The sequence below is a fragment of the Azospirillum oryzae genome (assembly GCF_900177515.1).
GTDB lineage: Bacteria > Pseudomonadota > Alphaproteobacteria > Azospirillales > Azospirillaceae > Azospirillum > Azospirillum oryzae_A.
In genome coordinates this window covers 51,712-108,134 of the sequence record NZ_FXAK01000005.1, presented here as the reverse complement: position 1 = coordinate 108,134, position 56,423 = coordinate 51,712, and the positions used below count along the sequence as shown (strand labels likewise).

Below are 56,423 nucleotides of genomic sequence, written 5' to 3'. Positions count from 1 at the left end.
AGCAACGGCAGCCCCGGCTCCAGTTCCAGCCGCACCGGGCGGCCCTCCAGCATCCGTTTGGCCCGGCCCAGCGCCGCTGCGATCACGTCGGCCAGATCGACCCAGTCGGTGCGCGGCTTCAGCGTGCCCGAGCCGATCCGCGTCATGTCCAGCAGGTTCTGCACGAAGCGGTTCAGCCGCTCCGCTTCCTCCTGGATGGTCTGCACCAGCTCCGTCCGCTCGGCCGGGGCCAGCGCCTCGCCAAAGCTGGTCAGGCTGGACGACGCGCCAAGGATGGAGACCAACGGCGTGCGCAGGTCGTGGGACAGCGAGGACAGCAGGGCAGAGCGCAGCCGCTCCGTCTCCGCGGCGACGCGCGCCGTCTCGATGTCGGCGACCAGCGCCGTCCGCTCGATGGCGATCGCCGCCTGATCGGCCAGCGTGTCGAGCAGCCGCCCCTGTTCCGGCGACAGCAACTGCTGCCCCTCCGTCATCTGGACGCCCAGCACTCCCATCGGCCCCCGCCCGGTGCGCAGCGGCAGGAACAGCCAGTCGGCGGCGGGCAGGGTGGTGGAGCCGCGGCCGGCGGTCTTGCCGTTCTCCCACGACCAGCGCGCCGCCGCCATCGACTTCTCGTCCAGCGTGTCCTCGGGCGGATAGCCGGCGGCGACCTCCAGCCGGCCGTCGCGCGGCAGCAGCACCAGCGAGCGGCCGTTCATGGTCGCGGCGACGTGATGCACCACCGCCCACAGAACGTCGTCCAGCCCGACCGCCGCCGAGATGCGGCGGTTGAAGTCGTAGAGGTTGGCGGTGCGCCGGGCGCTGAGCCGCGTCGCCTCCACCTGGGCGCGGACGCGGGCGGCGAGGTTGGAGGTGATGACCGCCGCCACCAGGAAGAAGAACACCGTCATGATGTTCTGCACGTCGGTGATGGCGAAGGTGTATTTCGGCTCGGTGAACAGGAAGTTGAAGGCGAGGAAGCTCAGCACCGACGCATAGATCGACGGCGCCAGCCCGTGGCGGATCGCCACCAGCAGCACGCCGATCAGATAGGCGACCGAGATGTTGGGCAGCGGCAGCCAGACGTCGATCAGCAGCCCGACCGCCGTCGCCGCCGCGACGGTCAGCGTCGCGACAATGTAGGCCAGCCAGTCGAAGGCGGGGGAGGGCGCCCTGGTGTCGAGGCTGCGCGCCGGCCGCTCGTCCTCGCCGGCCACCACCATGACGTCGAAATTCTCGTTGCGGGCCAGCAGGTCGGTAGTCACCGACTGGTGCAGCGCGCGCAGCCGGCTCTTTGGGTGGGCGCGGCCGACGATGATCTGGCTGACGTTGCGGGCACGGGCGAAGGCCAGGATCTCCGCCGCCGCCCGCTCGCCCTGGACCACGGCCGTCTCGCCGCCCAGCTGTTCGGCCAGCCGCAGCGCCTGGGCGATGCAGTCCTTGTCCTCTTCCGACAACGCATGGTCGCGGTGCGTCTCGACATACAGCGCCACCCAGGGCGCATCCCGCCGTTCCGCCGCCCGCTTGGCGGTACGCACCAGCCGCAGGGCCTGCGGTCCGTCGCCGATGCACACCAGGATGCGCTCGCGCGTCGGCCAAGGGCCGGCGATGGCGTGGGCGCGCATATAGCGCAGCATCTGCGCGTCCACCCGCTCCGCAGCCTGCCGCAGCGCCATCTCGCGCAACGCCGTCAGCGTGCCGGGGGAGAAGAAATGGTCGGCCGCGCGCTTGGCCTGTTCGGGCACATAGACCTTGCCCTCCTGCAGGCGCCGGATGAGTTCCTGCGGCGGCAGGTCGATCAGTGCGATCTCGTCGGCCCGCTGCAGGACACCGTCGGGCAGGGTCTCGCGCACCTTGATCCCGGCGATGCGCTCGACGACGTCGTTCAGGCTTTCCAGATGCTGGACGTTCAGCGTCGAGAAGACGTCGATCCCGGCGTCGAGGATCTCGTCCACATCCTGCCAGCGCTTGACGTGGCGGCTGCCGGGGATGTTGGTGTGGGCGAGTTCGTCCACCAGCACCAGTTTCGGCCGGCGGGCCAGGATGGCGTCCAGGTCCATTTCCTGGAACGGCCGCCCGCGATAGTCGATTCGCCGCCGCGGCAGCACGTCCAGCCCGTCCAGGAGAGCTTCGGTGTCGCGTCGCCCATGCGTCTCGACCACGCCGATGACCACGTCGGTGCCGTCGCGAATTCTGGCGCGGGCATCCTCCAGCATCGCATAGGTCTTGCCGACGCCGGGAGCCGCACCGAGGAAGATCTTCAGCCGCCCGCGCCGCTCGCGGTTGGCTTCTTCCAGCAGCGCGTCGGGCGAAGGCCGGTCGTCGCCTTCCGGTTCGGCCATCAGTCCACCGGCCCCAGCTCGCCGCGCATCGTCATCCCTCGTCTTCTCCCGACGCGGAGCAGCGTGACCGGGCCGCCCATCGGCGTCAATGGGCGGCGGAGCAGGTGCAGATGTGCGAAAAACAAAGAAGGGCCGCCGTTTCCGGCAGCCCTTCCATTGTCAATCCGTGTGTCGTCGACACCACGGCGCAGTCCTTAGCGGACCCAAATCCCTTCCGCGAAGAAAGAGACCTCGGCCTTGGCGCTCGACGACGAGTGAGACGGACAATGAGACACGAGATCACCTCCTTTCTGTTGTTGGCGTACGACGCAGCATATAGGAGCTTTCGCGAATGCTGCAAGTCGGAATCCCGACCGCCCCGCTGTGACATTCACCGGTGCGCTCACATCAGCGCATTCGGCACGAACAGCACCAGGCCGGGCCACAGCAGCATCACCGCGACCAGACCCACCACAGCCAGGACAAAGGGGATGGATTCGACGATGTATTCTTCGACCGGGCAGTCCAGCAGGCTGCAAACCGTGTACATCGCCACCCCCACCGGCGGGGTCATCGAGCCAAGCGTGACGATGGTCATCATCAGGATGCCGAAATGCACCGGATCGACGCCCAGCGGCTGGACGATCGGCAGGAAGATCGGTGTCAGCAGCAGGACCAGCACCGTGCTTTCGATGAACAGGCCGGCGACGAACAGGAAGATCAGGATCAGGGTGACGACCAGCGCCGGCTCCCGCGTCAGGCCGGTCATGGCGGCGGCGATGCTCTGCGGCGCCTGTTCGAAGACGATGGCGTAGCCGACCATGCCGGAGAACAGGATGATGAGCAGGATCAGGCCGGTGTCCGTCACCGCCTCCACCAGCGCGTCGGCCATGTCGCGCAGAGTCAGTTCCTTGTGCACGAAGAAGCCGATGACGCCGGCATAGATGACGGCGAAGGCGCCGACCTCCGACGGGGTGAACAGGCCGCCGCGGATGGCGACCAGCAGGGCCACCGGGAACAGCAGCGCCCATTTGGCGTGGACCACCGCCTCCCACATCGCCTTGCCGGTCGGCCGCTGGGTGGTGGCGGCGCCGTAGCCGCGGCGGCGCGCGATCCACCAGACGGTGACCATCAGCACGGCCATCATCAGGAAGCCGGGAACGATGCCGGCCAGGAACAGCCGGCCGATGGAAACGTTGCCGACGAAGCCGTACAGGATCAGGCCCAGGCTGGGCGGGATGGTCGCGGTGATGAGCGATCCCACCGCGATGACGGCCGAGGTGAAGCCCTTCGAATAGCCGCTGCGGATCAGGTCCGGGCCCAGGATGCGCGCCTCCATCGCCGCGTCGGCGACTGCGGAGCCCGACACGCCGCCCATCAGGGTGGACAGCACGATGCAGACCTGCGCCAGCCCGCCGGACATCCACGACACAAGCACGTTGGAACAGGCGATCAGGCGGTGGGTGATGCCGGTCCGGTTCATCATGTGGCCGGCCAGCACGAAGAAGGGGACGGCCAGCAGCGGGAAGCTCTGGGAGGCGGTGGCGACCTGCTGCACCCCGATCGACACCGGGATGATGCCGTTGGTCAGGAAGAAGGTGAAGCCGGCCATGCCGATGGCGAAGGCGATGGGAACACCCAGCGCCATCAGGACGAAGAAGGTGAGGGCGAGCAGGATCACGGCATCACCTCCTCCGCCGCCGGGACTTCCGACGGCGTGTTGAAGATCGGGCGCGGGGTGCGGCGAAGCCGGCCGATGGCGGCCATCGTCTGCCCCAGCAGGGTGAAGGACAGCAGCAGGCAGCCGACCGGCACCGCCGAGGTGACGAAGGCATAGCTGATGCCGCTGTCGCCGAACTGGCGCTCCAGGTTGAGCATGGTCAGCTGATAGCCCTTGACCGCCATCGTCAGCAGGAAGGCCAGCACCAGCAGCGCCAGCAGGATGTCCAGGATGGCGCGCACGCGCGGCGGCAGGCGCTTAACGAGATAGTCGATGCCGATATGGGCATGCTTGCGCAGCGCGAGGTCGGCGCCCAGGAAGCTGGCCCAGGCGAACAGCAACTGCGCGACGTCCACCGACCAGACCAGGGGATAGCCGAACCAGCGGCTGATGCCGGCCACGAAGACCAGCAGGACGATGACGGCGAGCAGCGTGGTCGCCAGCACCGTCTCCGCCTTGACGTATAGGGATTTCATCGCAAGGGGGTGCTCCGGTCCGGCCCGCGTCGGTGCGCCGGTGGGGCAGATGGCTGCGGGCGTCGGTTGCGGGAGGGGAGCGGGGCGGCCCGGCAAGGCGGCCCCGCCCCGGTCACGACGGGAAAGGCCGGCCGGTCACTGCTTCAGCAGCGCGTCGACCTGCTTGTGCAGTTCGCCATAGCCGAGCTTGTCATAGACGGGCGCGGTGGCCTCGCGGAAGGGTGCGACGTCGACGTCGACGACCTGCATGCCCTTCTCGGTCATCTGCTTTTCGAAGTCCGCGAGCGACGCCTCGGTCGCCTTGGACGCATCGTCGCCGGCCTTCAGCGACTCCTCGCGCAGGATGGTCTGCATGTCCTTGGGCAGGCTGTCGAACCAGGCGGCGCTGGTGACGATGCCGGTGATCAGGTTGATGTGGCCGGTCTTGGTCAGATACTTGGCGACCTCGTACAGACGCGAGCCGTAGATGGCGGGGTCCTGCGCCTCGGCGCCGTCGATCACCTGCTGCTGCATGGCGGTGTAGACCTCCGACCAGGGCAGCGGCGTCGGGGTGGCGCCCATGGCGCGGATGGTCTCCATCCACACCGGCGCGCCCGGCGTGCGGACGCGGACGCCGTTCAGGTCGGCCGGAACCTTCACCGGCTTGTTGGTCAGCATGTGGCGCTCGCCCTGCCACCAGTTGAAGGACAGCACCTGATGGCCGGACGCCTTGCGCAGCTTCTGCACCCACTCCTCGAACATCGGCGATGTCACGACCTTGCGGATCCCGCCATAGCCCTGGGCGATGTAGGGCGCGCCCAGCACGCCGAACTCCTTGACGAACACGGCGAGCCGGCCGCCGTCCACCACCACCGCGACGGGGGCGCCGGCGCGGGCCTGTTCCAGCAGATCCTCGTCCTTGCCCAGCTGCGAGGCGGGGAACAGGCGGACGGCCATCTTGCCGGCCGACCGCTTCTCCACATTGGCCTTGAACTCTTCCAGGCCCTTGTAGAGCGGGTCCTGCTGCGACAGGGCCGTGTTGACGCTGAGCGTGTAGTCGGCCGCCGAGGCGCCGAACGAGACCAGGGACACCACCGCGCCGAACAGCGCCGTACGCACGGCGTTCGCCATGACAGACATGCTTTTCCTCCCAGCAATATGGACCGCCGGCGACCTACGGCCGGCATTCGACTGGTGCATGTTCGGCCCGCCGCCGGGACACCGGCGAACGCCCCGGGTCAAGGGGCGGTCCAGCAGGGGCGGGGATGGCCGATGACCAGCTTGTTCAGTCACTGGTATGGTAGTATGCATGGTGCCGGTTGGCAATAGCGTTTCGGGCGGACTGTTCGTATTCCACCAATGTCGCCGACGGACTGTTTCTTCATGAAAATGGCCGGCCCACGGATCGCTACGGCCGGCCTTCGCCGCATCGCTGCACCGCCGCCTAGCGCAGGCGCGGGGTCATCCGGCTCATGGCGAATCCCAGCCCGCCCGCCAGCAGGAAGCCGGCGGCCACCGCGACGCCGCGGGCGGCGGCGCTGGGTGCCTTCAGCCGCAATGTGTTGTGCGGCAGCCCGAAGCGCCCGCGGGTGCGGTGCATCCCGTCGACGGGATGGAACAGGTTGTCTGGCCGACCGGGCGTCTCGTGCTCCTCCGTCATCTGGCCGTCCACCGCGTTGTTGGCGAGGTAGCGGTCGGCGAAGGCCGGTGCCAGGAAGTTGCCCAGGATCGCCTGCATCGCCGACCAGCCCAGCCAATATTCGCGGCGGGGATTTTCGGCGGCGTGCAGGATGGCGCGGGCGATGTCCTCCGGCTGGAAGATGGTGCCCATCGGCCGCGCGCGTCGGGGCATGTGGCTGCGTGCCCAATCGAACTGGGGCGTGTTGACCGCCGGCAGATGCACGGTGGTCAGCCTGACGCCACTGTCCTCGTGGATCAGTTCGGAATGCAGGCTGTCGATGAAGCCGGTGATCGCATGCTTGGCCGCACAATAGGCCGACTGCAGCGGAATCGACCGGTAGGCCAGCGCCGAGCCAACTTGCAGGATCGTTCCGGCATTGCGTGGCCGCATCCGGCGCAAGGCCGTCTGGATGCCGAAAGCCGAACCGAGATAGGTCACCTCGGTCACCCGCTTCAATTCCTTCGGCGTCACGGCATGGACCGGGCCGAAGACGGTCACCATCGCCACGTTGACCCAGACGTCGATGGGGCCGAAAGCCTCCTCCACCCGGTCGGCGGCGGCATCCAGCGCATCCGGATCGGCGACGTCCAGCGGCAGGACCAGCGCCCGTCCGCCCAGCCGTTCGACCTCCGCCTTCACCTCCTGCAGCGCGTCGGACGAGCGGGCGATCAGGCCGATGGAGGCGTGGCGGTATGCGGCGAAGGCCAGCGCGGTGGCGCGGCCGACACCGGCGGATGCGCCGGTGATGCAGACGACAGGGGATTTGGGGAGGCCGTTGCTCGGGTGCATGGTGAGGGTCCTGTTCTTATTGCGCCTCAGAAGCGGTCGGGGGTTGGCCGGGGGGTTGGACGTCTGCCGCTCCATCCTGTCCAACTCGCGGCACCGGTCCCGGTTCCGTCACGCCCCCTCAGTGCCCCTTCTTCCACCCGGATGCGGTGCAGGGTCAGCGGAATGTTCAGCAGCGTGGCGGCGAGCGCGATCCAGACCTCGCCGAACACCAGCGGCAGCACGGCAAGTTCCCCCGCCACCACGAGGTAATTGGGGTGGCGGACCCAGCGGAAGGGGCCGCGGCGGACCAGCGGCGCGCCGTCCAGCGTGATGATCCGCGTCGTCCAGAAACGGCCGAGCGTCGCGATAACCCAGACCCGCCCGGCCTGGAGCAGCAGGAACAGCGCCAGTAGCCAGCCATTCACCGGCGTGTCGGCCGGCACCATCAGGAACAGCGCGAGCAGCCAACCGGCATGGAGCGCGACGAACAGCGGGTAATGCGCCGCCCCGACCTCCCGCGCGCCGTCGGCCAGCAGGCGGGCGGTGTTGCGGCGGGCGATCACCAGTTCCAGCAGCCGTTGCGCCGCCACCGCCAGCAGGATGATCTGCGGCCAGCCGAGTGCGTCCATGGTCACAGATCCAGCAGGGTGAGGCCGGCGGTGAAGCCGGGGCCGAGCGCCAGCATCAGATGCGGCCCGGTCGCCCCGCTGCGCATCCGCCGGTCCAGAACGAACATCACGCTGGCGGCCGACATGTTGCCGCAGTCGCCCAGCACCGCCCAGGACTCCTCCATGCCGGCGATGGCGGGATCCAGCACCTCCGTCAGCGCCTGCAGGACCTTGGCGCCGCCGGTGTGGCAGATCACCCCGGCCAGATCGGCGCGCGCCATGCCGCGGCCGGTCAGGAAGCCGTCGATCACCGCGGGGAGCCTTTCACGGATCAGGCGGGGGATGTCCTGGCTGAAGACAACGCCGAAGCCCTCGTCCTCGATGCGCCAGCCCATGATCCGCCGCGTACCGGGCCAAGTGTGCTCGGCGCTGTCGATGAAGCGTGGTCCGGGGGCGTCGCCACCGGCCACCGAGGTCCGCAGGAGTGCGGCGGCGGCACCGTCGGCGAACAAGGCGCTGGCCACGACATTGGTGGGGGTGGCCTCTTCCGGCCGGTGCGATAGGGTGCAAAGTTCCACCACCAGGAACAGCACGGTTCGGCCGGGCATGGCACGCGCCATCATGCCGGCCCGCGCCAGCCCCAGCGCACCGCCGGCGCAGCCCAAGCCGAAGACCGGAAGCCGCACCGTGTCGGGCCGAAAGCCCATGCGATCGAGCAGCAGCGCCTCCAGGCTGGGGGTGGCGATGCCGGTGGTGGTGGCGCAAACGATGGCGTCGACATCGGCAGGACGCAGGCCGGCGGCGGACAGCGCCCGGGCCGCCGCCGCTTCCAACAGGTCCAGCGCCACCCGTTCGAACACGGCGGCGCGCTCGGCCCAGCCATGCGGCTCCAGATACCAGTCGAGCGGGCAGGCGGCGTGGCGGGTGCGGATGCCGGTGTTGGCGAAGACGGGAGCCAACCGGTCGAAATCGCGCAGGCGATGGGCGAACACCGATCGTGCGACCGTCAGAGTCTCCGCCTGTTCGAACCGGTGGGGCGGTAGCGCCGTTGCGATCGACAACAGCCGCGGATCGGGTGACATCCTGCCTCCTGCATGCTGCCGTCGGGTGGGACGGTATTGCCATCCCTTCCAACAACACCAGGAAGGCGTCGACATTGCGCGGGCGCCCGCATCCTCAAAAGGCTATCGCCTTTCGGAAGCGCGGGCGCACCTGTGCGAGAACAGCAAAGTGGGAACGGCAACCAATGGCGTTCCGATCAGTGGGCCAGCGCCCGTTCTTCCGCCCCCGGCTTGTCGTGGACCGCCAGCCGGTCGACGATGGTTTCGCTGGCGGCGTTCAGTCCGACCAGCCGCACCTCCGCCCCGGCTCGGCGGAACTTCAGCACGACATTGTCGAGCGCCGCGACGCTGGAGATGTCCCAGATATGGGCGCGGGACACGTCGATGACGACGGCGTCCAGCTTTTCCCGCACATCGAAGGCGGCGGAGAAATCGTCGGCCGAGGCGAAGAACAGCTGCCCTTCCACCAGATAGGTTCGGGTGCGTCCGTCCTCTGACAGGGTGGAGGTGACGCGGAACAGCCGGGCGACCTTGCCGGCGAAGAAGATGCCGGACAGCAGAACGCCGATCAGCACGCCGACCGCAAGATTGTGGGTGAAGACCACGCCGGCCACCGTCGCCAGCATGACCGCGCTGGAACTGCGTGGGTGGGTGACCAGCGTCTGCAGAGACCGCCAGTTGAAGGTGCCGACCGACACCATGATCATCACCGCCACCAGGGCGGCCATCGGGATGCGCTTCACCCAGTCGCCGAGCACGACGATCAGGAACAGCAGGAACAGCCCGGCGCAGAAGGTCGACAGCCGCCCCCGGCCGCCCGACTTCACGTTGATGACCGACTGGCCGATCATCGCGCAGCCGGCCATGCCGCCAATGAAGCCGGAAACCATGTTGGCGACGCCCTGGCCGACGCATTCGCGATTCTTGTCGCTGCCGGTGTCGGTCATGTCGTCGACGATGGCCGCGGTCATCAGCGATTCCAGCAGCCCGACCACGGCGATGCCGGCGGAATAGGGCAGGATGATGCGCAGCGTCTCCAGCGTCAGCGGAATGTCGGGCAGCAGGAAGACGGGCAGTGTGCTTGGCAGCTCGCCCATATCGCCGACGGTGCGGACATCGATGCCGAAGCCGATGGTGACCGCGGTCAGCACCAGGATGCTGACCAGGGCGGACGGCACCACCTTGGTCAGGCGCGGCAGCAGGTAGATGATCGCCAGCCCGGCCGCGACCAGCGCATAGGTGACGCTTGGCACGCCCACCAGTTCCGGCAACTGGGCCATAAAGATCAGGATGGCGAGCGCGTTGACAAAGCCGGTCATCACCGATTTCGACACGAAGCGCATCAGCGCGCCGAGCCGCAGGAACCCGGCGCCAATCTGCAGCACGCCGGCCAGAACGGTGGCGGCCAGCAGATATTGCAGGCCATGGTCCTTGACCAGCGTGACCATCAGCACGGCGGTGGCGGCCGTGGCGGCGGAGATCATGCCCGGCCGGCCGCCGACGATGGCGATGGTCATGGCGATGGCGAAGGAGGCGTAAAGCCCGATCTTCGGATCGACGCCGGCGATGATGGAGAAGGCGATGGCCTCCGGAATCAGGGCAAGGGCGACGACAAGCCCGGACAGCAGGTCGCCGCGCGTGTTGCCGAACCACTCCTGGCGGAGCCGTTGCAGATCGATGGTCATGGGTCTCGCAAGCTTGAGGCGCGCGATGACGGCTGACGCCGCGATCCGGCATTGGGCCGGGTGGCGGGTCGCATCGCGGGAATTGGAATTCGAAGAATGGAACGGCTGCGAAGCGGCGGCCGGCCCGGAAAGGGGCCGTCGGGCTTCAGGTCAATGCGGTGAGCAGGCCGTCAAGGCGGCGTGACGCGGTGCAGCATGGTGCATGACGTAACAGATTGCCGCAGGCGCGGCAACCCTGCCGATCCTGGCTAGACATAATTGAGACGGGAATCGGAAGGGGCGGCGCCCCTGCGAGCGCCGCCCCCTGCCGGTTTCGAAAGACCGTTCCGCTAAGCCTGACGCGGCTTCAGCGGGGCGGTGTCGCGGAATGGCTTGTCGACCCCGCCCTTGTTGTTGGTCTGGTTTTCGACGTCGCCCTCGAAGGTGCTTTCGCCCTGGGCCAGATCCATGTCGTCCGCCGACATCCCGGCGGCGCGGGCGCCCTTGGTCCCGCCGATCTGCGGGTTGTTCTTCAGGTCGGCATCGGTGGGCTTGTCGGTCTTGTCGTGCTTGCTTGCGCTCATGACGGCGTCTCCGTTCCGGTTGCGCATGTCCCCCTGTTAACCGGGACGGCCACTGATTGTTGCGAAATCCCTTCTCCCCCCGGCGTCAGCTTGCTGGCGCCGCCGACAGGCGAAACCAAGCTTCGCCGAAAGGCGGGGAGAAGGTTAGGATGAGGGGGGTCGGCGCAGCCGAAAGCCAATTGGGAAAGCCGATGACTGGTGTCGTGAGCCGGCTGCGCATCCGCGTGCGTGGACGGGTGCAGGGAGTGGGATTCCGCCCGCATGTGCATGCGCTTGCCCGGCGGTTCGACCTGACCGGTTGGGTTCTGAACGACCCGCAGGGTGTGCTGTTGGAAGTGCAGGGCACCGCCACCGCCGACCTCGTCACCGCCCTGACGGCGGAGGCGCCGCCGCTGGCCCGCATCGACACCGTGGATTGCGAGACCGTCGCCTGCGTCCCCGGCGAGGGCTCCTTCACCATCCACCACAGCGAGTCCGCAGGCGCCGTCGCAACCGGCATCGGGCCGGACGCCACGGTTTGCCCGGCCTGCCTCGCCGAGTTGTTCGACCCGGGCGATCGCCGCTATCGCTACGCCTTCCTGAACTGCACCCATTGCGGCCCGCGCTACACCATTACGCGGCAACTCCCCTATGACCGGCCGCAGACCGCGATGGCCGGCTTCCCGCTCTGCCCGGACTGCTTGGCGGAGTACCAGGATCCGGCCGACCGCCGGTTCCATGCCCAGCCGACGGCGTGCCCGACCTGCGGTCCCCGGCTGTCGCACCCGCCGGAGGACATCCTCGCCGCCCTGCGGGATGGCAAGATCGTTGCCATCAAGGGGCTGGGCGGTTTCCATCTTGCCTGCGACGCCACGCGGGCTGACGCGGTGGAGCGGCTGCGCCGGGTCAAGCAGCGCAACGGCAAGCCCTTTGCCCTGATGGTCGCCAATGCGGAGTCCGCCGCCCGCCATGTCCGCATGGATGCCGACGAACGCGCAGTGCTGAAGGGGGTGGCGCGCCCCATCGTCCTGCTGCGGCGGCCGGACGACGCGCCGGAACTGGCGCCCGACATCGCCCCCGGCCTGGCATGGCTGGGCGTGATGCTGCCCTACACGCCGCTGCATTACCTGCTGTTCCACGAGGCGGCCGGGCGGCCGAACGGCACCGGCTGGCTGGGCGAGCCGCAGGATCTGACGCTGGTCATGACCTCCGCCAATCCCGGCGGCGAACCGCTGGCCATCGGCAACGGGGAGGCGCGGCAGAGATTGGACGGCATCGCCGACCTGATCGTCGATCATGACCGCGACATCGTCATCCGCGCCGACGACAGTGTGGTGCGCAAGCTGGCCGGCGCGCCCGCCTTCCTGCGCCGTGGCCGCGGCCATGTACCGGAGCCGATCCGGCTTGCCCGCCCCGTGCCGCCGATCCTGGCGGTCGGTGGTCATCTGAAGGCGACGGTCTGCGTAACCCGCGGCGACGAGGCCTTCCTGTCCCAGCACATCGGCGACCTCGACAATGCCGCGACGCTGGGCTTCCTGGAGGAGACGGTCGCCCATCTGCTGCACATCCTGGGCGTGGAGCCGGTGGCGGTCGCCCATGACAAGCACCCGGATTTCCAGTCCACCCGCTTCGCCGAGGCGACCGGCCTGCCCGCCGTCGCCGTCCAGCACCACCATGCTCATGTCGCCGCCGTCATGGTCGAACACCGCATCGACGGGCCGGCGCTGGGCCTTGCGCTCGACGGTTTCGGGCTGGGAGAGGGCGGCGGGTCCTGGGGGGGCGAGATGCTGCTGGTCGACGGGCTGCGGGCCGAGCGGCTCGGCAGCCTCGCTCCGCTCGCCCAGCCCGGCGGCGATGTGGCCGCACGCCAGCCCTGGCGGATGGCCGCCGCGGCTCTGGTCCGCATGGGCCGCGCCGACGAGATCGTTTCCCGTTTCGGCGACCATGGCCCGGCCGAAGGCGTGCGGCGGATGATCGAACGCGGCATCAACGCGCCGGCGACCAGTTCCTGCGGGCGCTGGTTCGACGCCGCCTGCGGCTTGCTGGGCGTCCGCGCCGTGGCGGGGTTCGAGGGCGAGGCGCCGATGGCGCTGGAATCGCTTGTGCGCCGGCCTCGTGTGGCCGAGGGCGCTTGGCGGATAGAGGGAGGCGAACTGGACCTGACGCCGCTGCTGGACCGCCTGCTGACCGTTGCGGACGCGGCGGAGGGAGCGGACCTGTTCCACGGCACACTGGCGGCGGCATTGGTCGACTGGACGTTGCCGGCGTTGCGTGCCCATGACCTGGGCCGCGTGGTGCTGTCCGGCGGCTGCCTGATGAACGCGGTGCTGGCGGAGGAACTGGTCGCCGGCTTCCGCGTCGCCGGGGTGGAGGCATTGCTGCCGCGGCTGGCGCCCGCCAACGATGGCGGGCTCAGCCTCGGTCAGGCGTGGACGGCATCCTTCGCCTTGTAGCCGAACAGTGGCATCTGGACGGGCGTCGGGAGCTTCTTGCGCCGGGGCGGGATCTCGGCGGCGCGGTTGGCCTTGTCGAACTCGTACAGGCCGCGATACTTGCCGATGTAGCCCTTGCGGCAGGCGCGATGGAAGCGCTGAGACGCGGTTTCCCAATCGTCGCCCGGCCGCAGCCAGCTGACATAGGTGGTCCCGGTGCGCGGATCGGTGCGCAGGAACCGCCCGCGCCCCTTCTCGCCCCGCACCCACTGGCCGGGGTTCAGCGTCAGCGCCCCGCGCGCCAGCAGCATCTTCACCTGCGGGGTCAGTTCAATCGTCGGGAAATAGGGCATGACGTCCTCCGGCCGCGCCCGGACGGGGCGGCGCTGATCTGGGAGACTCCGTTGTTTCGGAACCTCCCAGATATGGGAACGCATGCGGAACGGTTCAAGGTTTTCAAGGGGTGTGTGGTTGCAGGCGCCCCCTCCTCAACCCTTGCATGTTGAGTTTGGTACTCCCGCTCTCAGCGGACCTCCGGTCCGCCTGTCGCGTCAGTACAAAGCGAAGATCTGTGTGAGAGCTGGGCGGGGAAGGGGGCACGTGCTTGTTCGGAAAGGCAGCGGCAGTCCCTCCCCCGCCCAGCGGGGGAGGATCGGTGGGGGTCTAACTCAGCCCTTCACGCCACCCGCCGCGTCAGGTGGTTGTCCCAGCGAAAGGCCGGCGCCTTGCGCTCCGGTCCCGCTTCGGCGCTGACGGACACCGGCTCGATCACGCCCAGCCCGCTGGTCGCCAGATAGCCCTCGCCGTTCGGAGCCAGGCCGCAGCCGTCGGCCAGTGCGGTGGAGCCCAGCCACGCCCCGTCCGCCGCGTTCCAAAGCCCGATGACTCCGCCCATCGGCGAACTGGCGGCCACCGTCCTGCCGTCTGACGCGACGCTGCCGATGTAGCCCTGCATGCGCGACAGCACATCCTCCGGCGCGTCGAACAGGCGAACGGCGCCGCTGCCGGGACGATGAGCGCCGGTCAGAGGCTGCAGCATGCCGATGGGACGCTCGTCCTGCACGCCGAAGGCAACCCCGCCGTCGTCCAGCAGGGCGATGTGCCGGATGCCGAGATTGGCATGCTCCTCCGGCAGGCGGACCTTGTCGAGCAGCTTGCCGGTCGCCGCCTCCACATAGGTCAGCGAGCTGTCCATGCTGTCGAGGTTCAGCTTGGCCCGGCCGGTGTCGGGGTGGGTGATGACGCCGCCATTGGCGACCGTCAGCGTCGTGCCGTCGCGCATCAGGATCAACTCGTGCGGACCGAGCCCATGGGTCGGGATGACGCCGATCCGGCGATAGCCGTCGGTGGCGTCATAGACGCCGATGGCGCCCTCCTCGCGCGGGACGTCGTCCTCGGCGACATAGAGGATGCGGCCATCGGCGGAATAGTCGCCATGGCCGGTGAAGCGGCGGTCGTCGGGCGCCCGCACCACCGGGCCGGGGGTGCCGTCGGCCAGCGACAGGGTCTGGAACCAGCGACCGGGGCGGCGGGCAAAGACGACAGCTTCGGCCGCACCCGGACGCGGCATGATGGCGTGGGCGCGGCCGGGCGTGGCGGTGGTGAACAGCACCTTGCCGCTGCGGTCCAGCGCCGCGACGCCGAAGCTCGGCTCCGCCCCGGCGGTGGCGTAGGCGTTGAGGTAGAGCGTGCCCGCATCCGCCGCATGGGCCTTGCCGGTCAGCACGGCCAGCAGCCCGCCGACGATGCGCCCGCCGATGGCGCGCCCACCGAAAACCGGCCCGGCGACCATGCCCAGGATGTTCCTGCGGTCCATCGCCATGGTCAGTCTCCGTCCAGTTCGTTGAAGCCCAGCGTGATGTCCAGCAGCGGGGCCAATGTGCCCAGCATCTCCACCCGCGCCGCCTTGACCAGCCGCAGCGCGCTTTCGGTCTTCTTGCGGGCGGCGGGGTCGGTCACCGCCTTGTCGAGCGGGCCGGGGATCGCTTCCACCGCGCCGATGGCGGCGGCGAAGCTCTCGTCGATCGCCTGCTTGGCGGTTGCGCCGTCGTCGTTGGCCGGCAGCAGCGAGACGAAGCCCGGCCCGCCATGCTCGCCCATCAGCAGGGCGCGCAGCCCTTCCAGATTCAGCGCGATGTTGCGGAGCGACCGGCCGCTGCGCAGCGCCTCCACCACCAACGGCTTGGCGTCCTCGATGCTGCCGCCGAGCGGCGCCATCAGCTTCTGGTCGATCACCACCTGCATGGCGGTGATGGCGGCGGAATAGAGCGTGTTGACCGCTTCCGAGGCGGTCGGGCCGAGAACGGTCGGCTGTCCGGCGGCGAGCGGCGCCTCCAATTCCTTCCAGCCGTCGCGCGCTTCGGTCGCGATGGCGGCGATGTTGCGGGCGGCGGCGACGGCCAGCTGCCCGCGGTATTTCTTGGCGTCGCTGCCGGTGAAATTGTCGGCGGTGACGCCCTCGTCGAACAGCAGCCGTTCCAGCACGGTCAGCCCCTGAACCGCCGCGCTCTGGCGGGCGAGCGCGCCCGGCTGCAGCAGCTTGGGGTCATGGTCGCGCAGGATCTGGCCGATCTGGCGCTGGACCACGCCCGGCCGCTCCGGCCAGAAGGACATGCGGTCGGCCCGCAGGTTCATGGTGAGGGGACCCGGCCGCAGATGCTGCACGGACGCCCAGGCATCGGTGACCTTGGTATGGGCCGTGCGCGCCTCCTCCAAACCGGCAGCGGTGGGGCCGGCGGCGAAACGGTCGAGCGTGTCGACATATGCATTGGCGGCGGCAACCAGCGCGTCGAAGCGCGGCAGGGCATGGGTGCGGACCATGCCGCCCAGGAAGGCGGCGTCCTTGTCGGACTGGCGGGCGGCGAAGGCCGGCGTCCGCGGCAGCAGAGCCGCCACGGCGGCGGCGGCCGACATCAGTCCAAGCACTATGCGGCGTCGCATACGATCAAATCCCTTCTGCCGTTGATTCTGCCGTTGGTGTGGATCGAAGCCCCCGCCCTTCCTTTACAAACCCAGCACGTAACGCACCAGCCGTTTCCGCTCTTCGCCCGGTAGCGACATGAAGCGGTCCTTCGCCCTCTCCGCCTCACCGCCATGCCACAGGATCGCCTCGGTGACGCTGCGGGCGCGCCCGTCATGCAGGAGCGACAGCTGCCCGTCCTTGGCCGCCAGCCGGTTCAAACCCCACAGCGGCGTGGTGCGCCAGTCCGACCCGCGCGCCTCACCCATCGGCAACTCGTCCCCCAACGCCGGGCCGAGGTCGTGGAGAAGCATGTCGCTGTGCGGGAAGATCTCGCGGTTGGAAAGGGTCGGATGATCGGGGTCCTCCGCCGTGCGCCAGGATGGACGGTGGCAGGCGGCACAGCCGGTGTCGGCAAACAGCGTGGTCCCCGCCTTGTCCTTCGGCGCCTCCAGACTGCCGTCGGGCGGCAGATCGCGCAGGTAGCCGTCGATAAGGCCGATGACCGTGCTGGGGATTTCCAGTCCCTCGAACTGCTTGGAATCGCCGTGGGGCGCCTCGCGGCAGGCGGTCTGCGCCAGGGTGCAGTCGCCCCAGGGCTCGCGATAGGCCGGCGTCGACATGCCGATGTCGAGGCTGAAGGCCTCCGCATCCTGATGGTCCAGGGTGGGGTGCATCGCCTTCCAGCCGAACCGGCCGACCTGACGCTTGCCGTCCACCGTCACATGGTTCACCCGCCCGGAGACGGGACCGCCGGACGCTTGCTGCCGTTGCGCCTCGGCCTCGATGGCCTCGGCCGGGATGCGGTCCAGCAGGCCCATGCCGTGGACGCGCGGCGGCACGCGGGCGGACATCACCGTCGCCACGGCCAGCGGGCCATAGCCGAGATCCTCGACGACCGGCGTCGGGTGGCGCAGGCGGATGGTCTCGCCATCGGGAAAGCGCACCTCCTCCTCGCGGTAGGTGACGCGGGGGCGGCCTTCGATCACCTGTCCGAGGGTGGCATTGGACTGGATCTGCCGGCCATAGACCGGATCGCTGTTCAGCTTGATCGCATAGCCCACGCCCTGGTCGCCTTCCACCGCCGGATCGGGCGGCCGGCCGCCGCCGGCGCGCGGATGGCAGGTGGCGCAGGAGCGGGCATTGTAGAGCGGCCCCAGGCCGTCCGCCGCCTGTGTCGCGGTGGGCGCCGCCACCCACATGCGGCGGAACAGCGCCTCGCCGATGCGGTTGTCGAGGCTGTCGGCGGCCTGGGCGGTGGGGGCGAAGAGGAGGAGCAGGGCAGTCAGGGCGACGCGAAGCGACATACCCTCTCCCCCCCGGGGAGAGGGAAGGGGCCCGCCGCGAAGCGGTGGGAAGGGTGAGGGGGCCGGCGCGCTGTTGCGCGCCGCCAAGGGGCATTCTGCCCCTTGGCAATCCCCTGGCATGGGCTGGCGCCCATGCTGCCTCCTCACCCTGACCCTCTCCCCGGGGGGGAGAGGGGATTTCAAGTGCGTAAGTCGTGATTCAAGCAACGCGGATGTATCCCATCATGCCGGTGTCCTGGTGTTCGATGATGTGGCAGTGGAACATCCAGTCGCCCGGATTGTCGGCCTTGATCGCCACGCGCAGCCGTTCCTTCGGTTCCAGCAGGACCGTGTCGGCATGGTGGGGCACCACCTTGCGGCCGTCGGAGGACAGCACCTTGAAGGTGTAGCCGTGGATGTGAATCGGGTGCAGGTGCGGCGTCAGGTTGGCCAGCTCGAAGATATAGCTGCGGCCCTTCTCCAGCGTGACCAGCGGCGGCGGCAGGTGCTCGTGCCCGCCCTCCGGCCAGCTCTGCTGGTTGATCGCCCAGAAGGTCTTCGCCGACAGGCACAGCGCGTCGGCATAGGGCAGGCCGGCCAGCACATCCGGGGCGAAGCTCTGCGCCACCGCAGTGGCGGAGAAGGCCATCGGGATGATCGGCGCGTCCTTCAGGTCCGGCTCCGGAATGGCGGAGGCGGGCAGGGCGCGCGGCTTGAAGCGCTTGTTCGGCCGGGCGGGCCCGACGGCGCGGAAGGTGGCGAGCGGCCGCGGCTCGGCCGAATAGACGTTGGTCAGCCGCAGGGTCTGGCCAGCCTTGGCAGGCGCCCGGAACAGCACGTCGATGCGCATCGCCGGCCCCATCGGCCAGCCGTCCAGCGGGCGGGGTGGCAGCGGGTTGCCGTCGACGGCGATGATCCAGGCCTCCGCCCCCTCCACCCGCAGGTCGACGACGCGGGTGTTGTCGATGTTGTAGAGGCGGGCGCGGATGTCGCCGTTGGTGGGAACCTCGATCACCGGATCGATGGCGCCGTTGATGGTGGACACGCTGCCGAAGGTGCCGGCGCGCGAGGCGCCGCGGTCGGTGAGGAAGGCGCCGAACTTGCCGGTCTTGTCCAAATGCCAGTCCTTGATCAGACAGACGAGGTCGGCGTCGAATTCCGGCGCGTCCGGCTCCTCGACGATCAGGACGCCGGCAAGGCCGCGGCCCAGCAGTTCCACCGTGTTGCAATGGGGATGGAAGAAGAAGGACCCGGCATCCGGCGGGGTGAACTCGTAGACATGGCGCTCGCCCGGCTTGGTCGGCGGCTGGGTCAGATAGGGCACGCCGTCTTCCAGGTTCGGCAGGCGGATACCGTGCCAATGGACCGAGGTGTGCTCGTCCAGCTCGTTCACCAGGGTGGCGCGCAGCCGCTGGCCCTTGCGCATGCGGATGATCGGGCCGGGGAATTGGTCGGCATAGGTGATGAGCGGCGACGGCTCGGCCGGTTTGGGCAGGATGCGCTGCATCCGCTGTCTGGCGACCAGCTCGACCTCGACCAGATCGCCGGCCGACGAGACGGGGGCCGGGCCGGCAAGGCCGGGCTTCAGCGCGCCGGCATCGGGAGCCGCAAGACCGGTTCCGCCGAGCGCCGTCGCCGCGACGGCGGCACCTCCGGCACGCAGGAGGGCGCGGCGGGACAGCGGAACGGCGAGACGATGCGGCATGACGGCGGTCCGGAAAACTTCAGGCAGAAAAAATCGGCTCCGGTCCCGCTTCCGTCCCCCGCCGGATCGGCCCGGAAGGGAAGCGCGGGTGGTTCGGTCATGCGCGGGACGGCGCGGGACCGGAGCCGGGATAGGCGTACTTAGCGGTTTAGGCTTACTTGCCGACCTTCGACGGGTCGTCGAGGCTGTCGGACCCCTGGACGCTGACCGAGACGCCCAGCGCGGAGACCGCGCCTTCCAGCGCCTTCTTCTGGTCGACCAGACGGTCGACGGCGGTGGCGACCAGCTTGTTGCCCTCGTCGTTGTCGGCGGCGATCATCTGGTCGTAGGCCATCTTGCCGCTGTCGGCGGTGTCCTTGATCGCCTGCATCGCCTTCATGGTGTTGCCCATGGCGGCCTTCACCGCGGCGTCGGCGTCGGCGGACTTGGCGGCGACCAGCTGCGACAGCGAGGCGCCCGACACGGTCTTGCCGTCGGTGCGCTTGTAGCTGCCGTTGTAGACGTTCACCATGCCGACTTCGTCGTAATAGTGCGAGTTGTGGGTGTTGTCGGAGAAGCAGTCATGCTCCTCCTCCGGGTCGTGCAGCATCAGGCCGAGCTTCATGCGCTCGCCGGCCAGTTCGCCGTAGCTCAGCGAGCCGAGGCCGGTCAGCATGCGGGCGACGCCCTCGCCCTCCGGCGCCTTGGCGATGGAGACGCGGGCCTTGCCCTTGGCGGCCCAATCGGCCGTCATCTCGGACAGGTCGTCGACCAGCATCTGGGTGGCGACCTTCAGGTACTGCGCACGGCGGTCGCAGTGGCCGTTGGTGCAGTCCTTGCCCTTGGCATAATCGGTGGCCTTGCGCTCGCCCGCGCCCGGACCGGTGCCGTGCAGGTCCTGGCCCCACAGCAGGAATTCGATGGCGTGATAGCCGGTGGCGACGTTCGCCTCGACCTTGCCGGCCTCGTGCAGCTTGTCGGCCAGCAGTTCCTTGGTGATCTTGGTGGCGTCGATGGTCTTGCCGCCGGCCGTGATCTTCGGGTTGGCGATGACGTTCGCCTTGGCGTAGGGGTTGCTCTCGCCGCCGGCATAGCCCTCGTCGACATAGTCGATCAGGCCCTCGTCCAGCGGCCAAGCATTCACCTTGCCTTCCCACTCGTCGACGATCGGGTTGCCGAAGCGGAAGGCTTCCGTCTGCATGTACGGAACACGGGCGGCCTTCCAGGCCTCGCGCGCCTTCGCCAGATTATCCTCGGTCGGGTTGGCGACCAGGGCCTCCACCGCCTTCTTCAGCGCCTTTGCGCCGTTGGTGGCGTCCTGATAGGCGGCATGGGCGATGTCGGCGTAATTCTTCGCCACGTCCTTGTAGGCCGGTCCGGCCGCCTGGGCGGCGAACGGCAGCAGGGCAACGACGGCTACGGCGGCGAAGCCGGCGGCGCGCTTCGACATGGAGGTCTCCTCGAACGTCGGTGGTCGGTAATGACAGCAAGTGCGACTTATTCTCAGCGAATAACGTCGCGAATCATTCTCACTGTCAAGCCCTATCCGCGTTGGGGGTACTCGTAAAAGCGCATGCCGCCGGTGCCGCGTCGATTTGTCCCGCCGCTCAGCCCTGGCTGAATGCCCGGCCGAGCGCCTGATCCAGGTCGTCGTAAAGGTCGTCGGGCGACTCCAGGCCGACCGACAGGCGCAGCAGGTCGCCCGGCACCGGGGAGGTCGGGCCTTCGATGCTGGCGCGATGCTCGATCAGGCTCTCGACGCCGCCGAGCGAGGTGGCGCGGCGCCAGATGCCGACGCGGGCGGCGGTGTCGATGGCGGCCTGGGTGCCGCCCTTCACCCGGATCGACAGCATGCCGCCATAGCCGCCGGTCATCTGGCGGGAGGCGATGCCGTGACCGTGGAAGCCGGGCAGGCCGGGATAGAGCACCTCCGCCACCCGCGGATGGGCGGTCAGCCGCTCCGCCAGGGTCATGGCGGCGGCGCTCTGCCAGCGGACGCGGGCGAACAGGGTGCGCAGGCCGCGCTGCAGAAGCCACGCCTCGAAGCTGCCGAGAATGCCGCCCTGCTGGGTCTGCACCGCCTTGATGCGGCCCCAGAACTCGTCCTTGCGGGCGGCGGTCAGGGTGCCGGCGACGACGTCCGAATGGCCGTTCAGGTATTTGGTCGCCGAATGCATGACGATGTCGGCGCCCAGCTCGATCGGCCGGGTCAGCACCGGCGTGGCGACCGTGCTGTCCACCGCCAGCCAGGCCCCGGCCTCGTGCGCCAGTTCGGCGACGGCGGCGATGTCGGTGACGGTCCACAGCGGGTTGGCCGGCGTCTCCACCCAGACCAGCCGCGTCTGGCCGGGACGGAGCGCGGCACGCACCGCGTCGGTGTCGCTGGTGTCCACCCCCTCGACCTTCAGTCCCCAGCGGGTGGCGGGGCCGTGCACCCAGTTGCGGAAAGCCCAGTACATGACGTCGGGCACCAGCACATGATCGCCCGGATCCAACGCCTGGAAAACGGCGGTCGCCGCCGCCATGCCGGAAGCGAACAACAGCGTGTCGGCGCCCTTTTCCAGTTCGGTGATCGTTCGCGCGGGAATGTCGAAGGTGGGGTTGTCGGCGCGGGCATAGACCCGCCCGCGCCCATAGCCGTTGTCGGGATCGCGGACATAGGTGGTGGACGGGTGGATCGGCGGGATGACCGCGCCGCTGGCCGCGTCCTCGAAGCCCAGGGCGCCGGCAGCGATGGTTTCGGGACGGTGGGGACGGTCGGTCATTGCCGCGGCACTCCGGAATCGGGCATGAAAGGGCAACAAGGATACGTCCACCGGTCACGGGGGCGCAACGTCTCTGCAGGGTCCCGGCAGGCCATCGGCCTAGCCAAGCGGCCGATTGAACGGAATAGCCGAAAAACGTATCTAACATAAGACGTCGCATCGGGACGCCCTGACGGAGACAAGCCTTGCCCCCCAGCGACATCGGCGCCGGACAACATTTGTCGCTGCGGGACGGCGTCGTCGGATCCCTCATTGCCGATTTCGACTGGTCTAACACATGCCTCGGACCTATCGAGAGTTGGCCCGGCAGCCTGAGAACGATCGTCGACCTGATCGTCCATTCTCCGATCCCGATGGTGCTGATGTGGGGTCCGGAACACCGGATGATCTACAATGACGGATACGCCCTGATCGCCGGCGGCAAGCATCCGCAGGCGCTGGGCGGCACCGTACCGGGCATATGGCCGGAAATCTGGGACTGGAACCGCCGGATTTTGGAAAAGGGCTTCCGGGGAGAGGTGCAGACGCACACCGGGCATCTCTTCATGCTGGAGCGCAACGGCCCGCCGGAGGAGGTGTGGTGCGACCTGTTCTACAGCCCGGTGCCGGACGAATCCGGACGGGTGGCCGGCGTGCTGTGTACCGTCATCGAGACGACGGATCGCGTGAAGGCGATGCAGGCGACGCAACGGAGCGAAGCCCGCCTTCGCCGTACCCAGGAGGCCGGTCAGGTCGGGGGCTTCGAACTGGATCTCGCCACGGAGCGGATCGAGGGGTCGGACATGTTCTTCGCCCTCTGGGGTCTGCCGCCCATGAAATCGGCGCCGTCTTCGCAGTTCCGCGATCTGGTTCATGCCGACGATCTCTGGGTGGCGGCCGATACCTTGCGTAGCATCGACGAGACGCCGCAACTGTTCGCGGAATACAGGATCCGCCGCGCCGACAGCGGGGAGGAGCGCTGGATCGCCCGTCGGGCCAGCATCGAATCCGATGCCGATGGCCGGCCTGCCCGGCTGGTCGGAACCCTGCACGACATCACCGACCTGAAGCGGGCCGAGATCGCGCTTCGCCGCCTAAACGGCGATCTGGAAGAGCGCGTTACACAGCGCACCCGCGAGCGCGACCGCATCTGGACGGTGTCGCAGGACCTGCTGTGCGTGGCCGACCGGACCGGCGCGATTCTCAGTGTCAATCCGGCCTGGACCCGCACGCTCGGCTGGGAAGAGGAGGAGATTGTCGGCCGCCGCACCCAATGGATGGAGCATCCCGACGACCACAGCCGCACGGCGGCGGAATTGATGCGGCTGGCGCAGGGCGAGACCACGCTGCGGTTCGAGAACCGGTTCCGCTGCAAGGACGGCGGCTATCGCTGGCTGTCCTGGACCGCGGTCCCGGCGGAGGGATATCTCTACTGTGTCGCGCGCGACGTCACCGCGGAACGGGAACGCGATGCCGAGTTGGAGCATGCCCGCGACCTGCTGCGCCAGAGCCAGAAGATGGAAGCCATCGGGCAGTTGACCGGCGGCATCGCCCATGACTTCAACAACCTGCTGCAGGCGGTGTCCGGCTGTCTGCAGATGATCGGCCGGCGCGCCGGCGGGCAGCCCGGCATTCCGCAGTTGCTCGACGCCGGGCGGCAGGCGGTGGACCGTGGCGCGCGTCTGGTCCAGCAGTTGATGGCCTTCGCCCGCAAGCAGAGCCTGCGCCCCGAGCCGTTCGACCTGCGCAACCGCCTGCTGGGCATGAACGGCCTGCTGGAACGCGCCTTGCGCGCCGACATCCATGTGTCGATGGAGCTGGCGCCCGGCCTGTGGGGGGCCGATGCCGATCCGGTCCAGTTCGAACTCGCCGTGCTCAACCTCGCGGTCAATGCGCGCGACGCCATGCCGGGCGGAGGACGGCTGATCGTCTCCGCGGCGAACGTGACCTTCGAAGAGCGCACGCCGGACGGGCTGTCGGGCGACTTCGTCCGCGTCCGCGTGTCCGACACCGGGACCGGCATGCCGCCCGACATCGCCGCCCGGGTCTTCGAGCCCTTCTTCACCACCAAGGAGGTGGGCAAGGGAACCGGGCTTGGCCTGTCGCAGGTCTATGGCTTCGCCCGCCAGTCGGGCGGCACGGCGTTGGTGGAGAGCCGGCCGGGGAAGGGGACGGTCGTCACCCTGCTGCTTCCGCGTGCGCAGCAGGACGTCGCCCAGCCCGGCATCGCCGCCGAGCGGATGCCCTCTCCCGGACAGGGCGTCCGCATCCTGCTGGTGGAGGACGATCTGGTGGTGGCGCCGGTGGTCAGTGCGGCGCTGGCCGACATGGGCTATGCCGTCGCCCATGCCGCGACCGGGCGCGAGGCGCTGGATCGCCTGCGCAACGGGGAGGCGGCGGACCTGCTCTGCACCGACGTGGTGATGCCGGGTCCCATCAACGGCGTGGAACTGGCGCGGGAGGCGCAAAAGCTGCGCTCCGGCTTGCCGGTGGTGCTGACCACCGGCTATGCCGAGGGTGTCGGCGGCATGGACGGCTTCCGCGTTCTGGCGAAGCCCTATCGCATCGAGGATCTGGCCGCCGCCATCGAAGCCGAGCTGGGTGCGCTCGAAGACACCGGCCTCCGCAGGTTTCAGGCGTAACGGGCGATCAGCCGGGCCAGCGGCGGCCCCGACAGCACCACCACGAACAGCCGCAAGGTCTGCAGCGCCAGCACGAGCGGCAGATCGACCCCAGTGCCCAGCGCGATCACCACCACGGAATCGAGCCCGCCCGGGCTGGTGGCGAGGAAGGCGGTCAGCGGGTCGGTCGGCAGCAGGGTGACCAGCACCCAGGCCGACAGGCTGCACAGCGCGATCATCAGCCCGGTCGACAGCAGCATCTGCGGCACGGCGCGCATCGCGTGACGCAGCACCTCGCGGGTGAAGCGCAGGCCGATGCTCCAGCCGATGACGGTGTAGGTGACGGTCAGCAGCAGATGCGGCAGCTGCAGGGTCACCCCGGCGCCCGCCTGGACCAGCGCCCCCAGCACCATCGGCACCAGGAGCGCGCCGGAGGGGATGCGGAACCGTTGGCCGATCCAGCCGCCCAGCCCGGCGACCAGCAGCGTCGCCGCCAGCCCGCGCAGGTCCAGCGCCTCCACCGGCGCCACCGGCAGGGCGCCGCCGTCCGGGGCGGCGGTCAGCGCGTGCGTGACCAGCGAGGCGCTGAGCACCACCAGAACCACGCGCAGATACTGCATCACCGCCACCAGCCGGGCGTCGGCCCCGTACTCCCCAGCCATGGCGACCATGGCGGCGGCGGCGCCCGGCGATACGCCCCAGGCGGCGGTGGTGCCGGGCAGGCTGCCGTAGCGGACGAACAGCCAGCCGACGATGCCGCTGACCACCACCGTCAGCCCGACGGTTCCCAGCATCAGCGGCCAGTTCCGCGCGATGGACAGCAGGATCGACGAAGTGACGGCGTGGGCGACGAGGCAGCCGATGATCGCCTGCGCCATGGTGAAGCCCGACGGCGGCACCCGGATGGACGCCCCGCCGACACCCAGCGCGATGGCGCCGATCATCGGCCCGATCAGCCAGGCCGCCGGCAGCCCGACCGCCTCCAATCCCAACGTCACCGCGGCCGACAGGGCGAGCAGCCCCGCCCATTGCGCCATTGTCCGCGCGCGGAGCTTCGGCCAGCCCCCTTCCGCCCCGTCCCTTGTCCCGACCACGAACTCTTACCTGTACGAATGATTTGCACCCCAGGCATGCTGCCTGCCGCCGGCCATGCCCGTCCAGCAGATGAACGGGCGCGGCAGCCATGCGCGGCGGGTGCGCCGATCAGCGCGCGGTGCGGATGCGGGTCAGGAAATCGCCGACGCCGCGGTTCAGGTCATCCGCCTGCCGGTGCAGCAGGCCGGCGGCGGCCAGTACCTCCTGGGCGATGCCGCCGGTCTCCGACGAGGATTGCGTCACCTGACCGATGGATTCGGTGACCCGGCGGGTGCCGACCGCCACCTCCTGCACGTTCCGGGTGATTTCCTGGGTCGCAGCGGTCTGCTGTTCCACCGTGGCGGCGACGGTGGTGACGATCTCGTTGATGTGGGTGATGGTGCGGCCGACCGCGTGGATTGCCTCGGCGGCATTGCCGGCGGCGCTCTGCATCCCGGCGATCTGGCTGGAGATGTCCTCCGTCGCCTTGGCGGTCTGGTTGGCGAGGTGCTTCACCTCGTTGGCGACGACGGCGAAGCCCTTGCCCGCCTCGCCGGCCCGCGCCGCCTCGATGGTGGCGTTCAGCGCCAGGAGGTTGGTCTGGCTGGCGATGTTGCTGATCAGCTTGACCACGTCGCCGATGCGCTTGGCCTCCTCGACCAGCCCGCTGACGGTGCTCTTCGTCCGCTCCGCCTCGTCGACGGCGGAGGAGGAGATGCGGGACGATTCCGTGACGTGACGGCTGATGTCGGAGATGGAGATCGAGAGTTGCTCGGTCGCCGCGGCCACCGTCTGCATGCTGGCCGAGGTGACCTCGGTTTCCGACGCCACGTCGGAAGAGCGGCGGCTGGTGCTGGTGGCGATTTCCGACATGCGCTGGGCATGGGCCTGCATCTGGTTGGAGGCGGCGACCGTGCCCTCCACGATGCCTTTCACACTGTCCTCGAAAGTGCCGGCGAGCCGGTCGAGCGTGGCACGCTTGCTCTCCTCCTCCGCCTCGCGATAGGTCTCGAGAAGCAGTTCCATGTCGAACCACGCGATCTTGTTCAACGTCTCCAGTTGGGCGGAGCGGGTGCGGCGGGCGGCGGCCCCGAACAGGTTGGCCGCCAGACCATCGTCGCCGCCGGTCAGGCCAAGCTCGCGGGCAATGTTGGAACTGACGATGTAATGGCAGATCGACACCGCGTAAGCCGGAACGCCGTTCCTGTAGAACAGCGTGGCGAGCCGCTTCGCGGATTCCGCGAAGCCGGCATCGATCCGGCCGGATGCGGCCCGCGTCCAGTGATCCAAACGGGCGGCGTGCACGTCGGGCTGCTTCAGGGCCGCCTGGATCTCCGGCCACGCATCGAAATGCCGGTGCCAATCGTCGAGCAGCGAGGGAAGCCGCCGCTCCGCAAATTCGCGGTTGCCCCGCAGCCGGGCGAGATCGTCCTCGGTGATGGAGAAGGTGGCAAGTCGCTTCACCTGCGCATCTGTCAGCTCGACGGTCATGTTTTGGACGATCCTCGGTTTAGGTGCCTCTCGAGGATCGTTGTACGCAAGCGCGGCAGTTCCGGATTGCCAGCAAACGGCGGTGGATGCCCCCTTTTTCTTCATACCCTGATATGCGTACGAAAGAGTTCAGCGGCCGATCATAGACGGGCGGCAGCTTATGAACCCACACGCTTCCGGCCTATCATCACGACCGGGAACGTTCACCGCCTCGCACCGGTTGAGCGGTCATCCATCATCTGGAAGGAGGATGCAATGGCCGACGAGACCACCCGCCGAACCGGCGGCGACACCAGCCAGCCGCATGGCGACCAGGGGCCGCCCACCGATCGCAACAGCGACAAGCCCAAGGGTGGGAGCCACAGCAAATACAACGTCCAGCAGGACGCAGAAGGCGCCCACAACCCGACCAATCCGGCGAAGATGCGGCCCGAAACCAAATCCGGCAAACCGGGCTGAAGCACGAGGCTCAGGCTCCGTCGTCGAATCATTCCCGGCGCGGGCGCAGGCCGTTCAGCAGCAGGGCGATGGACTGGCGGGAGATCTCCGTCGGATCCAGGTCGCCGTCCGGACGATACCAGCGCGCGACCCAGCTGAGCGCGCCCGACAGGGTGAAGGCGGCGATCTTCGGATCGCAGGGGGCGATGCTGCCCTCTGCGATGCCGCGCTCGATCAGCCTGCGGAACTTCAGGTCGATGCGGCGCTTCAGGCCGCGCAGGGTTCGGCGGCTCTCCTCGGTCAGCGGCTCCTCGCCGACGCGGATCACGCACATGCCGAAATCCATGGTGACGATGCCGACATAGGTGGTCATGACCGCCACCAGCTCGTCATGGGCGCTGCCGCCATGGCCGATCACTTCGCTTGATGCGTTGTCGAGCAGTTCCAGCCCGATCCGCACGCATTCGAACAGGATCTCCTCCTTGTTCTTCACGTAATAATAGATTGTCGGCTTGGTGACGTTCAGACGCCGGGCGATATCGTCCAGCGAGGTTGCGTGATAGCCAAGCTCGTTGAACGCCTGCGCCGCGGTTCGCAACACGGCGATCCGCTTTTCCTCGCGCTCGCTGCGGCGGTCGGCGGCGGTCTTCCACGGCGAGTCCGACATTCGGCGCAGGCTCCCTTCGCTCATTTCCCAAAACCATTCCCCGGACATTCCGGCCCATCGCTTTCCCACTTGCCGGTGCCCATGTCCAGGGGCAGCGTTTGTCCGTTCGCTAAGCAAACTTGTTTCCGATCCTACTTTCAAGTAACTTTGGTTCCTGCCAGTAAAAATGAAGAATACCGGGAGGACACGCATGCCTATGGACATTGCGAACAACGCGATCGCCGCGGCGCGCGGCATCAGCATCGGCGGCGCTCTGGCGCGGGCAGCGCGGCGGCATGGCGGCCGCATCGCGCTCCGCTATGAAGGGCGGGAGTGGAGCTTCATCGACCTGCACACCGCCGCGAAGCGGGTGGCCCGGCGGTTCACGGACATGGGACTGAAGCGGGGGGACCGGGTGGCTGCCTTCGGGCGCAATTCCGACGCCTATGTCGTGGCGTGGCTGGGCTGCGCGGTCGGCGGCTTCATCCATGTGCCGGTCAACTACGCCCTGACGGGGGAGGAGCTGTCCTACATCCTGACCCAGTCCGGCGCGCGGATGGTGCTGCACGACGCCGATCTGGCCGCCCCCCTGGCCGATGCCGGTGAGGCCGCGCGGCTGGACTGGATCGGGACGCTGGCCGCCGGCACCGGCGAGCTGGACGTGTTGGCCATCGCGCAGGATGCGGGCGCGTCGGCGGACATCGAGGTGGTGGTGGATGCCGACACGGTGGTTCAGCTTCTCTACACCTCCGGCACCACGGCGGCGCCGAAGGGCGCGATGATGACCCACGGCAGCCTGCTGGCGGAGTATGAAAGCGCCATCCACGACTGCCGCTTTGCTGAAAGCGACCGGGCGCTTGCGGCGCTGCCGCTCTACCATTCGGCGCAGATGCACGTCTTCCTGATACCGCAACTGATGGTCGGCGCCACCACCCTGCTGATCCAGGCCCCGGCGCTTAAGCAATGCCTGGAACTGATCGAGGCGCACCGCATCACCTCCTTCTTCGCGCCGCCCACCGTCTGGGTCGGGCTGCTGCGCCATGCCGATTTCGACGCGCATGATCTGGGATCGCTGGAAAAGCTCTATTACGGCGCCTCGATCATGCCGGTTCCGGTGCTGCAGGAGCTTCGCCGGCGCCTGCCCAACGCGCGCGCCTTCAACTGCTACGGCCAGAGCGAGATCGGTCCGCTCGCCACCGTGCTCGCGCCGGAGGAGCATGAGGAGCGCCCCGCCTCCGCCGGCCGACCGGTGCTGAATGTCGAAACGCGGGTGGTCGATCTGGACATGAACGACGTGCCGCCGGGCACCCATGGCGAGATCGTCCACCGCTCCCCCCAGCTGATGGTCGGCTATTGGGGCAAAGAGCGAGAGACGGAGGAGGCGTTTCAGGGCGGCTGGTTCCATTCGGGAGACGTCGGCTATCTGGATGAGGCCGGCTATCTCTACATCGTCGACCGCATCAAGGACGTCATCAACACCGGCGGCGTGGTGGTCGCCAGCCGCGAGGTGGAGGAGGCGATCTACACCCATCCCGCCGTCGCCGAGGTGGCGGTCGTGGCTCTGCCCGATCCGAAATGGATCGAGGCGGTGACAGCCTTCGTCGTCCTGCGCAGCGGCCAGAGCGTGGATGCGGAAGGGCTGATCGCCCATTGCCGCGGCCATCTGGCTCCGTTCAAGCTGCCCAAGCAGGTGCATTTCGTCGAAAGCCTGCCGCGCAACACCGCCGGCAAGCTGCTGAAGCGCGAACTCCGCCGCGCCTATGGCGAGACCGCGGCATGAGCGCCTATGAACCGCCGCTGAACTCCGTCCGCTTCCTCGTCAACGAGGTGCTGAAGGCTCCGGACGCGCTTGCCGCAGCAGGTTGGGAGGATGCGACGCCCGACCTGTTCGACGCGGTGCTGGCCCAGGCCGGGCGGCTGGCGGTGGACGTGCTGCTGCCGCTCGACCGCGCGGGCGACGAGGAGGGCGCGCGGGTCGAGGGGGACGGCGTGCGCATGCCCGCCGGCTTCAATGAGGCGTGGCGCCATTGGCGCGAGGGCGGTTGGAACGGGCTGTCGGGCGATCCGGCCTATGGCGGGCAGGGGATGCCGGCGCTGCTCGACACGCTGGTGACGGAGATGGTGTGCGCGGCGAACCTCGCCTTCAGCATCACCCCCGGCCTGACCCAGGGCGCTATCCGGGCGCTCGCCGCCCATGGCGACGCGGCGGTGAAGGAGCGCTGTCTGCCGCCGATGCTGGCCGGCGACTGGACCGGCGCCATGGCGCTGACCGAACCGCAGGCCGGCACCGATTTGGGGCTGCTGCGCACGCGGGCGGAAGCGGCGGGCGATGGCACCTACCGGCTGGCCGGGCAGAAGATGTTCATCTCCTCGGCCGACCATGACCTGACCGGCAACCTTGTGCATCTGGTGCTGGCCCGCCTGCCCGACGCACCGCCAGGCACCCGCGGCATCAGCCTGTTCGTGGTGCCGAAGCGCCTGCCTGACGGGACCCGCAACGGCTGGTCAGTGCTGTCGGTCGAACGCAAGATGGGGCTGCATGCCTCGCCCACCTGCGTGGTGTCCTATGACGGGGCCGTCGGCTGGATGGTGGGGGAGCCTCATCGGGGGCTCGCCGCCATGTTCACGATGATGAACCACGAACGGCTGTTCGTCGGCATCCAGGGCATCGGCGTGGGGGAGCGCGCGGCGCAGGCGGCCCTGGCCTATGCCCGCAGCCGTGTGCAGGGCAGGGCGCCCGGTGGCGGTGAAGGCGACCCGATCCTGCATCATCCCGACGTGCGGCGGATGGTTCTGACAGCCCGCGTGCTGACCGATGCCGGCCGGGCGCTCGCCGGATGGGTGGCGCTGTGGCTCGACCTTGCGGCCAAGGATCCGTCACTGGCGGAGGAGGCGGAGGATTGGGCGGCGCTGTTGACCCCGGTGGTGAAGGCCGCCGGCACCGACTTCGGCTTCGAGGCGGCGGTGCTGGCCCAGCAGGTGATGGGCGGCCACGGCTATATCCGCGACAATGGCGTCGAGCAGCTGGTCCGCGACGTGCGGGCGACGCAGATCTATGAGGGCACCAACGGCGTACAGGCGCTCGACCTCGTGCAGCGCAAGCTGGCCCTGCATGGCGGCCGGCCGCTGAGGCGGATGCTGGACGCGGTGGAGGATGCCGCGGCGACGCTGGCCGACGATCCGGCGACCGCCGATTTGGCGGAGCCATTGCGGAGCGCTGCCGACCGGCTGCGCGGCTTGGCCGGCTGGTTGCGGCAGGAGGGGCGGGATCCGCGCGACGGGGCGGCTGGCGCGACCGACCTGCTGCGGCTGACCGCGCTGGTCGCCTATGGCTGGATGTGGGGACTGACCGCCGGTGCCGCAGCCCGCCGTCCGGACGGCTACGACCCGGCATTCCTCGATGCGCGCATCGGCTTGGCCCGCTTCTTCATGACCCGGCTTCTGCCGGAGACAGCCATGCTGGAAGCACGTGTCCGCAGCGGCTATGCCGGGCTGGATGCGGGACTGTCCGGCCGGTTGGAGGGTGTCGAGGGATAGTGATCCCTCACGCCGCCGCGACGATCAGGACGGCCGCGGCCAGCGCCACCGCATCTTCCAGCAGGGCGGCGGGGCGGTCGCGGCCGAACGCGGCGGCCATCCGCATGCGCGCGGCGTAGCCGACGAGCGTCCCGATGACGGCGCCGATGCCGCCGGCGATCAGACCGCCGACCCAGAACCCGGCATTCGCCCCGATGGCGGCCCCGGCGATGGCGCCGCCGGCAACGCGGCTGGCGAAGGGGAAGGGCAGCTTGCGGCTGGGGGTGGTCGGCAGCTTGTCGACGATCAGCTCCGCCACCGCCATCGCGGTGAAGACCCAGGGCGACACCGGGTGCCCCAGGAAGAACAGCCAGCTTCCCGACACGTCGAGCCAGCCGCTATAGGCGGCCCAACTGACCGCGGCCGGGGCGAGCAGCGTGCGCGAGCCGGAGACGACACCGATCAGAACGGCAAGAATCAGGGCGAACATCAGGTCATCCATCGCTTTTCATGGCGTTTCTTGTCAATCACGGGCCCGTCCACGCACCGCCCGCACCATCCGCCGGATCGCCTCGGTTCGGGTGCCGGGGCCGCCATGGAACAGGCGCAGTGCCGCCAGCATCAGCGCCTCGTCGCCCTCGCGCGGAGCGTCGAAATGCGGGCGCAGCCGCCCCTTGCGGATCGAGACGGTCTTCACCTGCGTCATCTCCAGCAGTCCTTCGGCGCCACGGGTGACGCCCCAGCCGCTGGCATGCCGTCCGCCGAAGGGCAGGCGCGGGTCGGCGGTCGGCACGATGAGGTCGTTGATCGTCACCGTCCCGGCATCGATCCGCGCCGCCAATTCCCGCGCCGGCGCCACCGGCCCGAAGACCGACGCTCCCAGCGCGTAAGGGCTGCGCGCCGCCGCCTCCAGCGCCTCCTCCATGTCCCGCACCGGCACCAGCGACAGGACCGGGGCGAAAATTTCCTCATGCAGCAACGCCATGCCGGGCCGGGCGTCGGTGAGGATCAGCGGCGTCATCGCGGCGTCTTCGTCCTTCGGCACACTCCCCAGCGCACGCGCCCCCTCCGCCACCGCATCGCGCGCAAGGGCGGCGAGCCGCCGTCTGATCGGCAAGGACACCGGAACCGGCGGGATCGCGGCGACCTGACGGATGAGGGCGTCCTCCAGACCTGCGGCCATCTCGTGCGGAACGAAGACCCGCCGCGGCGCGATGCAGGTGGCGGAGCCGTTGAGCCTCAGCCCGAAGGCCAGCGCGCGGGCGACCTGCCCGACCTCAGCGCCCTTCAGAACGAAGACGGCGTCGTTGCCCGACAGCTCCATCGTTGAGGGCACCAGATGCCGCGCCAGCCGTTCCGCCACCGCACGCCCCGTGTCCGCCGACCCGGTCAGCACCAGCTTGTCGATGCCCTCATCAATGGCCTCGGCCACCGCCCCGGCGGAGTCGTCCAGCACCCGGAACAATCCCGGCGGCAGACCGGCTTCCTCCAGCCATTCCGCCAGCAGGAGCATCGGCGCGCCGCATCCCGGCGCCGGCTTGACCAGCACCCGGTTGCCGGCGACCAGCGCCTGGATCGCCTGCACGCCCGGCAGCAGCAGCGGGTAGTTTGACGGCCCGACGATCAGCACCGTGCCGACCGGCTCCCGCCGCACCTCCGCCTCCACCCCGAACAGCCAGACCGGGCGACCGCGCCGGCCCAGCCGCTTCGGCGCCAGCAGGCCGGCCGCCTCGCGTTCCAGGAACCGGCAGGCCTCCGCCAGCGGCAGGATCTCGGCACTGACGCTCTCCGCGGCACTTCGGCCCGGTCGTGCTTCCAGTGATCGGACAAGCCTTTCGGCATCGGCCGCAATACGGTGGCGAAGTCCGCGAATAACCGAAAGTCGTAGTGAAATGTCCTTGGCGCTCCACGCCGCCGAATAAAACAATTTCTGGGATTTTTCATTTATTCCCGAAAGGGTTACGACATCAGGAGAGGGGCTGTTGTTGCGATCCATTTTCGACCCAGCTTCGTAACCATCACGACAGAGTTCGGCAGCGCAGGAGCGTTTGGCAAGCGGATGGAACGACAAGTCGTGATCATCGGCGCAGGACCGGGCGGATTGGCATCCGCGATGCTCCTGGCGCTTACGGGTGCGAAGGTGACGGTGTTGGAACGGCAGGACCGCATCGGCGGACGGTCGGCCGGGTTCTCGATGGACGGATACCGCTTCGACAGCGGCCCCACCTTCTTCCTTTACCCCCGCATCCTGGAGGAGATCTTCGAGGCCTGTGGCCGGCGCCTGTCGGACGAGGTCGACCTGATCCGCCTCGACCCGCTCTATCGCCTGGTGTTCGAAGGCGGCGGCGAGTTGCGCGTCCAGGCCCAGATGAAGGCGCTGATGGCGGAGATCGCCAAGCTCAGTCCGCGCGACGCCGAAGGGCTGCCGCGCTTCCTGGCCGACAACCGGGCGAAGATGGAGCGCTTCCGCCCGGTCCTGGAATCCGATTTCTCCAGCCCCTGGGCCCTGGCCTCGCTGCCGATGCTGAAGGCGCTGGGCCGGCTGTCGCCACACCGGTCGGTGGACCGCGACCTGTCCCGCTATTTCCAGGACCCGCGCATCCGCCTCGCCTTCTCGTTCCAGAGCAAATATCTGGGCATGTCGCCCTTCCGCTGTCCCAGCCTGTTCACCATCCTGTCCTTCCTGGAGCACGAACACGGCATCTTCCACCCCCGTGGCGGCACGGAAGCGGTGATGGAGGCGATGCGCCGGGTGGCGGAAAGCCTGGGCGTTACCGTGCGGCTGAACGAGACGGTGCGCCATATCAAGTTCCAGGGCCGCCGCGCCGTCGGCGTGCGGACGGAGGCCGGCGACTATCCGGCCGACGCGCTGGTCATCAACGCCGACTTCGCGCGGGCGATGACGACGCTGGTGCCCGACGACCTGCGCCGGCGCTGGAGCGACGCCCGCCTCGCTACCAAGAAATTCTCCTGCTCCACCTTCATGCTCTATCTCGGGATCGAGGGCAGGGTGGACGGGCTGGACCACCACACCGTTTATCTGGCGGAGGACTACGCCCGCAACCTCGCCGAGATCGAGGAGTGCCGGGAACTGCCGCGCCGCCCGTCGATTTACGTCCAGAACGCCTGCGTCACCGATCCGGCGATGGCGCCGCCCGGCGGCAGCACGCTCTACATCCTGGTGCCGGTCGGCCACCAGCGCGGCCATATCGACTGGAAGGCGGAAGCACCGCACTACCGCCGGCTGGTGCTCGACCGGATGGCCGGCTTCGGGCTCGGCGATCTGGAACGCCGCATCCGGGTGGAGCGGGTGGTGACGCCGGCCGATTGGGAAAGCCGGTTCGCGGTGCATCGCGGCGCCACCTTCAATCTGGCGCACAGCCTGGACCAGATGCTGCACCGCCGGCCGCGCAACCGGTTCGAGGATCTGGACGGCGTCTATCTGGTGGGCGGCGGCACCCATCCTGGCAGCGGGTTGCCGGTCATCTTCGAAGGCGCACGCATCACGGCGCGGCTGCTGGCCCAGGAACTGGGCCTGCCGACGCCCTGGCGCACAAAGACCATGGGTTTGTCCGGCATGCTGCGGCAGGCCGTTGCAGGGGGGATGGCATGACGGATCGGATCGCGGTGATCGGCGGGGGCCTGGGCGGGCTGGCGGCGGCGGTGGTGCTGGCGGCGCGCGGACACACGGTGACGCTGCTGGAAAAGAACGCCTGGGTCGGCGGCAAGGCGGCGGTGCTGGAGGATAGCGGCTTCCGCTTCGACATGGGGCCGACCATCCTGACGGTGCCGCGCGTCCTGCGCCGCATCCTGGAAGAGGCCGGCTGCGACCTCGACCGCGAGTTGGAGATGGTCCGGCTGGAGCCGCAATGGCGCTGCTTCTTCGACGACGGCACCGTGCTGGACCTGTCGGAGAATGTCGGGACCATGGCGGCCGAACTGGACCGGCTGGCACCCGGAAGCGGGGTGGGGGAGGGCTATCGCCGCTTCCAGGCGATGTCGGAACGGCTGCACGGCATCTCCGAACGCTTCTTCTTCTGGAAGTCGGTGGAGGACCTCGGCGACACGCTGAACTTCCGCAACAGCTTCAACGCCAGCACCCTGTCCGACGTGCTGGCCCTGCGGATGGGCAGCACGGTGGCCGGCACCATCCGCAACCATGTGCCGGATGCGCGGGCCGCGCAGATGCTGGACCATTTCACCCAGTATGTCGGCTCCTCCCCCTACGGCTCGCCGGCGGTTCTGTGCGCCATCGCCCATATGCAGACCAACGACGGCGTCTGGTATCCGATGGGCGGCACCCGCGCCGTTCCGGCGGCGCTGGAACGGGTGGCGCGGCGGCTCGGCGTCGACATCCGCACCAACACCGGTGTCCGGCGTCTGGATGTGGAGCGTGGACGCGTGGTGGCGGTCGAGACCGACAGCGGCGAGCGCATCGCGGTCTCCGCCGCGGTGTCGAACATGGATTCCGTCCGGACCTATCAGGAGTTGGTCGGCGGGCAGCCGGCCAAGCGGTTCTCCAAGCGCCGCAGCTACGAACCGGCCTGTTCCGGCGTGGTGTTCTATCTGGGGCTGGACCGCGCCTACGATCACCTGCTGCACCATGACTTCGTCTTCTCCCGCGATCCGGAGGAGGAATTCGATTGGATCTATCGTCAGGGGGAACCGGCGCCCGACCCGACCTGCTACATCGCCGCCCCCGCCCGCACCGAACCCGGCGTCGCCCCAAAGGGTGGCGAGGCGCTGTATGTGCTGGTCCACACCCCCTACCTGCGCCCGCGCCATGACTGGAACCGCATGCTGCCGGCCTATCGCCGGGTGGTGTTCGACAAGCTGAAGCGCACCGCCGGCATGGCCGACCTGGAGGATCGCATCCGCGTCGAACATGTGCTGACGCCGCAGGACATCCACGACCGCTACAATGTGCTGAACGGCGCCATCTACGGCTTGGCGAGCCACGGCCGCTTCATGGGCGCCTTCAAGCCCGGCAACCGCTCGCGCGATGTGGAGGGGCTGTATCTGGCCGGTGGGGCCGCCCATCCGGGGCCGGGCATGCCGATGGTGCTGATGTCGGGCTGGATCGCCGCCGACAGCCTGGATCAGGATCTGCGCGCCGCCGGGGCGGACGCCCCCCGCGCCGTGGCCTGACGGAAGGCGGCGGGAGGCATGGCGGAAAGGATGACCGACGATCCGGTTGCGTTACGGTCGCGGCTGCTCTGCTGGTTCTTCGGCGGAGTGATGGCCCGGCGCTTGCGGCGCAGCTTCCATGCGGTGCGGCTGGCGCGGCCGGGCTGGCCGGTGCTGCCGCCGGGCCGGCCGGTCATCGTCTATCTCAACCACCCGTCCTGGTGGGACCCCGCCCTGCTGATCGTGATGGGGACCACCCGGTTCCGCGGCCGGCCGGGCTTCGGGCCGATCGACGCGGAGATGCTGCGCCGCTACCGCTTCATGCGCCGGATCGGCCTGTTCGGGCTGGAGCCCGGCCGCGCCGGGGCCGTCACCTTCCTGCGCACCGCCGAGCATATCCTGGCCGATCCGCGCGCGATGCTGTGGATCACGGCGGAGGGCGCCTTCACCGATCCGCGACGCCGCCCGGTGACCCTGCGGCCGGGAATCGCCCATCTGGTCCGCCGCGCACCCTCGGCCTTGGTCGTGCCGCTGGCGGTCGAATACCCGTTCTGGGACGAACGCACGCCGGAGGCTCTGCTCCGCTTCGGCGAGCCGATCGATGCCGCCTGCATCAAGGATCTTCCGGTGCAGGAGATCGCGGCGGATCTGGAAGGGCGGCTGGAGACGGTGATGGACCAACTGGCGCAAGACGCGCAAAGCCGCGACCCGTCGCGTTTCCTGACGCTGATGGAGGGAACGGTGGGGATCGGGGGCATTTACGACCTGTGGCGCCGCACCCGCGCCTGGGCCGGCGGGCAAGCCTTCTCGGCGGCGCACAACGATGGGCAAAGGCAGGTGCAGCGGCGGGAGGTGAAGCGGCCATGATCCTCATCGACCTGATCGCCGGCTTGTCGCTGGTTCTGGCACTGCTGCCGCTGGGGCAGGGGATCCTCAACCTGTATCTCTATCGCCGTCCGACCGCTGCCCCGCCATTGGGCACCGCCGTCAGCATCCTGATCCCCGCCCGCAACGAGGAGGCCGGCATCGCCGATGCAGTCGATGCCGCCTTGCTCAGCCGCGGCGTCGAGGTGGAGGTCGTGGTGCTCGACGATCAATCCACCGACCGCACGGCGGAGATCGTCCGCGGCATCGCCGCCCGCGACCCGCGCGTCCGGCTGGAGCCCGCACCGCCGCTGCCGCCGGGTTGGTCGGGCAAGCAGCATGCCTGTCAGGTGCTCTCCGGTCTGGCGCGCCATCCGGTGCTGCTGTTCCAGGATGCTGACGTACGGTTGTCTCCCGCCGCCGCCCGCTTGGTCAGCGGCGCCCTGCTGTCGGGCGGGAACGGTCTGGTCAGCGGCTTTCCGCGCGAGGAGACCGGGACGCTGGCCGAGGCGCTGGTGATCCCGCTGATCCATCTCCTGTTGCTGGGCTACCTGCCGATGGCGGGGATGCGGCGCTCCACCGACCCGCGGTTCGGCGCCGCCTGCGGCCAGTTGATCGCGGTGCGGCGGGAGGCTTATCTGAAGGCCGGCGGCCATGCCGCCATCGCCGCCTCGCTGCATGATGGGGTGACTTTGCCGCGGGCCTTCCGCCGGGCCGGGCAGGGCACCGACCTGTTCGATGCCACCGGCCTTGCCCGCTGCCGGATGTATCGCGGCTGGCGCGAGCTGTGTTCCGGCTTCTCCAAGAACGCGACGGAGGGGATGGCGACCCCGGCCGCCCTGCCGGTCTGGACCCTGCTGCTGTTCGGCGGCCATGTGTTGCCCTGGATACTGCTGGGCTGGGCGGCTCTGCACCCGCTGCCCATGGCGGCGGTTGTCCTGGCCGGTCTGGCCGCGGCGGCCGGGGTGATCTTCCGCCTGCTGCTGGCCGTCCGCTTCCGCCAGAGCGTCGTCGGCGCCCTGCTGCACCCGGTCGGCATCCTCATGATGCTGGCGATCCAATGGGTTGCGCTGCTGCGCGCCCGCAATGGAAAGCCGGCGGAATGGCGGGGCCGGGCCTATCCGGCCGGGCCGGGACCGGAGGCGCCATGACCCCCTGGCTGCGCCGCAACGGCCACCGCATCTTCCATCCGCTGGCCGGGGCCGACGCCGCCACGCTGGCGGCCGTTCTGCGCCAAGGCGGCGGGGTCGGGCCGCTGCACCTGCACCGCATCGCCACCGCGTTGGGGGCTGCCGCGATCCGCGCGCCGCTCGACCTGCTGGAGCAGCGGCGGGTGAAGCGGCTGGCGGGGCAGGGCAGGGCTGCCGGGCCGCCGCCGCTGTTCATCCTCGGCCACTGGCGCAGCGGCACCACCCATCTGCTGAACCTGCTGGCCCAGGATCCGCGCTTCGCCGCCCCCGATCCGCTGGCGGTCGGCCTGCCCTGGGGCTTTCTGGGCCTGAGTTCCTTCTGGCGCTCCCGGTTGGAGGAATGGCTCCCGCCCGACCGCATCATCGACGCCATGCCGGTCGATCCCACCTCCCCGCAGGAGGACGAACTGGCCCTGGCCCTGATGCAGCCGCTGTCCTACTACCACGGCATCTTCTTCCCCAAGCGTCTGCACCGCGCCTTCCGCCGGGGCGTGCTGTTCGAGGATTGCCGCTCCGAGGCGATCGACCTGTGGCGCCGCCGGATGGACCTCTACCTGACCAAGATGGAGATCTATTGCGGCGGCCGGCGCCTGATAATCAAGAATCCGGCCCACACGTCAAAACTGGCGGAGTTGCTGGCATTGCGCCCCGACGCGGTCTTCGTCCACATCCACCGCGACCCTTACGAGGTCTTCAGTTCCACCCGCCGCATGCTGCTGACCCTGCTGCGGGAGTTCTCGCTGCAATCCTACGATCCGCGGGCGGTCGACGGTCTGGTGCTGGACCTCTACCCGGCGATGATGGCGCGGTTCGACCGCGACCGGGCGCTGCTGCCGCCCGGCCGACTGGTGGAAATCCGTTATGACCGCTTCGTCGCGGATCCGCTGGAGACGCTGGGCGAGGTCTATGACGGGCTCGGTCTCGGCCCGTTCGAACCGGTGCGGCCACGGGTCGAGCGCTACCTCGCCGACGTGCGCGGCTACCGCCGCGCCCGCCACGATCTGGAGGACCCGGCCCGCAGCGCGGTGCGCCGTCAGTGGGCCTTCGCCTTCGACCGTTGGGGCTATTGAGCCGTCAGGCCTCGCCGCGCTCCTCGCGCTTGGCCTGCTGCCACAAGGCTTCCATCTCGTCCAGCGTCGCGTCCTGCGGCTTGCGCCCCACGGCGGACAGCAGCGCCTCGATGCGGTGGAAGCGGCGTTCGAACTTGACGTTGGTGCCACGAAGCGCCGCTTCCGGCTCCACCTTCAGCCGGCGGGCGAGATTGACCAGCGCGAACAGCAGGTCGCCCAACTCGTCCGCCACCCGTTCCTGCGCCGAGCCGGCGTCCATTTCCGCCCGCAATTCCCGCACCTCTTCCTCGATCTTGTCGAGGATGTCGCGTGCATCGGTCCAGTCGAAGCCGACATGCGCCGCGCGGTTCTGCAGCTTCAGCGCCCGGGTCAGCGCCGGCAGCCCGGCGATCACGCCCTCCAGAGCCGACGGGGCCCGGCCTTCCTCGGCCGCCTTCGCCGCGCGCTCGGCCGCCTTGTGGTCCTCCCAGCGCGAGGTCTGCTGGTCCGACGACTTCACCTCTTCCGGTCCGAAGACGTGGGGGTGACGGCGGATCATCTTGTCGGTGATGACGCCGGCCACCTCGTCGAAATCGAACAGCCCTTCCTCGCGCGCCATCTGGCTGTAATAGACGACCTGGAACAGCAGATCGCCCAACTCCTCGCGCAGGGCGACCTTGTCGTCCTTCTCGATGGCGTCGGCGACCTCATAGGCCTCTTCGATCGTGTGCGGCGCGATGGAGCGATAGGTCTGCTCCAGATCCCACGGACACCCGCCGTCGGGATTCCGCAGCCGCGCCATCACGTCGAGCAGCCGGTCGATGTTGCGGGTCATGTCGTGCCGTCTCCGAGTGCGGGGAGGGGAAAGTCCGCGACGATAGCCGACGGGTGGCGGCGGGGGAAGGTTCGCGGCACCGGCACTGACATTCCGACTTTGCAGAGGCGCTTCTGTTGCAACCGGATAGAAATGTCAGTGGTTTGCGCAAAGTAGGAATGTCAGTAGGTCAGGCTTAGGCTTGACGGTGTGTCGGGGGGGCGGCCTTTTTCGGCATATCTGGCATGGATGCGTTTGGGATCGGCTCGGCGGCGCGGTCAAGCCCCATCGCCGCTTTGCGGTGCGCCGCAGGCGCAGGGCTTGACGGCGGCGACGATCGCCGAGCCATCATCCTGCTGCCAGAAATGCCGGCCGCATCGGGTCTTCAAGTCGGGGGCAAACACCTGCGGTCAGTCGGCCGCGCAGGCACTGTCGGGTGGTCCGCCCTGCCGCTTGCGCCGGCCTGTCTTGCGGTAGCCGGTCTTCTCGCTGTTGGTCTTCACCCGAGGTGGAGGTCGGCTCTCCTGCATCTCCTTCACCTGGGCCAGCACCGCACTCAGCCGCTTGTTCTCCACAACGTCGGCCTGGGTGACCCGCTGGTCCTTGTCGAAGGCCCGATAAGACAAGGCCACCCCCTTCCATCGCACCTCCAGACGGCCATCGGCGAAGGCGTAGGTGTCGACATACTGGCCAACCAGCCCCCGCGTCAGCTCCGTCTCCTCCAGCATGATCAGCTTGCGCTCGTAGGACAGCGTCAGCTGCTGCCCGACATGGCGCTGTTCGCGCCAGCACAGCACCTGGCGCAGCCGATCCGGCGCGATGTTCAACGGCCGGTGCAGATCGTCCGGCCGGGAAGGGGGCAGGGCAAAGCGGGCGTTGAAGCGCTCGACGAAGCCGGGCAGGAAGGCGTTGCCCGCCTCGATGCCGGTGATGCCGGCCAGCCGCAACTCCTTCACCAGCCGGTCCTGCAGCGTCCGGTTCACCCGCTCGACCCGCCCTTTGGCTTGGCTGGAGTTGGCACACAGGATCTCGATGTTCAATTCCGCCAAGGCCCGGCCGAACTGCGTCATGCCCTGGCCACCCTTCGCCTCGCGCTGTGGAACCCGGAACACCGTGGCTTTGTCCGAGTAGAAGGCCAACGGCCGGCCATGGGCGTTCAGATAGCCCTCCAGCGCCTCGAAGTAGGAAAAGGCGCTCTCCGATTGAGCGAAGCGAAGCTGCATCAACTGGCCTGTCGCATCGTCGATGAACACCAGAAGCGTGCAGGGATCGGCGCGATCCTCGAACCAGCGGTGCTCGCTGCCGTCGATCTGGATCAACTCGCCGAACCGCTCGCGGCGCAGCCGGGGAGGGTGGAACTGCCGGCGCTGCCGACGCGACAACCACAGACCAGCGTCCGTCATCCACTGGCGCAACGTCTCGCGCGAGACCGTCAGCCCATGCTTGTCCCGCAGCAGTTCCGCCGCCAGGGTCGGGCCGAAATCGCCATACCGGCTGCGAACCAACTCCAGCGCCCGCTCCCGCACATCATCGCCAAGCCGCCGGTTCGATGGACGGCCGCGCCCCCGGTGAACCAAAGCACCGCCGCCACCGGCCTTGTAGCGCGCCAGAAGCCGCCACACCTGACGCTCGCTCAAAGCCAGAACCGACGCCGCCGATCCGATCCCACGGCGACCGCTCAGCACCTCGCCGAGAACCTCGACCCGTTGCAAGTCCCGTTCGCTCATCGTGATCCAGCCCATCGCCAGCCTCCCAGCCGTCGAAAACCGGATGGAAGACTGACACTTCTATGTTGCGCTGGACTGACATTTTAGCTTTGCGCCTACAGCTTCCAGACACATAACTTCCGTTATGGAAATTAAAGCCTTCCGCACCGCAGCAATCCAGCCATGCGGCGAGCGTGGCCGCAGGCGCACCCTGTCCTCTTGCCAAAATTAGATAGAAAACCTATTAAATAGGGATGCTACAAGATAAGCCTCTGCGCCTTCCCCCTAATTTCGGCCTGCACCTGTTCCGCGCCTCCCATCTGTGGCGGCGGGCGGCGAACAAGGTGCTGGCGGACAGCGGGTTTTCCACCTCGGCCATCGCGCCCCTGATGCTGTTGGCCGAACTTGGCGACGGGCTGCGGCAGCGCGAACTGGCGGAGGAGATGGCGGTGGAAGGCCCGTCGCTCGTCCGTCTGCTTGACGGGCTGGAAACGGCCGGGCTGCTGGAACGGCGCGAGGATGCCTGCGACCGCCGGGCGAAGACCCTGCACATGACCGACGCCGGCCGTCATCTGTTGGTTCAGGTGAACGACGCGTTGAACGACGTCCGCCAGCGCTTGATGGCAGAGGCGACGGAGGCCGACGTGGAGGCCTGCTATCGCGTGCTTTCCATCATCGAGGCCAACGCCAAGCGTGAACAGACCTGACCGTGGCGTGTTTGCGGAGCAGCGCCTCGGCCGGGAACGGCCGCGTTGCGCCTCCGTCCGCGCCGGTGCGGTGATCGAGGAACCCAGACCGTGACATTTCTTCCTTCCTTCCGGGCGGTGGCCCGGATCGCCGTGACCCTGCTTGTGACCGTGGCGGCGGTCGGCGCAGGCTTGTGGCTGTGGGATTACTACATGAACGAGCCCTGGACCCGCGACGGCCGCGTCCGCGCCGACATCGTCCAGATCTCCTCCGACGTCGCCGGGCTGGTGACCGACGTGCGCGTGACCGACAACCAGCTGGTCCACAAGGGCGAGGTGCTGTTCGTCGTCGATCCCGGCCGCTACCGGCTGGCGGAGGAGCAGGCGCAGGCCAACCTCGACAGCGCCAAGGCCGAGCTGGCCTATCGCACCGCCGAGGCGCACCGGTACGAGCAGCTGGGCAACAATGTCGTCTCCACCGCCCAGCGCCAGGAGGTGATGTCGGCGATGGCCAAGGCCGCCGCCGCGAGCAAGCAGGCAGAGGCCGCGCTCGACCTCGCCCGCTTCAACCTCGCCCGTACGGAGGTGAGGGCGACCGTCGACGGCTATGTCACCAACCTGCAGATGAAGGCCGGCAATTATGTCGCCGCCGGGCAGGCGGTGGTGGCGCTGATCGACAGCAATTCCTTCTATGTCACGGGCTATTTCGAAGAGACCAAGCTGCCGCGCATCCATGTCGGCGCCCCCGTGTCGGTCCGGATCATGGGCGTGGGCACCGAACTGCGCGGGCGGGTCGACAGCATCGCCCGCGCCATCGTCGATCGCGACCGGGCGGAGGGCACCGGGCTGGTCGCCAACGTCAACCCGACCTTCAACTGGGTGCGGCTGGCCCAGCGCATCCCCGTGCGCATCGCCCTGGACGAGGTGCCGGAGTCGTTCCAACTGGTTGCCGGGCGCACCGCGACTGTTTCGGTTGTGGGCGCGCCCGACGGCACGCCGAGGGTCGCCCAACTGCCGGCCGGGCAGTGAGCGCGCGCCGATGCCCAAAGCCCCCACCCTCGACGAGCTGGTCTTTTCGCTGAAGTCCTTCGCCGCCTCCATGCTGGCGCTCTACATCGCGTTCGGCATGGGGCTGCCGCGCCCCTTCTGGGCGATGCTGACCGCCTATGTGGTGTCGAGCCCGCTGTCGGGCACCGTGCGGTCGAAGGCGGTCTATCGCGTCGCCGGCACGGTGGTCGGCAGCATCGCCGCCATCGTCCTGACGGTGGAACTGGTCAATGCGCCGGAACTGCTGTCGCTGGCGGTCGGGCTTTGGGTCGGCGGCTGTTTGTTCGTCTCGCTGCTGGACCGCACGCCGCGCAGCTACGCCTTCATGCTGGCGGGTTACACCGTCGGGCTGATCGTCTTTCCCGGCGTCGCCAATCCGGAGGCGATCTTCGACACCGGGCTGGCCCGGGTGGAGGAGATCATCCTCGGCATCGTCTGCGCCACCGTCATCCACAGCGTGATCCTGCCGCGCGGCATGGGACCGGTTCTGCTCGGCAAGCTCGACGCCGCCCTGCGCGATGCGGAGCGCTGGACGCTGGACGCGCTGGACGGCGCCGGAATGGACGCCCGCCTGCGCGACCGCCACAAGATGGCGACCGACCTGACCGAATTGCGGGTGATGACCACCCACCTGCCCTATGACACCTCCGACCTGCGCTGGATGACCCGGCCGATGCGGGCCTTGCAGGACCGGATGGTCTATCTGCTGCCGGTTTTGACCGCAGTGCAGGACCGGCTGATCGCGCTGCGCGGCCCGCAGGGCGAACTGCCCGCCGATGTGGCCCCGGTTCTGGCGGCGACGCGCGGCTGGATCGCCGCCGGCGCCGATGCCGATCCGGCGGAGGCCGGACGGCTGATCGGCTGGCTCGACCGGCTGGAGGCGGAGGAGGCTGGGCGGGCTTCGGCCGGCTGGCAGGCGGCGACACGCTTCAGCTTCATCCGGCGCCTGCGGTCGCTGGTGGAGATCCATCGCGACTGCCGGGACCTGCGGGTGCACATCGCGACCGGCGACCACGACCTGCCCGACCATCTCGACCCGCTGGCCCGCAAGCGATCGCGCGGCGTCTTCCACCTGGACAAGGGGATGGCGGCGTGGTCGGCGGCGGCAGCCCTGCTGGGCATCACCACCGTCTGCGCCTTCTGGATCCTGACCGGCTGGTCGTCTGGCTCGGCAGCGGCGATGATGGTGGCGGTGTTCACCTGCTTCTTCGCATCCTTCGACGATCCAGTTCCCGGCATCCGCCTGTTCCTGGTCTACACGCTGGCGTCCATCCCGCTGTCGGCCTTTTACCTGCTGGTGGTTCTGCCGTCCTTCGACAGCTTCCCCATGCTGGTGCTGTGCCTGGCGCCGACTCTGGTGACGCTGGGCATCTTCGTCGCCCGGCCGGCGACGATGGGCAAGGCGATGGCGCTGATCTTCGGCGTCGGCGGCTCGCTCAGCCTGCTCGACACCGGCAACGGCGATTTCGCCTCCTTCCTGAACAGCAGCACCGGGCAGATCGTCGGCATCGTCACCGCGATGCTGGTCACCCGCATGTGCCGGTCGGTCGGGGCGGCCTGGAGCGCGCGGCGCCTGCTGCACATCGGCTGGCGCGAGATCGCCGATCTGGCGCGGATGCGCGGGGTACCGGCGAATGACGGCTTCGAAAGCCGCATGCTGGACCGGGTCGGGCTGCTGTCGGCCCGGCTGGCGCAGGCGGGCGGGTCGGTGGATGTCGACGCCATCGACGCCGTACGCGACCTGCGGGTTGGGCTGAACGTGGTGGAGCTTCAACGGGCACGCCCGGTTCTGGACATTGCCGGCGGGGCTGCTCTGGAGCGCCTGCTGCGCGGCATCACCGACCATTTCCGCGCCCTGTCCGCCAAGCGGCCCGATCCGGCGCCGGCCGGGCTGCTGGACAGCATGGACGACCTGCTGTCGGCCATCGACGCCGCCCCACCCTGCCCCGAGCGCGACCGTGCGGTGGTGGCGCTGGCCGCATTGCGCCGCAGCCTGTTCCCGGATGCAACCCTGGAGGCGCCACCTTCGACCCTTGAGCCGCTGCATCAGGAAAGGGCACGCGCATGATCGGTGAAATCGACGTCTACGGCCTGTTCCTGCCGCCGCTGCTGATCATGGCCGTGGTGGCCTGGGCGGTATCGGCGCTGCTGCGCCGGGGGCTGCGCGCCATCGGCGCCTATGGCTGGGTCTGGCACGCGCCGCTGTTCGACTTCGCGCTCTACGTGCTGGTGCTGAGCGGCCTTGCCGGCCTGTGGTCGATCTGGTCCGCCTGAAATCGTCCACACCATGGCTGTTGCGGCGTGCTAATCTGCGCGCCATGACCGCCCCGCTGTCGCAGCCATTTTCCATGCCCGGCATGACGCCCGATGCCGACGCCGAGAGCGCCTGGATCGAAGTGATCCGGAAGATGGACGAGACCTATGCCAATCTCGTGACGCAGCAGGTGGAGCTTGAGCGCAAGAACGCCGAACTGGAGGAGGCGCAGGCCTTCATCGCCAGCGTCCTCGGCTCCATGACCGACGTTCTGATCGCCTGCGACCGCGACGGCCGGATCGAGCAGACCAACCCGGCGGCCGAGCGGGCTTTGGGCTGTGCCGGGCGTGACCTGACCGGGCGGCCGTTGCGCGATTTCCTCGACCCCGCCTTCCATCCCGCCTTCGCCCGCCTGTGCAGCGCCGCCCTTCAGCGCGAGGAGGTCAGCGATGTGGAGCTGTCGCTCCGCGGGCCAGCCGGCCCCTTCCCCGTCGCGGTCAACAGCACGGTGCGCTATGACCAGCGCGGCCATGCCATCGGGCTGGTTCTGGTCGGCCGGCCGGTGGGAGAGTTGCGCCGCGCCTACCGCGACCTCGCCGCCGCCCATGAATGGCTGAAGCAGACACAGCAGCAGCTCGTCCATTCGGAGAAGATGGCCTCGCTCGGCCGGCTGGTCGCCGGCGTGGCGCATGAGTTGAACAACCCGATCTCCTTCGTCTATGGCAACGCCCATGCCATGCGCCGCTATGTCGACCGCATGACCGCCTATCTCGACCGCGTGCATGAGGGCGCCACGCCGGCGGAACTGGCCTCCCTGCGCAAGGAGCTGCGCATCGACCGCGCCCGCGCCGACGCCGCGGCGACGCTGGACGGCATGCTGGAGGGGACGGAGCGGGTGCGCGACATCGTGGCGGAGCTTCGCCGCTTCTCGTCGGAACAGAAGCACGCTTCGGAACGCTTTGATCTGACGGGACTTCTGCGCTCCGCCGTCACCTGGGTCGCCAAGGCGCAGATGCCGGACCTGACCGTCGTCTTCGACCTGCCCGACACGCTGGACATTGCCGGCCATCCCGGACACCTGCATCAGGTCGCCATGAATCTGGTCCAGAACGCCATCGACGCCATGGCCGGCGCCGCGGTCAAGCGGCTGGAACTGCATGGCCGGGAGGAGGCGGGGACGGTCGTCGTCACCATCCGAGACACCGGCCACGGCATTCCCGACGCGATCGTCGGCCGCGTTTTCGACCCCTTCTTCACCACCAAACCGGTCGGCAAGGGCACCGGGCTCGGCCTGTCGATCAGCTACCAGCTGGTGCGCGACCATGGCGGCGATCTGGCCGCCGCGAACCATCCCGATGGCGGGGCGCTGTTCACCCTCACCCTGCCAGCCGCTGGGCGCGACCCCGGGGGTCGGGAAGGAGCCGCAAGATGAGGACGGGTCCGCTGTCGGTGCTGTGGCTGCAATCGGGCGGCTGCGGCGGCTGCACCATGTCGCTGCTCTGCGCCGAATCCCCGGACCTGATGACGCTGCTGGAGACGGCCGGCATCCGCCTGCTCTGGCACCCAAGCCTGTCGGAGGAAAGCGGGGCCGAGGCGGTGGACCTGTTCGAGCGCATCCTCTCCGGGATCGAGCCGCTGGACGTGCTGTGCGTGGAGGGATCGCTGCTGCGCGGGCCGAACGGCACCGGGCGCTTCCATGTGCTGGCAGGAACCGGGCGGCCGACCATTGATTGGGCGCGCGATCTGGCCGCCGTCGCCGGCACCGTGGTCGCGGTCGGCACCTGTGCGGCATTTGGTGGCATCACGGCGGGGGGCGAAAACATCGCCGACGCCTGCGGCCTGCAGTATGAAGGCACGCAACGCGGCGGCGCCCTGGGCGCCGAGTTCCGGGCGCGGGGCGGTCTGCCGGTGGTCAATGTCGCCGGCTGCCCGACCCATCCGAACTGGGTGACCGAGACGCTGATGCTGCTGGCCGAGGATGCGCTCGCCGCCAGGGATCTGGACGTCTACCAGCGCCCGCGCTTCTACGCCGACCATCTGGTCCACCATGGCTGCCCGCGTAACGAGTATTACGAGTACAAGGCCAGCGCGGAAAAGCCGTCCGACCTCGGCTGCCTGATGGAGCATATGGGCTGTCTCGGCACCCAGGCCCATGCCGACTGCAACACCCGCCTGTGGAACGGCGAAGGGTCCTGCACCCGCGGCGGCTATGCCTGCATCAACTGCACCGCGCCGGGATTCGAGGAGCCGGGGCACCCGTTCCAGCAGACGCCGAAATTCGCCGGCATCCCCATCGGCCTGCCCACCGACATGCCGAAGGCGTGGTTCGTGGCACTGGCATCGCTCGCCAAGGCGGCGACGCCGGAGCGGGTGCGCCGCAACGCCGCCGCCGACCGTATCGTCGTCGCCCCCACCGTCCGCCCCACCCGGAAAGGCTGACCCGGTGAGCGAACAGCCCAAACGCCGCCTGATCGTCGGACCTTTCAATCGCGTGGAAGGCGACCTTGAGGTTCGACTTGAGATTTCCGGTGCAAGTGTCTCTGCTGCCTATGTGAATTCGCCTCTATTCCGCGGGTTCGAGCGCATTTTGGAGGGGCGCGACCCGATGGACGCGCTGGTCGTGGCGCCGCGCATCTGCGGCATATGCTCCGTCTCGCAAAGCCATGCAGCGGCACTGGCGCTGGCTGGCGTGATGGGGCTGGAGGTGCCGCACAACGGCCTGCTCGCCACCAACCTGATGACGGCCACGGAGAATGTCGCCGACCATCTGACCCATTTTCACCTGTTCTTCATGCCCGACTTCGCCCGGCCCGCCTATGAAGGCCGGCCTTGGTTCGAGCGGGCGGAGGCGCGTTTCAAGGCCGCGCAGGGCAGTGCCGTGCGTAGCGGCACTGCGGCTCGGGCGGAGTTGTTCCATGTGCTGGGCATCCTGGGCGGCAAGTGGCCGCACACCCTGACGCTCCAGCCCGGCGGCGTCACCCGCGCGGTGGATGCGCGCGACCGGGTGCGACTGCTTGCCACCGTCCGCAGTTTCCGGCGCTTTTTGGAAGACAGCCTGTTCGGCGCGCCGCTGGAGCGCGTGCTGGCGCTTGGCGCGCCGGAGGATCTGGAGCGCTGGCGGCGGTCCGGCCCCGCCGGCGACTTCCGCCTGTTCCTGGAGATCGCGGAGGATCTGGATCTCGCGCATCTCGGCCGCGCCTATGGCCGCTTCCTCAGTCACGGCGCCTATGCCGGCATAGAGGGCGGGCATCTCTACCGCCGCGGCACCTTTGCCAATGGGCAGGATGCTCCCTTCGATCCGGGCCAAGTAGCGGAGCATCACCGTTTCAGCCGCATGGCCGGGCAGGACCGCCCTCACCCGCCCTTTGCCGGCTCGACCGTGCCGGACGGGATGGACGAGACCGGCTACAGCTGGTGCAAGGCGCCGCGGCTGGCCGGACTGCCCTATGAGACCGGCGCGATCGCCCGGCAGCTGGTGGACGGCCATCCGCTGATCCGAGCGCTGGTGGCGCAGGATGGCGGATCGGTGCGCAGTCGTGTGGTCGCCCGCCTGCTGGAACTGGCCCGCACCACCGACGTGATGGAAAGCTGGCTGCGCGCCATCAATCCTGCCGCCCCCTGGTGCGCGGCGGCGGAGATGCCGGACAGCGCCCAGGCGGTCGGATTGACGGAAGCGGCGCGGGGAGCGTTGGGGCACTGGTTGCGGGTGGAGCGCGGACGCATCGCCGGCTATCAGATCATCGCCCCGACCACTTGGAACTTCTCACCCCGCGACCTCGACGGGGTGCCCGGTCCGCTGGAGCAGGCCCTGGTCGGCGCCCCGGTGCAGGAGGAAGAGCGCACGCCGCTGTCGGTGCAGCACATCGTCCGGTCCTTCGACCCCTGCATGGTCTGTACGGTGCATTGAAAAATAACGCTGTCATTTCAATGCGTTAGTCTCTGGCGTTCGAAGATTTTCCGAAATTCATTCGGCAGCGCGTTGACATCTGCGTCCCTTCATTGTTCTCATCAATGTGAACGCATGGAGAACAAAATGCGCGACGAACCAGACCCGCTGATCGAGCGAACCGCCATCCACATGTCGGAAGCCGGCGACACTTGGCCGAAGATTACCCCGTCACTCCGGGAGGGCTGGCGCTATCTCGCTCAGCGCGCCGCCGAGGTGCTGCGGCCCGGCATAGGATCGCGCGAGGGTCAGGCGGTGCCGGACGAGCATCTGCTGATCGATGCGCAGGTCGTCCTCACCAAGCACAGCGGCAGCCTCACCAACCGCCGGGCCGACGCGACGATGCGCGAGATCATCGCCCGGGACTGGATCGCGCAACTCCGGCGCAGCGGCTACCAGATCACCTTCGGGCCGGGCGCGGGCCATCACAGCACGCCGGCTGGTCCGGCAGATAAGCCGTAGCGACCGACAGCGCCATCACGGCGCCGCCCATGCCTCCCACGCCTGCACCCTCTGGCGCAGCTGGTCGACATAGCCGACCAAGGCATCCCGGCCGCCGGGGTCCACGCACGCGACCGACGCCGCGCCGGGCAGCGTGAAGGCCTGGGAAGGCGGCACGATGGCCGCCACCAGTTCAGCCGGAGGGGCGGCGCGCTCCACTACCGGCACCTTGACCACAGGCATCTCGGAGGTGCAGCCGGCCAGCAGGGCAGCGGCGATCAGGGCGATGAAGCGAACCATGCGTTCAGTTCCTCGACGGTCTTGAGGTCGGGCTTCGTGCGGGGCTTGAGCGTCGCAAGCGCACGGGCATCGGCAGAGGACTTCGCGGCGGCGGCCTTGGCCTGCCAATCCATCACCTCGTCGTTCTGCAGCTTCACCGCACTCTCCAGCGTGTTGGCGCGCAGCCGCTCGTCGGCGAGGTCGGAGCGGGTCAGCCAGAGGGACAGGCCAAGCCCGCCGGCGGTGACGGTCAGCAGGGCCACCAGCACTAGGGCAGCGATGCCGCCGGCCCTGGTTGCGAGTATGGACAGGATAGCCGTCATCGGCCGGCCCCTTCTTTCACGCGGCCGATGACCAGCACGGACCATTCGAGAACGCGGTAGACCTTCCCATACCAGCGGTCCGCCGGCGGGGTCGGGGTACACGCCAGGACGGCCTTGACGACGAGCGCATACAGCGTCGCGTAGCCAAGTGCCTGAAGAAACCAATCGGGCATGGTGCCTCCTTTCAGGCATGAGAAAAGCCGCCTCGGCGGGGGCCGGGCGGCTGGTTGACTTTTCTGGATGCGTCGATTTTTCGGACCAAGATCGTGGGCGGGAAAACCGACTTGGCCCCTACAGCCCCATCGCCTTGGCGGTCACCGGCCCGACGACGCCATCGGCCTTCAGGAAGTGCGCCGCCTGCCACAGCACCACCGCGGCCTTGGTCAGCGGTCCATAATGTCCGTCCGTCTTCACCCCGACGATGACCTGGATGCGGCGGATGCGGTCGGAATCATCGCCGGCCGGGGCAATGACCGCCTGCGGCTGCGGCGACGGACTGGGGGTCGGCTTCCAAGCGCCGGAGATGAACAGCGCCTCCTCGGCCGCCCGGCGGGCAACGAGGCCCGGCAGGTCGACCAGCTTCCCGCCGACGCGCGCCTTGGTCCACCGGCCGAACTGCTCGGCAGCGCCGGCGGTGTCACCAAGGTTCAGGAGCCGCAGCAACGTGGACGAGGCGAACGCCCCACCCCCCAGGTTGAAGACGAACGAGGCGAGCGCCCCGCGCGGGTTCTCCGGCAGAGGAACGCGGACATACTTGTCGACCACCGCCGCGGCCTCGGCCAGGTCGGCCGCCAGCAGCTGCTCGGCCTGCGCCTCCGTGATGGCCATGCCGAGACGGACATCGGGACCGGTGTGGCCATACCCAATCGTCGGCACGCCGGCCGGACAGAGATAGGCGTCGAGATACAGCCCCTCGAAATGCTTCACCAGCGCGACAGCCGCCGCGCACACGGGCTTGATGGTCATGAGCGGGATCCTTGCGAGGGTGGCGCGCGGTCGAAGCCGGCGCACCAGCCGTGACGGGCGACGAGATAGAGGAGGGCCAGATCGGCAAGGGCGGCGTGAGCGTCGCCGTTATGCCGAACGAGCAGGTCGTCGGCGAGCTGCTGCGCCGGGCCGGGGGAATCGTCGGGCATGGGCGCCTCACGCCAGCAGGACGAGGGCGAGGGCAGCGCCGACGCTGGCCCCGGTCAGGAACTCGCCCCATTCGGTCGGCCGGGTCAGGCGCCAGGGTAGCGCCGGGAGCTTGGCGCCGATCAGGTAGGCCAGCGGCATTGCAAGGCCGGTCAGCGGCAGCCACAGGGCGAGCGGGTGGGCGGGGATCAGCGGGAGCGCGATCAGGGCCATGCGGGCAATGCCGACGGCCGCCAGATAGCCCAGCTTCTCGGTTAGGGGGAGGTGGGCGGTCCAGCTGGCCGGATAGTCGCCGGGCGTTTCGGTGAGGTTCTGGCCGGCACCGTGCGGGAGCAGCAGGCCGAGGTAGGCCATGGCGCCTGCCAGCACCGCCGTCCAGATGCCGGTCCCATCCGGCGCGCTTGGGGGAATGGCGTAGACGGTGGCACCGACTGGCAGCGCCCAGAAGAGCACCCGCGCCCCGGTGGTGCCAAGCCAGGAATGACCCTGACCCCGCTCGCGATAGGCGCAGGCCAGGAACAGGGCGGCGAGCGCCACCCAGAGAATGGTGGAGAGCATCGGACCTCCAGACATGGAAAAGGCGCCTCATGGGCGCCCGGTCGGTCAGGGGATTGGAGTGTTGTCGCGGCGTCAGGTTTTGATGCAGGCCAGCAGCGCGACGTTGCGGGGGCGGGTCTCGTTGCCGCCCGTGTTGCTGGTGCCGTAGGTCTGCGAGCCGCCGAGGGTGGAAATGGATTCGTCGTCGGTGCCGCTCGCGCCGTCGGCATCAATTGGCAGTGTCACCGAGTGGCTGTGGCTGCGCAGTTCGTCCCCCTGGAAAGTGCCAAAGCCGCGCCCGCTGTCCACCCCGCGGCCGTTGTCGTAGCCACGGATGAACTCGCCGCGCAGATCGGGCAAGTTGAAGGTGGTTGTGCCGTTGCCGGCACCGAAGGTGGTGCCGATGGCGGCGAACAGGGCGGCGTAGGTGGTGCGGCTGACCGCGGCGCCGTTGGCCTCCAGCCATCCGGTCGGGACGGTGCTGCGGGCGAAGTGAGCGACGGCGCCGGCCGGCACTGCGGACGCACCAGCGGCGGCGGAGACCAGCGCCTGGATGGCCTGCCGGAGCTGGGTGCGGTCATCGGCGTTGAGCGTCAGCCCGGCGCCCTCGATGACGTTGCAGATCTCTTCCTGGGTGTTGTTGAACCAGGCGGCGCTGAGCGACGTGGCCGGGTCGCCGGTCAGGACGTCGCCTTCCTTGAAGCCGGCTTTGCCGACGCCCCAGAGATCGGGGGCGCGGGTGGCGGTAGCGATGCGTTGCACGATGGTACCTCTCAGGAGTTGGGGTTATTCAGCCGCCGGCCGCAGCGCGGCGAGTTGCGCCTCAAGAGCCGTGATGCGGTCAGTGAGGCGACGCGCAATATCCAGCAGCATGACCGTCAGGCGCTCGTACTGCACGCCGTCTGGGATCGGCGCAGAATCAAGGTCCGGCACTTCCTCCGTCACCTCGCGCTGTTCGGTAGCGACGCGCGGCACGACATGAACGGCCTGCCTAACAATGGCCGGTTCCAGTACATTGCCGTCAGTATCCCTGACCTCCGCGCGGAGCGTCTCCAGCACCGGATCGCCGGCCTCATCTACCAGCGGGAAGACATCGACTGCCTGACGCTGCTTGGTGACCGGGACCAGTCGATGAACGGCCTTGCCGTCGATCACCTCAACCGCCGGCTCCATGTCCTCATAATCTTCGAGAACCGGCACCGCGACAGCTACCGTGCGCGTCACCGTTTTGGTCAGCTGGCGGTAATGCACGAGCCGCGGCTCAATGGCGGCCACCTCTTCGGCTATCAGCCCGTACCAGCTCCAGTCCTTGCGGTCGGCATCGGCCAGCGAGCGATACCAGACCGGGCGCAGTGACAGGACCGCATCGGCATACTGCGGATCAAGCGTCTCGACATCGGTCTTGTAGACCCCGCTTGACGTGGACCGCAGCAGGCTGTTGCCGGCCGAGTTGTCGAGATATGCGTTGGCCGCTGATGCCGTGGTGCCGACGCGCGGGAAAGCGACGGCCCCACTGTCGAAAAGCCGGGCGTTGGTGTTGGCGCCACCGCTTGAACGGAAGTCGATACTACCGACAGACCCTGCGCTATCAAGGTAGGTGCCGCCGCTGGTTGCCTGAATGCGGAGCTTGTTCGATCCGTTGACGTTGACATCGTAGAATGAGCCTGTCGTGCCATTCACACAGACGGTTCCGTATCCTGCGAAAGTCTGCGGGCTCGTCGTGCCAACGCCAATTGCGCCCGCCGTGTAGAGGTCGCCGTTGTTCTTGACGCACCACTTGAGCGCATCCGCCTCATCATGGAAGCGCTCGTAGTAATACCAGCCATCTTCGCCGCAAACCTTGATGCCGCAGTCGGCTTTGGTGCCGGACGTCAGCCATCCGGTATGGCTGCTGGCGATATAGGCGCCGATGTTCTTGGATGAGCCGTCGCCCGCGACTTGCGAATGGACGCCGATCTCGACACCCCAAGTCCCGCCTTGCGTCGTCTGCTGAGTGCCGGTCCCGCGAAGTGTCTGGAACTCGCCCGCCCTGATCAGGGTGTCCGCAGTGTGATTGGCGTATCCGTTCGCCGCGCCGAATGCTCTGGCGACAGATCGAGTGGCGCCAACGTCGGCATAGGACGCAACGCCGGACATCGTGATCACGTAGTCGGACATCACCCAGGAGGCGGATGCAGTTTTTGACACCAAGCTCGTGGTGGATGCAGGAACTGATGTAGCGTCTCCGCCTGCGACTTTCTCGGCCTTGAGCGTCGCTCCGGGCTTGAGGGCAACCTCAGTGCTGGACCCAACATCAAGCCCAGCAACCGCGCCAGCAACATCCTGTAGCACGCGTCCGCCAGCAACCGCCTGCGAGGCATCCCCATCCTCCGGCAGCATGCGCCGCCCGCCGGGCGTCCCGCCGTCATGGACCGTCAGCGTGCTTTCGGTCGTGTCGACGATGATTTCGCGAGGCCGGCCGATGAAGCTGGACAGGGCAGCCTTGGCACCGCCCAGCACCTGGACGCGCTTTACTTTGGTGGTCATGAAAGAACTCCCCAGTCCTCGGCGTCCGCCGCCGGATCGGTGATCAATCCCCAGTCCTCATCCGTGCCCACGATCATCCAGTCCCAGCTGTCGACGTAGGCGAAGAGAACGGAGGTGTGTGCCGGAGCCGCCCGGCGGATGATGCATTCCAGCACCGCGCTGCCCCACGCCTTGATGGGGTCGGAGCAAGAGCTGTTGACGGTGAAGTCCAGCACACCGGCGTCGGTGTTGGTCGTCAGGCGCCAGACGCTTTGCCAGTCTTGCGTCAGCGGCGCAGCGCAGGGGGAGATCGCCGTGAACGGCAGGAACTCCTCGATGAAGGCATCCGGGAACCCCAGCCCCTTCGCCAGCCCCAGAAAGTAGGGCCGGTTCTGCCCGCCGGTGGAAGTCAGCTTCTGGACGACGCGCAGGCGCCGCGCGTCCAGCGTCTCAGCCGGCCCGGTGCATTCGTCCGGCAGGCCGAGCGAGTCCTCCCATTCGGTCAGGAGCGCGCTGGTGGTCGCCGGGAAGGCCTCGGCCAACAAGCTGGTCGCGTCGGTCGACTGCCGCTCGTAGACGCCAGCCAACCCGTCCAGCACCTTCGCCTGGGCGGTGTCGGCCTCGCGCGACCAGACCCGACCGGTGGGCAGCAGGGCTTGCAGCGCCGCCCGGAAGTCGGCGCGCCGGAAGATCGGTGCGGGCATGGCGTCAGCTCCAGGTGATGGTGCCGACGGTCACCAGATAGCCGGGCGCTGCGGTGAGGTCGTCGAGCGGCGCGTCGATGTCGAATCCGCTGGCGCCGGTGGAGCG

The 56,423-nt window shown here is 68.7% G+C and carries 51 protein-coding genes (2 of these 51 only partly in view); 18 read left to right on the top strand and 33 right to left on the bottom strand.

What is annotated here, in order from left to right; translation table 11 throughout:
* The 9 genes from B9N97_RS09130 to B9N97_RS09090 form a co-directional block, all read right to left on the bottom strand.
* Positions 1-2,321, bottom strand: partial view of a sensor histidine kinase gene (locus tag B9N97_RS09130; RefSeq protein WP_085085577.1) — the 5' portion only. Its footprint begins 391 nt before the window's first position; the window shows 2,321 of its 2,712 coding nt (coding positions 1-2,321); its start codon is at positions 2,319-2,321; its stop codon lies beyond the left edge, outside the window.
* A gap of 382 nt (positions 2,322-2,703) precedes the next feature.
* Positions 2,704-3,981 carry a TRAP transporter large permease gene (locus tag B9N97_RS09125; RefSeq protein WP_085085575.1) on the bottom strand — a complete coding sequence of 426 codons (1,278 nt, stop codon included), beginning with the start codon at positions 3,979-3,981 and terminating at the stop codon, positions 2,704-2,706.
* Positions 3,978-4,496: a TRAP transporter small permease gene (locus tag B9N97_RS09120; RefSeq protein ID WP_085085573.1), complete on the bottom strand. Its 519-nt coding sequence runs from the start codon at positions 4,494-4,496 to the stop codon at positions 3,978-3,980. The genes B9N97_RS09125 and B9N97_RS09120 overlap by 4 nt, the downstream gene beginning before the upstream one ends.
* A gap of 135 nt (positions 4,497-4,631) precedes the next feature.
* Positions 4,632-5,615: a C4-dicarboxylate TRAP transporter substrate-binding protein gene (locus B9N97_RS09115; protein WP_085085572.1), complete on the bottom strand. Its 984-nt coding sequence runs from the start codon at positions 5,613-5,615 to the stop codon at positions 4,632-4,634.
* Positions 5,616-5,919: 304 nt separating this feature from the next.
* A complete protein-coding gene (locus tag B9N97_RS09110; protein WP_085085570.1) occupies positions 5,920-6,945 on the bottom strand; it encodes an SDR family oxidoreductase in 1,026 nt (341 codons plus the stop codon).
* A 26-nt stretch (positions 6,946-6,971) separates the two neighbouring features.
* A complete protein-coding gene (locus B9N97_RS09105; RefSeq protein ID WP_085085568.1) occupies positions 6,972-7,553 on the bottom strand; it encodes an isoprenylcysteine carboxyl methyltransferase family protein in 582 nt (193 codons plus the stop codon).
* A 2-nt stretch (positions 7,554-7,555) separates the two neighbouring features.
* The gene (locus tag B9N97_RS09100; protein ID WP_085085566.1) at positions 7,556-8,614 is read right to left on the bottom strand and encodes a type III polyketide synthase; all 1,059 of its coding nucleotides are present in this window, start codon (positions 8,612-8,614) and stop codon (positions 7,556-7,558) included.
* Between the two features lie 176 nt (positions 8,615-8,790).
* Positions 8,791-10,278, bottom strand: a complete 1,488-nt coding sequence (locus tag B9N97_RS09095) for a SulP family inorganic anion transporter (RefSeq protein WP_085085564.1) — start codon at positions 10,276-10,278, stop codon at positions 8,791-8,793.
* Between the two features lie 329 nt (positions 10,279-10,607).
* Positions 10,608-10,841, bottom strand: coding sequence for a hypothetical protein (locus B9N97_RS09090; RefSeq protein WP_085086662.1), 234 nt, complete (start codon positions 10,839-10,841; stop codon positions 10,608-10,610).
* A 191-nt stretch (positions 10,842-11,032) separates the two neighbouring features.
* Between B9N97_RS09090 and hypF the strand changes: the two genes are divergently transcribed.
* Positions 11,033-13,273, top strand: coding sequence for a carbamoyltransferase HypF (gene hypF, locus B9N97_RS09085; protein ID WP_085085562.1), 2,241 nt, complete (start codon positions 11,033-11,035; stop codon positions 13,271-13,273).
* Here the strand turns inward: hypF and B9N97_RS09080 are convergent.
* From B9N97_RS09080 to B9N97_RS09050, 7 genes are all read right to left on the bottom strand, one after another.
* Positions 13,243-13,605, bottom strand: coding sequence for a hypothetical protein (locus B9N97_RS09080; RefSeq protein ID WP_085085560.1), 363 nt, complete (start codon positions 13,603-13,605; stop codon positions 13,243-13,245). The two genes, hypF and B9N97_RS09080, sit on opposite strands and share 31 nt — an antisense overlap.
* A gap of 323 nt (positions 13,606-13,928) precedes the next feature.
* Positions 13,929-15,074: a DUF1513 domain-containing protein gene (locus B9N97_RS09075; protein WP_244560631.1), complete on the bottom strand. Its 1,146-nt coding sequence runs from the start codon at positions 15,072-15,074 to the stop codon at positions 13,929-13,931.
* Positions 15,075-15,076: 2 nt separating this feature from the next.
* Entirely contained in the window at positions 15,077-16,192 is a 1,116-nt protein-coding gene (locus tag B9N97_RS09070; RefSeq protein WP_085085558.1) for an imelysin family protein, read from the bottom strand.
* A 63-nt stretch (positions 16,193-16,255) separates the two neighbouring features.
* Entirely contained in the window at positions 16,256-17,518 is a 1,263-nt protein-coding gene (locus tag B9N97_RS09065; RefSeq protein WP_244560630.1) for a di-heme oxidoredictase family protein, read from the bottom strand.
* A 199-nt stretch (positions 17,519-17,717) separates the two neighbouring features.
* Complete coding sequence (locus B9N97_RS09060) at positions 17,718-19,202, bottom strand: multicopper oxidase family protein (RefSeq protein WP_085085554.1); 1,485 nt, start codon at positions 19,200-19,202, stop codon at positions 17,718-17,720.
* 154 nt (positions 19,203-19,356) lie between these two features.
* Positions 19,357-20,631, bottom strand: coding sequence for an imelysin family protein (locus tag B9N97_RS09055; RefSeq protein ID WP_085085552.1), 1,275 nt, complete (start codon positions 20,629-20,631; stop codon positions 19,357-19,359).
* A 157-nt stretch (positions 20,632-20,788) separates the two neighbouring features.
* Positions 20,789-21,946: a trans-sulfuration enzyme family protein gene (locus B9N97_RS09050; RefSeq protein WP_085085550.1), complete on the bottom strand. Its 1,158-nt coding sequence runs from the start codon at positions 21,944-21,946 to the stop codon at positions 20,789-20,791.
* Positions 21,947-22,131: 185 nt separating this feature from the next.
* Between B9N97_RS09050 and B9N97_RS09045 the strand changes: the two genes are divergently transcribed.
* On the top strand, positions 22,132-24,567 hold the full coding sequence (locus B9N97_RS09045; RefSeq protein WP_085085548.1) for a PAS domain S-box protein: 2,436 nt from the start codon (positions 22,132-22,134) through the stop codon (positions 24,565-24,567).
* Here the strand turns inward: B9N97_RS09045 and B9N97_RS09040 are convergent.
* Together B9N97_RS09040 and B9N97_RS09035 are read right to left on the bottom strand one after the other, a co-directional pair.
* Positions 24,558-25,640 (bottom strand): AbrB family transcriptional regulator, encoded by a 1,083-nt coding sequence (locus B9N97_RS09040; RefSeq protein ID WP_244560629.1) that lies wholly within the window; start codon positions 25,638-25,640, stop codon positions 24,558-24,560. The two genes, B9N97_RS09045 and B9N97_RS09040, sit on opposite strands and share 10 nt — an antisense overlap.
* Before the next feature lie 109 nt (positions 25,641-25,749).
* On the bottom strand, positions 25,750-27,111 hold the full coding sequence (locus tag B9N97_RS09035; RefSeq protein ID WP_085085544.1) for a globin-coupled sensor protein: 1,362 nt from the start codon (positions 27,109-27,111) through the stop codon (positions 25,750-25,752).
* Positions 27,112-27,366: 255 nt separating this feature from the next.
* On the opposite strand from B9N97_RS09035, the gene B9N97_RS09030 reads away from it, so the two are divergent.
* Positions 27,367-27,570 carry a hypothetical protein gene (locus B9N97_RS09030; protein ID WP_085085542.1) on the top strand — a complete coding sequence of 68 codons (204 nt, stop codon included), beginning with the start codon at positions 27,367-27,369 and terminating at the stop codon, positions 27,568-27,570.
* Between the two features lie 28 nt (positions 27,571-27,598).
* Here B9N97_RS09030 and B9N97_RS09025 read toward each other — a convergent pair whose 3' ends face one another.
* Positions 27,599-28,216 carry a TetR/AcrR family transcriptional regulator gene (locus B9N97_RS09025; RefSeq protein WP_143266569.1) on the bottom strand — a complete coding sequence of 206 codons (618 nt, stop codon included), beginning with the start codon at positions 28,214-28,216 and terminating at the stop codon, positions 27,599-27,601.
* Positions 28,217-28,406: 190 nt separating this feature from the next.
* On the opposite strand from B9N97_RS09025, the gene B9N97_RS09020 reads away from it, so the two are divergent.
* Positions 28,407-29,975, top strand: coding sequence for a fatty acyl-CoA synthetase (locus B9N97_RS09020; RefSeq protein WP_143266567.1), 1,569 nt, complete (start codon positions 28,407-28,409; stop codon positions 29,973-29,975).
* The gene (locus tag B9N97_RS09015; protein ID WP_085085538.1) at positions 29,972-31,732 is read left to right on the top strand and encodes an acyl-CoA dehydrogenase; all 1,761 of its coding nucleotides are present in this window, start codon (positions 29,972-29,974) and stop codon (positions 31,730-31,732) included. The genes B9N97_RS09020 and B9N97_RS09015 overlap by 4 nt, the downstream gene beginning before the upstream one ends.
* 7 nt (positions 31,733-31,739) lie before the next feature.
* Here B9N97_RS09015 and B9N97_RS09010 read toward each other — a convergent pair whose 3' ends face one another.
* Both B9N97_RS09010 and B9N97_RS09005 read right to left on the bottom strand, forming a co-directional pair.
* Positions 31,740-32,201, bottom strand: coding sequence for a DUF4126 domain-containing protein (locus tag B9N97_RS09010; RefSeq protein ID WP_085086657.1), 462 nt, complete (start codon positions 32,199-32,201; stop codon positions 31,740-31,742).
* Positions 32,202-32,234: 33 nt separating this feature from the next.
* Positions 32,235-33,638, bottom strand: a complete 1,404-nt coding sequence (locus B9N97_RS09005; RefSeq protein WP_244560628.1) for an aldehyde dehydrogenase family protein — start codon at positions 33,636-33,638, stop codon at positions 32,235-32,237.
* Positions 33,639-33,770: 132 nt separating this feature from the next.
* On the opposite strand from B9N97_RS09005, the gene crtI reads away from it, so the two are divergent.
* From crtI to B9N97_RS08980, 5 genes are read left to right on the top strand one after another with little or no spacing between them, the layout of a single operon-like run.
* On the top strand, positions 33,771-35,324 hold the full coding sequence (crtI, locus tag B9N97_RS09000; RefSeq protein WP_085085534.1) for a phytoene desaturase family protein: 1,554 nt from the start codon (positions 33,771-33,773) through the stop codon (positions 35,322-35,324).
* A complete protein-coding gene (locus tag B9N97_RS08995; RefSeq protein ID WP_085085532.1) occupies positions 35,321-36,859 on the top strand; it encodes a phytoene desaturase family protein in 1,539 nt (512 codons plus the stop codon). Before crtI ends, B9N97_RS08995 begins: the two co-directional genes overlap by 4 nt.
* Before the next feature lie 30 nt (positions 36,860-36,889).
* Complete coding sequence (locus B9N97_RS08990) at positions 36,890-37,705, top strand: lysophospholipid acyltransferase family protein (protein WP_085085530.1); 816 nt, start codon at positions 36,890-36,892, stop codon at positions 37,703-37,705.
* Positions 37,702-38,853 carry a glycosyltransferase family 2 protein gene (locus B9N97_RS08985; RefSeq protein ID WP_085085528.1) on the top strand — a complete coding sequence of 384 codons (1,152 nt, stop codon included), beginning with the start codon at positions 37,702-37,704 and terminating at the stop codon, positions 38,851-38,853. The genes B9N97_RS08990 and B9N97_RS08985 overlap by 4 nt, the downstream gene beginning before the upstream one ends.
* A complete protein-coding gene (locus B9N97_RS08980) occupies positions 38,850-39,962 on the top strand; it encodes a sulfotransferase family protein (protein ID WP_085086656.1) in 1,113 nt (370 codons plus the stop codon). Before B9N97_RS08985 ends, B9N97_RS08980 begins: the two co-directional genes overlap by 4 nt.
* 4 nt (positions 39,963-39,966) lie before the next feature.
* Here the strand turns inward: B9N97_RS08980 and mazG are convergent, their stop codons facing one another.
* Together mazG and B9N97_RS08970 are read right to left on the bottom strand one after the other, a co-directional pair.
* Positions 39,967-40,776: a nucleoside triphosphate pyrophosphohydrolase gene (mazG, locus tag B9N97_RS08975; protein WP_085085526.1), complete on the bottom strand. Its 810-nt coding sequence runs from the start codon at positions 40,774-40,776 to the stop codon at positions 39,967-39,969.
* Between the two features lie 389 nt (positions 40,777-41,165).
* On the bottom strand, positions 41,166-42,497 hold the full coding sequence (locus tag B9N97_RS08970; RefSeq protein ID WP_085083673.1) for an ISNCY family transposase: 1,332 nt from the start codon (positions 42,495-42,497) through the stop codon (positions 41,166-41,168).
* A 218-nt stretch (positions 42,498-42,715) separates the two neighbouring features.
* On the opposite strand from B9N97_RS08970, the gene B9N97_RS08965 reads away from it, so the two are divergent.
* The 8 genes from B9N97_RS08965 to B9N97_RS08930 all read left to right on the top strand — a co-directional run bounded on the left by B9N97_RS08965 (position 42,716) and on the right by B9N97_RS08930 (position 50,856).
* On the top strand, positions 42,716-43,168 hold the full coding sequence (locus B9N97_RS08965; RefSeq protein ID WP_085085524.1) for a MarR family winged helix-turn-helix transcriptional regulator: 453 nt from the start codon (positions 42,716-42,718) through the stop codon (positions 43,166-43,168).
* Positions 43,169-43,258: 90 nt separating this feature from the next.
* The gene (locus B9N97_RS08960) at positions 43,259-44,176 is read left to right on the top strand and encodes an efflux RND transporter periplasmic adaptor subunit (protein WP_085085522.1); all 918 of its coding nucleotides are present in this window, start codon (positions 43,259-43,261) and stop codon (positions 44,174-44,176) included.
* 10 nt (positions 44,177-44,186) lie between these two features.
* Complete coding sequence (locus B9N97_RS08955; protein WP_085085520.1) at positions 44,187-46,262, top strand: FUSC family protein; 2,076 nt, start codon at positions 44,187-44,189, stop codon at positions 46,260-46,262.
* Positions 46,259-46,468, top strand: coding sequence for a DUF1656 domain-containing protein (locus B9N97_RS08950; protein WP_085085518.1), 210 nt, complete (start codon positions 46,259-46,261; stop codon positions 46,466-46,468). Before B9N97_RS08955 ends, B9N97_RS08950 begins: the two co-directional genes overlap by 4 nt.
* Before the next feature lie 74 nt (positions 46,469-46,542).
* Positions 46,543-47,880, top strand: a complete 1,338-nt coding sequence (locus B9N97_RS08945) for a sensor histidine kinase (RefSeq protein ID WP_244560626.1) — start codon at positions 46,543-46,545, stop codon at positions 47,878-47,880.
* Positions 47,877-48,887: an NADH-quinone oxidoreductase subunit B family protein gene (locus tag B9N97_RS08940; protein ID WP_085085516.1), complete on the top strand. Its 1,011-nt coding sequence runs from the start codon at positions 47,877-47,879 to the stop codon at positions 48,885-48,887. Before B9N97_RS08945 ends, B9N97_RS08940 begins: the two co-directional genes overlap by 4 nt.
* A 4-nt stretch (positions 48,888-48,891) precedes the next feature.
* Positions 48,892-50,355, top strand: a complete 1,464-nt coding sequence (locus tag B9N97_RS08935; protein ID WP_085085514.1) for a nickel-dependent hydrogenase large subunit — start codon at positions 48,892-48,894, stop codon at positions 50,353-50,355.
* Between the two features lie 126 nt (positions 50,356-50,481).
* Complete coding sequence (locus B9N97_RS08930; RefSeq protein WP_085085512.1) at positions 50,482-50,856, top strand: hypothetical protein; 375 nt, start codon at positions 50,482-50,484, stop codon at positions 50,854-50,856.
* A gap of 15 nt (positions 50,857-50,871) precedes the next feature.
* Here the strand turns inward: B9N97_RS08930 and B9N97_RS08925 are convergent, their stop codons facing one another.
* The 10 genes from B9N97_RS08925 to B9N97_RS08890 form a co-directional block, all read right to left on the bottom strand.
* Positions 50,872-51,135: a hypothetical protein gene (locus B9N97_RS08925; protein ID WP_085085510.1), complete on the bottom strand. Its 264-nt coding sequence runs from the start codon at positions 51,133-51,135 to the stop codon at positions 50,872-50,874.
* On the bottom strand, positions 51,114-51,437 hold the full coding sequence (locus B9N97_RS08920) for a hypothetical protein (RefSeq protein WP_143266565.1): 324 nt from the start codon (positions 51,435-51,437) through the stop codon (positions 51,114-51,116). Before B9N97_RS08920 ends, B9N97_RS08925 begins: the two co-directional genes overlap by 22 nt.
* On the bottom strand, positions 51,434-51,610 hold the full coding sequence (locus B9N97_RS35575) for a hypothetical protein (RefSeq protein ID WP_167393262.1): 177 nt from the start codon (positions 51,608-51,610) through the stop codon (positions 51,434-51,436). Before B9N97_RS35575 ends, B9N97_RS08920 begins: the two co-directional genes overlap by 4 nt.
* 118 nt (positions 51,611-51,728) lie before the next feature.
* Positions 51,729-52,403 carry a glycoside hydrolase family protein gene (locus B9N97_RS08915; protein WP_143266564.1) on the bottom strand — a complete coding sequence of 225 codons (675 nt, stop codon included), beginning with the start codon at positions 52,401-52,403 and terminating at the stop codon, positions 51,729-51,731.
* Positions 52,400-52,573: a hypothetical protein gene (locus tag B9N97_RS35570; protein WP_167393261.1), complete on the bottom strand. Its 174-nt coding sequence runs from the start codon at positions 52,571-52,573 to the stop codon at positions 52,400-52,402. Before B9N97_RS35570 ends, B9N97_RS08915 begins: the two co-directional genes overlap by 4 nt.
* Positions 52,574-52,580: 7 nt before the next feature.
* Positions 52,581-53,129, bottom strand: a complete 549-nt coding sequence (locus tag B9N97_RS08910) for a hypothetical protein (protein WP_085085506.1) — start codon at positions 53,127-53,129, stop codon at positions 52,581-52,583.
* Between the two features lie 72 nt (positions 53,130-53,201).
* On the bottom strand, positions 53,202-53,870 hold the full coding sequence (locus B9N97_RS08905; protein ID WP_244560624.1) for a phage tail protein: 669 nt from the start codon (positions 53,868-53,870) through the stop codon (positions 53,202-53,204).
* A 24-nt stretch (positions 53,871-53,894) separates the two neighbouring features.
* Positions 53,895-55,634 (bottom strand): hyaluronate lyase N-terminal domain-containing protein, encoded by a 1,740-nt coding sequence (locus tag B9N97_RS08900; protein WP_085085502.1) that lies wholly within the window; start codon positions 55,632-55,634, stop codon positions 53,895-53,897.
* A complete protein-coding gene (locus B9N97_RS08895; protein ID WP_085085500.1) occupies positions 55,631-56,317 on the bottom strand; it encodes a YmfQ family protein in 687 nt (228 codons plus the stop codon). The genes B9N97_RS08900 and B9N97_RS08895 overlap by 4 nt, the downstream gene beginning before the upstream one ends.
* A 4-nt stretch (positions 56,318-56,321) precedes the next feature.
* Positions 56,322-56,423 carry the end of a baseplate J/gp47 family protein gene (locus B9N97_RS08890; RefSeq protein WP_085085498.1) on the bottom strand. Its footprint extends 996 nt past the window's final position, so 102 of the gene's 1,098 nt are visible here — the last part of the coding sequence; the start codon falls outside the window, past its right edge; its stop codon occupies positions 56,322-56,324.

What these genes read in the sequence shown, in the direction of transcription:
- B9N97_RS09120 (WP_085085573.1), bottom strand. Translation starts at nt 4,496, where the DNA reads ATGAAATCCCTATACGTCAAGGCGGAGACGGTGCTGGCGACCACGCTG.
- B9N97_RS09115 (WP_085085572.1), bottom strand. Translation starts at nt 5,615, where the DNA reads ATGTCTGTCATGGCGAACGCCGTGCGTACGGCGCTGTTCGGCGCGGTG.
- B9N97_RS09110 (WP_085085570.1), bottom strand. Translation starts at nt 6,945, where the DNA reads ATGCACCCGAGCAACGGCCTCCCCAAATCCCCTGTCGTCTGCATCACC.
- B9N97_RS09105 (WP_085085568.1), bottom strand. Translation starts at nt 7,553, where the DNA reads ATGGACGCACTCGGCTGGCCGCAGATCATCCTGCTGGCGGTGGCGGCG.
- B9N97_RS09100 (WP_085085566.1), bottom strand. Translation starts at nt 8,614, where the DNA reads ATGTCACCCGATCCGCGGCTGTTGTCGATCGCAACGGCGCTACCGCCC.
- B9N97_RS09095 (WP_085085564.1), bottom strand. Translation starts at nt 10,278, where the DNA reads ATGACCATCGATCTGCAACGGCTCCGCCAGGAGTGGTTCGGCAACACG.
- B9N97_RS09090 (WP_085086662.1), bottom strand. Translation starts at nt 10,841, where the DNA reads ATGAGCGCAAGCAAGCACGACAAGACCGACAAGCCCACCGATGCCGAC.
- hypF (WP_085085562.1), top strand. Translation starts at nt 11,033, where the DNA reads ATGACTGGTGTCGTGAGCCGGCTGCGCATCCGCGTGCGTGGACGGGTG.
- B9N97_RS09080 (WP_085085560.1), bottom strand. Translation starts at nt 13,605, where the DNA reads ATGCCCTATTTCCCGACGATTGAACTGACCCCGCAGGTGAAGATGCTG.
- B9N97_RS09075 (WP_244560631.1), bottom strand. Translation starts at nt 15,074, where the DNA reads ATGGCGATGGACCGCAGGAACATCCTGGGCATGGTCGCCGGGCCGGTT.
- B9N97_RS09070 (WP_085085558.1), bottom strand. Translation starts at nt 16,192, where the DNA reads ATGCGACGCCGCATAGTGCTTGGACTGATGTCGGCCGCCGCCGCCGTG.
- B9N97_RS09065 (WP_244560630.1), bottom strand. Translation starts at nt 17,518, where the DNA reads ATGTCGCTTCGCGTCGCCCTGACTGCCCTGCTCCTCCTCTTCGCCCCC.
- B9N97_RS09060 (WP_085085554.1), bottom strand. Translation starts at nt 19,202, where the DNA reads ATGCCGCATCGTCTCGCCGTTCCGCTGTCCCGCCGCGCCCTCCTGCGT.
- B9N97_RS09055 (WP_085085552.1), bottom strand. Translation starts at nt 20,631, where the DNA reads ATGTCGAAGCGCGCCGCCGGCTTCGCCGCCGTAGCCGTCGTTGCCCTG.
- B9N97_RS09050 (WP_085085550.1), bottom strand. Translation starts at nt 21,946, where the DNA reads ATGACCGACCGTCCCCACCGTCCCGAAACCATCGCTGCCGGCGCCCTG.
- B9N97_RS09035 (WP_085085544.1), bottom strand. Translation starts at nt 27,111, where the DNA reads ATGACCGTCGAGCTGACAGATGCGCAGGTGAAGCGACTTGCCACCTTC.
- B9N97_RS09030 (WP_085085542.1), top strand. Translation starts at nt 27,367, where the DNA reads ATGGCCGACGAGACCACCCGCCGAACCGGCGGCGACACCAGCCAGCCG.
- B9N97_RS09025 (WP_143266569.1), bottom strand. Translation starts at nt 28,216, where the DNA reads ATGTCGGACTCGCCGTGGAAGACCGCCGCCGACCGCCGCAGCGAGCGC.
- B9N97_RS09020 (WP_143266567.1), top strand. Translation starts at nt 28,407, where the DNA reads ATGCCTATGGACATTGCGAACAACGCGATCGCCGCGGCGCGCGGCATC.
- B9N97_RS09015 (WP_085085538.1), top strand. Translation starts at nt 29,972, where the DNA reads ATGAGCGCCTATGAACCGCCGCTGAACTCCGTCCGCTTCCTCGTCAAC.
- B9N97_RS09010 (WP_085086657.1), bottom strand. Translation starts at nt 32,201, where the DNA reads ATGTTCGCCCTGATTCTTGCCGTTCTGATCGGTGTCGTCTCCGGCTCG.
- crtI (WP_085085534.1), top strand. Translation starts at nt 33,771, where the DNA reads ATGGAACGACAAGTCGTGATCATCGGCGCAGGACCGGGCGGATTGGCA.
- B9N97_RS08995 (WP_085085532.1), top strand. Translation starts at nt 35,321, where the DNA reads ATGACGGATCGGATCGCGGTGATCGGCGGGGGCCTGGGCGGGCTGGCG.
- B9N97_RS08990 (WP_085085530.1), top strand. Translation starts at nt 36,890, where the DNA reads ATGACCGACGATCCGGTTGCGTTACGGTCGCGGCTGCTCTGCTGGTTC.
- B9N97_RS08985 (WP_085085528.1), top strand. Translation starts at nt 37,702, where the DNA reads ATGATCCTCATCGACCTGATCGCCGGCTTGTCGCTGGTTCTGGCACTG.
- B9N97_RS08980 (WP_085086656.1), top strand. Translation starts at nt 38,850, where the DNA reads ATGACCCCCTGGCTGCGCCGCAACGGCCACCGCATCTTCCATCCGCTG.
- mazG (WP_085085526.1), bottom strand. Translation starts at nt 40,776, where the DNA reads ATGACCCGCAACATCGACCGGCTGCTCGACGTGATGGCGCGGCTGCGG.
- B9N97_RS08970 (WP_085083673.1), bottom strand. Translation starts at nt 42,497, where the DNA reads ATGGGCTGGATCACGATGAGCGAACGGGACTTGCAACGGGTCGAGGTT.
- B9N97_RS08965 (WP_085085524.1), top strand. Translation starts at nt 42,716, where the DNA reads ATGCTACAAGATAAGCCTCTGCGCCTTCCCCCTAATTTCGGCCTGCAC.
- B9N97_RS08955 (WP_085085520.1), top strand. Translation starts at nt 44,187, where the DNA reads ATGCCCAAAGCCCCCACCCTCGACGAGCTGGTCTTTTCGCTGAAGTCC.
- B9N97_RS08950 (WP_085085518.1), top strand. Translation starts at nt 46,259, where the DNA reads ATGATCGGTGAAATCGACGTCTACGGCCTGTTCCTGCCGCCGCTGCTG.
- B9N97_RS08945 (WP_244560626.1), top strand. Translation starts at nt 46,543, where the DNA reads ATGCCCGGCATGACGCCCGATGCCGACGCCGAGAGCGCCTGGATCGAA.
- B9N97_RS08940 (WP_085085516.1), top strand. Translation starts at nt 47,877, where the DNA reads ATGAGGACGGGTCCGCTGTCGGTGCTGTGGCTGCAATCGGGCGGCTGC.
- B9N97_RS08930 (WP_085085512.1), top strand. Translation starts at nt 50,482, where the DNA reads ATGCGCGACGAACCAGACCCGCTGATCGAGCGAACCGCCATCCACATG.
- B9N97_RS08925 (WP_085085510.1), bottom strand. Translation starts at nt 51,135, where the DNA reads ATGGTTCGCTTCATCGCCCTGATCGCCGCTGCCCTGCTGGCCGGCTGC.
- B9N97_RS08920 (WP_143266565.1), bottom strand. Translation starts at nt 51,437, where the DNA reads ATGACGGCTATCCTGTCCATACTCGCAACCAGGGCCGGCGGCATCGCT.
- B9N97_RS35575 (WP_167393262.1), bottom strand. Translation starts at nt 51,610, where the DNA reads ATGCCCGATTGGTTTCTTCAGGCACTTGGCTACGCGACGCTGTATGCG.
- B9N97_RS08915 (WP_143266564.1), bottom strand. Translation starts at nt 52,403, where the DNA reads ATGACCATCAAGCCCGTGTGCGCGGCGGCTGTCGCGCTGGTGAAGCAT.
- B9N97_RS35570 (WP_167393261.1), bottom strand. Translation starts at nt 52,573, where the DNA reads ATGCCCGACGATTCCCCCGGCCCGGCGCAGCAGCTCGCCGACGACCTG.
- B9N97_RS08910 (WP_085085506.1), bottom strand. Translation starts at nt 53,129, where the DNA reads ATGCTCTCCACCATTCTCTGGGTGGCGCTCGCCGCCCTGTTCCTGGCC.
- B9N97_RS08900 (WP_085085502.1), bottom strand. Translation starts at nt 55,634, where the DNA reads ATGACCACCAAAGTAAAGCGCGTCCAGGTGCTGGGCGGTGCCAAGGCT.
- B9N97_RS08895 (WP_085085500.1), bottom strand. Translation starts at nt 56,317, where the DNA reads ATGCCCGCACCGATCTTCCGGCGCGCCGACTTCCGGGCGGCGCTGCAA.